This window comes from Pseudomonas sp. GW821-FHT10B02 (genome assembly GCF_059415665.1).
The window spans coordinates 1-54,165 of record NZ_JBWKNR010000007.1; the positions used below are offsets into that span (position 1 = coordinate 1).

Below are 54,165 nucleotides of genomic sequence, written 5' to 3' on the forward strand. Positions count from 1 at the left end.
GAGCGGGAAACGAGACTCGAACTCGCGACCCCGACCTTGGCAAGGTCGTGCTCTACCAACTGAGCTATTCCCGCATTGGCGTCCCCTAGGGGACTCGAACCCCTGTTACCGCCGTGAAAGGGCGGTGTCCTAGGCCACTAGACGAAGGGGACACACTACAACATTCACTCCCTGCCGCGTTTCGCTGTGTGCTTTACGCTGCAAGTGGCGCGCATTCTAGGGATGCTTTGGAAAGCCGTCAACCCCTCTGTATAAATTTATTTAAATCAATGACTTCCCGGTGCTTTGCGAGAGCGCGCAGAATTTTGCGCGCCTGCGCCTTGACGTTTATTTTCTGACACCTTGCCCAGGCTGAAACCCCCATGGCTGCGGCAATCGAAGAGCAAAATGCCATCAGGGAGCCCCTGAGAACCGCCAAACAGCTCTATCCGGCCAAAAGCTTAGCCACTACACTCAATTGGTAAATCATCCTGTATGAGGCGTTAACGGTGACACCACTTATGATCACCCTGCTTATTGTGGCGGGGATCGCGTTATTGATCGTGATCGGCTACCTCAACAATGTGGTCGAGAACAACAAGCTCGAGCGCGCCCGGCTGAAGATTGAGCTGGCTGAACGCTTGCGCCGTTGTGGCGAGATCACCGAAACCTTCCCAGGCCAATTGATGACCCCGGCCTTGAAGCTGCTGTTGACCCGCCTCGAGCTCAACCTCAACCAGCGCCAGCTGGCTCTGGACAAGCACAGCCGCACAATCCGCGCGCGCATTGCCGAACTTGAAGGCCTGATCGCCAAGGGTGAAACGCTGCCGGTGAATAACCCGCCCGCGCCGATCCAGACCGAAGCCCGGGCCAAAGATGTACGTTTTCTGCTTGAAGGCATGCACAACCAGATCACCCGCGCGGCGCAAGAAGGCTTCCTGCCGACCAACGAGGCCAAGTACTGGGTCAAGGAAATCCGCCACATCCTGGTCTTGCTGCACATCGAGTTTTTCAACAACCTCGGCCAGCAGGCGCTGCAACAGAATCAGCCAGGGCATGCACGCCTGGCCTTCGAGCGCGGCGTCCAGTACCTGCGCAAGCAGCCGGACCCTGCGGTGTACCGCGAGCAGCTTGAGTACATGGAAAAGCTGCTGGCCCGGGCCAATGCCCAGGTGCTGAGCCAGCTCGAGCCCGCCGAGGACGAAGTGAACGAGCTGACGGAAGGCCTGAAGACCGATACAACGGAAGACTGGAAGAAGAAAGTCATCTACGACTGATCTTCCCCAAACCTGTGGGAGCCAGCCTTGCTGGCGATGCCCGGCGCAGCCGGGCCAGGGCCGCTACGCGCCCCATCGCCGGCAAGGCCGGCTCCCACAAATGAGCAGGTGACAGACTGTTGTTCCCACAATATTTAAGCAGTGACCGTCACCTCAGCAGTCAGTCAAACGCAGAAAAATCCCCGCCAGACGCTCCAACCCCTCCTGATCCGCCGCACTGAAGCGCGCCAGCTTCGGACTGTCCAGATCCAGCACACCTATCAGCCGCCCTTCCTTGACCAGCGGAATCACCAGCTCGCTGTTCGATGCGCTATCGCAAGCGATATGCCCCGGGAACGCATGCACATCTTCAACCCGCTGGGTTTCGCGGCTGGCTGCTGCCGCACCACACACACCACGACCGAACGGAATCCGCACACAGGCGACCTGGCCCTGGAACGGGCCCAGCACCAGTTCTTCATTACGGTTCAGGTAAAAACCCGCCCAGTTCAGGTCTTCAACCTGGCTGTAAAGAAACGCCGAGAACTGCGCGGCATTGGCAATGAAGTCGCGCTCATCGGCAAACAGGGCTTCCAGCTGAGCAGCCAGCAAGCCGTAGCCCTCAAGGCCGGCACCGGAGGCGTTCAGGTCAATCATGTTTTTGCTCCAACAGTTGCAGTCCGACCCAGTACCGGGCGAACTGATAGGCACAACGGCCATTACGGTTGCCGCGGCCAGTGGCCCAGCGCACGGCGAGTATGTCCAGCGCCTCATCGCGCTGCCAGGTCAGCCCGGCGGCGCTGGCCAGCTGGCCGATCCAGTGCTCGACCACATTGAGGAAATGATCCTGGGTGAAGGGGTAAAACGATAGCCACAGGCCGAAGCGATCGGACAAGGCGATCTTGTCCTCGACCGCCTCGTTGGGGTGCAGTTCGCCGTCGACCATTTTCCAGTTTTCGTTGTCGCTCTGCTTTTCCGGCACCAGGTGCCGGCGGTTCGAGGTGGCGTACAACAGCACGTTGTCCGGCGCCTGCTCAAGCGAGCCGTCGAGCACACTCTTGAGCACCCGGTAGTCACCCTCCCCCGCTTCGAACGAGAGGTCGTCGCAAAACAGCACGAAGCGCTGGGGCAACTTGCTCAGTTGCTCCACCACCCGTGGCAGGTCGGCAAGGTGATCGCGCTCGATTTCAATCAGGCGCAGCCCGGCCTTGGCATACTCGGCCAGCAGCGCACGCACCAGTGAAGACTTGCCTGTGCCGCGCGAGCCCCACAGCAGCGCGTGGTTGGCGGGCATGCCATCGAGGAACTGACGCGTGTTGCGCCCCAGTTGCTCGCGCTGCAGGTCAACCCCGATCAGGTCCGACAGGCGCATATCGAGGCTGACCTCCAGCGGCAGCAGATAGCCGCTGCGGCCATCACGCTGCCAGCGTGCGGCCAGGCAATGGTTCCAGTCGATCTGCGAGCGTGGTGCAGGCAATAATGGTTCAAGACGGGCGAGCACGCTTTCGGCACGCTCCAGAAAAGTATTTAAACGAGAGTCCACAATGGTTCCTCAAGATAGATTCAAGGACAACGGCACTGCTGAATGTGTGACAGGGCGTGCCAGCAGCCGGGGCTGATCGGCTATGCTTGCGCAGCGCACGGAATGTGAAACTGGCCCGGGACTCATGGATATCAAGTTCACCAATCGCCTGTCCTACAAGCAAGCCCGGCTGACGGTCCTGGTCGGCTTCATCCTGGGTACATTGCTCAGTCTCATCCAGATCGGTATCGATTATGCCAGTGAAGACGCCTCCATCAACCGCGAGATGCAGGCACTGCTGCAAATCAGTCACAACCCCGCCGCCCGCATCGCTTACAACATCGACTCGGAACTGGCGCAGGAGCTCACCGGCGGCTTGCTGCAATCACCGGCAATCACCCGGGCATGGTTGATCGACAACAACGACATGGTGCTGGCGGACGTGCAGCGGCCCCGGGAGGAAAGCAGTTATCGCTTGATCAGCGACTTCCTGTTCGGTGAAAGCCGCCAATTCCAGGACCCGCTGTTTCTCGGCCACATGCCCGACGAATACCTCGGCACCCTGTACCTGGAGGTCGACACCTTCGCCTTTGGCGGGCGCTTTCTCAAGCGTGCCGAAGTCACCCTGCTCAACGGCTTCATCCGCAGCCTGATCCTTACCGGCATCCTTCTGGCGCTGTTCTATTTCATGCTGACCAAGCCGCTGGTGCGGGTGATCAGTGCCCTGGCCAATCGCGACTCGCGCCAACCGGAGCAGTCGAAGCTGTCGTTCCCGCCCGGCCATGAGCACGATGAAATCGGCGTGCTGGTGAAAGTCGCCAATCAGCAGTTCGTCAGCATGGCCACCGAAATCCAGCAACGGCGCAACGCCGAAAACCGCCTGACCGAATACCTCAACGAACTGGAAGACATCGTCTCGGCACGCACCCTTGAGCTCAAGGCCAGCAACACGCGCCTGAGCCAATCCAACCAGGAGCTGGAGGATGCACGCCGGCGTGCTCTGGACATGGCCCAGGCACGCGCAGCCTTTCTGGCCAACATGAGCCATGAAATCCGTACCCCGCTCAATGGCTTGCTGGGGATGATCGCCCTGTCTCTGGACAGCCCGCTCAATGCCGAGCAGCGCCAGCAGCTGTCGATTGCCCACGACTCAGGCAAGGTGCTGGTGGAGTTGCTCAACGATATCCTCGACCTGTCCAAGTTCGACGCCGGTCAACTGGAGCTGGAACGTATCCCGTTCGACCTTGGCGCCCTGGTCGAAGACACCGCCAACCTGCTGTCACAGAACGCCGCGCCGAGCGTCGAGCTGACCTGTCTGATCGACCCGCAGTTTCCCGCCATGGTCCTCGGCGACCCGACCCGCGTACGCCAGATTGTCAGCAACCTGCTGTCCAACGCCCTCAAGTTCACCCGCTTCGGCCGCGTCGATGTGCGCCTGCGCACCTACAGCGGTGGCGTGCGCCTGGATGTCTGCGACACCGGCATCGGCATCCCCCACGAGGCCCAGGTACGGATCTTCCAGCCGTTCATCCAGGCCGGCGCCGGCATTACCCGCCAATACGGCGGGACCGGCCTGGGCCTGGCGCTGACCAACAATCTCTGCGAGGCCATGCACGGACGCCTGAGCATCAGTTCGCAAGCCGGCTTCGGCAGCCAGTTCAGCGCCGAGCTGCCCCTGCCCTGTCACTCCCCGGCCGTCCCTGCAGAGCGTCTGCGCGGCAGCGTCGCCGCCCTGAGCAATGCCGGCAGCGGCCTGGCTGAGCTCTTGCACACTCTGCTACCTGGCTGGGGCCTGGATTACCGGCGCTACGACCACCCTGACGAGCTGCGTGACGCCCACCCTGACCTGCTGATTACCGACGACCTGGACAACCTGTTTGCGCTTCGCCCGCAGATACAGGTGCCGATTCTGCTGGTGACCGCCTACGGCAACTTTCTTCCGGGTGAACAGGCCGTGCATCTGGCGCCCTTGCAGCAGCAGGCCCGGCCACTGGCGCGCAACGCCCTGTACCAGACCCTGCGGCGCACGCTGCACGGATCCGACAGCATCAATTCCAACGCACACCAGGGTGCTCTGCACAGCCAACGCCGTGCCCATATCCTGCTGGTCGAGGACAACCCGGTGAACCAGTTGGTGGCCAAGGGCATGCTGGCCAAGCTCGGTTGCGACGTCAGCATCGCCGCGCATGGCGCAGAAGCGCTGGATCAGCTCGAACGCACGCCCTTCGATCTGGTACTGATGGATTGCAACATGCCGGTCATGGACGGCTATGAGGCCAGCCGCAGAATCCGCCAGAGCGGACACTGGCCGAACCTGCCCATCGTCGCCCTGACCGCCAACGCCATGCCCGAAGAGCGTGAGCGCTGCCGGGCGGCGGGCATGAACGACTACCTGGCCAAGCCCTTCCGTCGCGAGGAACTATTGGGCCTGATCGATCACTGGGTGCCGCTGACGACTAGCTGAGCAGCTTCTCGATCGAAGCGGCCAGCGCTTCGGGCTTGGTGCTCGGCGCATAGCGGGTGACCTTGCCGCTGGCCGGGTCGACGAGGAATTTGGTGAAATTCCATTTGATCTTTTGCGAACCGAGCAGGCCGGGGGCGCGCTTTTTCAGTTCGACAAACAAGGGATGGGCGCCGTCGCCATTGACTTCGATCTTGCGAAACAGCGGAAAGCTGACACCGAAGTTGGTTTCACAGAACTGGGCGATTTCCCGGGCATCACCCGGCTCCTGCTTGCCGAACTGGTTGCACGGAAAGCCCACCACCACCAGGCCGCGCTCGCGGTAACGCTGCCAAAGCTGCTCAAGCCCCTTGTATTGCGGGGTAAAACCGCACTGACTGGCGGTATTGACCACCAACAGTACCTTGCCCTGGAAGTCGCCCAGGACCTTCTGCTCACCGCCCAGGGTGACGCAGGGAATGTTCAGCAGCGCGTCGGCCATGACCTTTTCTCCTCTGTTAGCGTGGAACCAGGTCCAGGCAGACCGAGTTGATGCAATAGCGTAGCCCAGTCGGCGGCGGACCGTCAGGGAACACATGCCCCAGATGGGCATCGCAGTGGGCGCAGGTGACTTCGGTGCGGATCATGCCGTGGGAGGTGTCGCGAATCTCGACCATCGCGCTGTCTTCGATCGGCTCGTAGAAGCTCGGCCAGCCGCAACCGGAGTCGAATTTGGCCTTCGAATCGAATAACGGCGCATTGCAGCAGATACAGTGATAGACACCGTCAGTCCTGGTGCTGTTGTACTTGCCGCTGAACGGCCGCTCGGTACCCTTCAGGCGGCAGACGTTGTACTGTTCGGGGTCGAGCATGGCGCGCCATTCTTCCAGGGTTTTCTCTATCTTTTCCATGTGCAGGCCTCGGCAGACTAAAAACCCCGCGCTGCGTCTTTTCCACAACGCGGTCGGCACGTATATTATTGCGCCTCATCAGGCATCAGTCTGGCACCCGCGTTACACGCTTTTCAAACGATTTCACAGCGCAGTGCGCGGCGATCTTTTCTAATCGGGATCACATCATGCAGGTCAGCAAATCGAACAAGCTCGCCAATGTCTGCTATGACATTCGCGGCCCGGTGCTCAAGCACGCCAAACGCCTGGAAGAGGAAGGCCATCGCATCCTCAAGCTGAACATCGGCAACCCGGCGCCATTTGGTTTCGAGGCGCCGGACGAAATCCTCCAGGACGTGATCCGCAATCTGCCGACCGCCCAGGGCTACAGTGACTCCAAAGGCCTGTTCAGCGCGCGTAAAGCGGTCATGCAGTACTGCCAGCAGAAGCAGATCGAAGGTGTCGGCATCGAAGACATCTATCTGGGCAACGGCGTCTCCGAGCTGATCGTGATGTCGATGCAGGCACTGCTCAACAACGGCGACGAAGTGCTGATTCCGGCCCCGGACTACCCGCTGTGGACCGCCGCAGTGAGTCTGGCCGGCGGCAACCCGGTGCACTACCTGTGCGACGAGCAGGCCGACTGGTTCCCCGACCTTGACGACATCAAGGCCAAGATCACCTCCAACACCAAAGCGCTGGTGATCATCAACCCGAACAACCCGACCGGTGCGGTGTACTCGCGCGAATTGCTGCTGGGCATGCTGGAACTGGCGCGCCAGCACAACCTGGTGGTGTTCTCCGACGAGATCTACGACAAGATCCTCTACGACGAAGCCGTGCACATCAGCACCGCATCGCTGGCCCCGGACCTGCTCTGCCTGACCTTCAACGGCTTGTCCAAGTCCTACCGGGTGGCGGGTTTCCGCTCCGGCTGGCTGATCATCTCCGGGCCCAAGCACCATGCCCAGAGCTACATCGAAGGCATCGACATGCTGGCCAACATGCGTCTGTGCGCCAACGTGCCAAGCCAGCATGCCATCCAGACCGCCCTGGGCGGCTACCAGAGCATCAATGACCTGGTCCTGCCACCTGGACGCCTGCTTGAGCAGCGCAACCGCACCTGGGAGCTGCTCAACGACATTCCCGGTGTCAGCTGCGTCAAACCCATGGGCGCGCTCTACGCCTTCCCGCGGATCGACCCGAAGGTCTGCCCGATCCATAACGATGAAAAGTTCGTGCTTGACCTGCTACTCTCGGAAAAGCTGCTGATCGTTCAGGGCACCGCCTTCAACTGGCCGTGGCCGGATCACTTCCGCGTGGTGACCCTGCCACGGGTCGACGACCTGGAACAGGCCATCGGCCGTATCGGAAACTTCCTGAAGACCTATCAGCAGTAACCTACAGGCGTTTGCCAAGGCCTGCGCCACTCCCGGCGCAGGCCCTACAGAATTATTTCCCTCTCTGTAAGCCTTGGCGCTCTGGCGTGCGGGATGATGGAATTCGGCTGTAATACAGAGAAGTACACAGTTTGAAATAGTCGCCCGGTTGAATCGCTGGAGCCTGCACCTTATATACCCCGCATACGTGACATTTTTATCCGTCAGGAGAACGTAACAACCATGATGCGCATCTTACTGTTTGTAGCCACCAACCTTGCGGTTGTGCTGATTGCCAGCATTACCCTGAGCCTGTTCGGCTTCAATGGGTTCATGGCGGCAAACGGGGTTGACCTCAAGCTCGACCAGCTGCTGGTTTTCTGCGCCGTGTTCGGCTTTGCCGGTTCGCTGATTTCGCTGTTCATCTCCAAGTGGATGGCGAAAATGAGCACCGGCACGCAGATCATCAGCCAGCCGCGCACCCGCCACGAGCAGTGGCTGCTGCAGACCGTTGAAGAGCTGTCCCGCGAAGCCGGCATCAAGATGCCGGAAGTGGGCATCTTCCCGGCCTACGAGGCCAACGCCTTCGCCACCGGCTGGAACCGCAACGACGCACTGGTTGCGGTAAGCCAGGGCCTGCTGGAGCGTTTCTCGCCTGATGAAGTACGTGCGGTACTGGCCCACGAGATCGGCCACGTCGCCAACGGCGACATGGTTACCCTGGCGCTGGTCCAGGGCGTGGTCAACACCTTCGTGATGTTCTTCGCCCGCATCATCGGCAACTTTGTCGACAAGGTGATTTTCAAGAACGAAGAAGGCCAGGGCATCGCTTACTACATCGCGACCATCGTTGCCGAACTGGTGCTGGGCATCCTGGCCAGCATGATCGTCATGTGGTTCTCGCGCAAACGCGAGTACCGCGCCGACGAAGCCGGTGCACGCCTGGCCGGTACCAGTGCGATGATCGGCGCCCTGCAGCGCCTGCGTTCGGAACAAGGCGTGCCAGTGCACATGCCTGACACCCTGAACGCCTTCGGCATCAACGGCGGCCTCAAGCAGGGCCTGGCTGGCCTGCTGATGAGCCACCCACCGCTGGAAGACCGCATCGAAGCCCTGCGCCGTCGCGGCTAAGGGACAATGCAAGAAAAAAGGGCGACCTCAGGGTCGCCCTTTTTCATTTCAGCGCGACAGTCGATAGACCCGCTCCAGCAGATGACTGGCGCCGGCCTGCTGAAACTTCGGACTGTCTTCCAGCACATCGTGCGCTGCCAGCTCAAGCGGGTGCCAGGCAGCGAACAGCGCCTGCACTTCCGCATCGGTAACGGCAAACGGCGGTCCGTCGATTTGCGTCTGATCGTAATCCAGAGTGATCAACAAGCCTTTCGCCGAGACCGGCAATATCGTCTGCAGATGCGCGACATAGCGCTTGCGCATCTGCTCAGGCAAAGCGATGACTGCGGCGCGGTCATACAATGCGCTGCAACCGCTGACATCCTCCGCCGTCAGGGCGAAGAAGTCACCGCAGCGAATCTCGACATCCTCGCAGCGGAAAACCTTGAATACACCGTCCTGCGTCACTTGCGGCTGCAGTTGATGCTCAGTGAAGAAGTCCTCCACAGCCCGCTCCGACAACTCGACGCCCAGCACCTGCAGCCCCTGCCCTGCCAACCAGAGCATGTCCAGGCTCTTGCCGCACAACGGCACAAGCACCCGCGCGCCCGCCGGCACACCCAGCGCCGGCCAGTGCTGCTGGAGGTAGGCGTTGACCCGGGACTGATGAAAGCCGATCTGATTGCTATTCCAGCGTGAATGCCAAAACTCTGCCTGCATGGCTCACCTCGATAATTTCGATCAAATACTGCGAAAACTTATATTAGATTTAGATCAATGTTCTGCCTGAAGATGGTCTCATCTTAAACGTCAGGAACGCCCTTATGCTGCCCAGCCTGTTTATTTCTCACGGCTCTCCCATGCTCGCCCTGGAGCCGGGCGCCAGTGGCCCGGCATTGAAACGCCTGGCCGCAGAGCTGGAGCGACCGAAAGCCATTGTGGTGGTATCAGCGCACTGGGAAAGCCGTGAGCTGCTGGTATCCAGCAGCCCTCAGCCAGACACCTGGCATGACTTCGGCGGCTTCCCCGCTGCGCTGTATGCCGTGCAGTACCCGGCTCCAGGCGATCCCGCCCTGGCTCAGCACGTGAGTGAATTGCTCTGCGCCGCCGGTATGCCGGCCCGCCTCGATCCACAGCGACCCTTTGACCACGGCACCTGGGTGCCACTATCGCTGATGTACCCCAAAGCGGATATTCCGGTGGTGCAGGTTTCCCTGCCGACCCAGCTCGGCCCGAAACTACAGGAATTGGTAGGCGCTGCACTTGCCAGCTTGCGTGAACAAAACATTCTGTTGATCGGCTCGGGAAGCATCACCCACAACCTCGGCGAACTGGACTGGCGCGCCGGCCCGGAAAGCATCGAACCCTGGGCTTTGGCGTTTCGTAACTGGATGATCGAGAAACTGCAGGCAGATGATACGCCGGCCCTGCATGATTACCGGCACCAGGCGCCGTTTGCCGTGCGCAGCCATCCGAGTGATGAGCATCTGTTGCCGTTGTATTTTGCCCGCGGTGCCGGTGAGCAGTTCGGGATAGTCCATCAGGGCTTCACCCTGGGGGCCTTGGGCATGGACATCTACCGGTTCGATTGAGGTTGCTGCAGACAAAAAAAATCCCCGACTCAGTCGGGGATTTTTTTATTGCTCGCGGATCAGTCTTCGCGGTAGCGGCGCAGCTTCAGCTGCTTACCGGCAACACGGGTGTCCTTGAGCTTGGCCAGCAGACGCTCCAGACCCTCTTCCGGCAGCTCGACCAGGCTGAAGCTGTCGCGCACCTGGATGCGGCCGATTGCTTCGCGGGCCAGGCCGCCTTCGTTGAGGATGGCACCGAGCAGGTTCTTGGCAGCGATACCGTCACGAGCACCCAGCGCGGTACGGCAGCGGGCACGACCCTCGCCCAGCGGCATTGGCGCACGACGCTCACGCTCGCCACGCTCTGGACGCTCGCCAGTGCGCTCACGCGGGGTGTAGGTCGGAACCAGCGGCTGCTCTTTCTCGACAGCTTCCAGGGTCAGCGCCTGAGCGTTGGTAGCCTTGCGCAGCAGGGCTGCGGCCAGGGCACGCGGGCTGCAACCGATGTCGGCGGTCAGACGATCGAGCAGATCGCCGTGGGTCGATTCGGCATCAGCAACCAGCGGCGCCAGGCTGTTGGTCAGCTTCTTGATGCGCGCATCGAGAACGGCCTGGGCGTTTGGCAGACGAACTTCAGCAACCTTCTGGCCGGTAACACGCTCGATCACCTGCAGCATGCGACGCTCACGCGGGGTAACCAGCAGCAGCGCGCGACCTTCGCGACCGGCACGACCGGTACGGCCGATACGGTGAACGTAGGACTCCGGGTCGTACGGCATGTCAACGTTGAACACGTGAGTGATGCGCGGTACGTCCAGACCACGGGCAGCGACGTCGGTAGCGACGACGATGTCCAGACGGCCATCCTTGAGCGAGTCGATGACGCGCTCACGCTGGTTCTGGGCAATGTCACCGTTCAGCGCAGCGGCTTTGTAGCCTTTGGCTTCCAGGGCGCTGGCCAGGTCCAGAGTAGCTTGCTTGGTACGCACGAAGGCGATCAGCGCGTCGAACTCTTCCACTTCCAGCAAACGCAGGACAGCGGAAACTTTCTGGTCGGCGTGGACCATCAGGTGGGCTTGTTCGATCGCGGTTACGGTCTGGGTCTTGCTCTGGATCTTGACGTGCTTCGGGTCACGCAGGTGACGTTCGGCAATGGCGCGGATCGAAGCTGGCAGGGTCGCCGAGAACAGCACGGTCTGACGGCTTTCCGGCATGGCCTTGAAGATCACTTCGAGGTCGTCCATGAAGCCCAGCTTGAGCATTTCGTCGGCTTCGTCGAGCACCAGGTGGTTGACGGTTGCCAGGACTTTCTCGTCGCGACGCAGGTGGTCGCACAGACGGCCAGGGGTAGCGACGACGATTTGCGCGCCGTTGCGGATTGCTTTCAATTGTGGGCCCATCGGGGCACCACCATAAACGGCCACCACGGTAACGCCCGGCATCTGCTTGGCGTAGGTTTCAAAAGCGGTAGCTACTTGCAGCGCCAACTCACGGGTTGGCGCCAGGATCAGGGCTTGCGGCTCGCGCTTGCTCGGGTCGATGCGGTTCAGGATAGGCAGTGCGAAGGCAGCGGTTTTACCGGTACCTGTCTGCGCCTGACCGATCATGTCGTGACCGGCGAGAATAATCGGGATCGATTGCTGCTGAATGGCGGATGGCTCTTCGTAGCCGGTAGCCAATACTGCAGCAACAATGCTCGGATGAAGATCGAGAGCGGCGAAGCCGCCGGTTTCCTGGGTCATGGGTCTGCCTCTAAGTGCATCCGCAAAGACCCATGCTCCAAAGCTGCGCATGCCTTGTAAGACCCGAAGGTCACCCTGGCAGCTTTGTCGGCGGGGATTTGCGAAAACGATTGAAGAAAAATAGGAACGTCAAGGAGAGTCCGCGGGGCGGACGCGCAGCCGAAGCTGGCTTCGGGGAATTGCACTACCTAAACGAGGTCCGGTAAAAGACCGGCGCGTACTATACCTGATTTAGCCAATCACGGGAGATTTTTTTATTCCAACACGCCTGCGCCAGGCCACGTGACGACGGGTCTGGTACAGGCAAGTTGCAGGCGGCTGAATCGTTTTTCTTGCGCCCGCTCTAGCGCGCGGCTCAGGTGGCCGGGCGAATGGCTCCGATCAACGGCTGCAAAGAGTAACCCAGACGCGGCGCCAGCGCCTCTGCCCGGGCATTGAGGCCGTCCATATCCAGTTCCTGGTCAAGGTCGGCCGGCACCATGATGATCACATTGCCCTCCTTGACCGGCAGCTCCCAGTAGTGGCGATGGTACAGACCGCGCAACAACGCCGCGCCCAACGGCTTGCCGTCATCGCCGGCCCACTGGTTGATCACCAGCCAGCCACCGGGGTTGAGGCGTTTCTGGCAGTCTTCGAGAAAACGCCAGGCCAGATGGGCGACACCCGGACCGTGATCGGTGTACAGGTCGACGAAGATCAGGTCGGCAGGTTCGGCACTGTCGAGCAACTCCATCGCATCGCCGATGCGGATATACAGACGCGGATCGTCATCCAGCCCCAGGTACTCGATGGCCAGACGCGGCACATCCGGGCGCAGCTCGATGGCTTCGACGTCTTCCAGCGGCAGGAACTTCAGGCAGGCCTGGGTCAGGGTTCCGGCCCCCAGACCGAGGAACAAGGCACTCTCGGGTTCGGCGTGGCACAGCGCCGCAACCAGCATGGCGCGGGTATAGTCATACTCTAGCCAGCTCGGATCGGCAGTGAACACGCAGCTCTGCTCGATGGCCTCGCCGAACTCGAGAAAGCGATAGTCTTCGACTTCCAGCACGCTGATGGTGCCGTATTGGTCCTGCACCTGGGCCAGCACCCGCTCTACCCGTTCCACTGTCATGCTGTCTCCCGGCTTACGCCGCTGCCCCAAGCAAAAACCGCCATTGTCCGTCAATGGCGCCAGTGCAACAAGGCGTGCGGCAACTGTTAACATGGCAGACAGCCCATTTCCGACCTGACCGAGCCCGTGATGAACCAACCCTGGAGTCCCGACAGCTGGCGCGCCTTGCCGATCCAGCAACAACCGACCTACCCCGATGCGGCGCACCTGCTCAAGGTCGAACAGACCCTGGCCAGCTACCCGCCGCTGGTCTTCGCCGGCGAAGCCCGCGAGCTGCGCCGGCAGTTCGCCGAAGTCACCCAGGGCCGGGCATTTCTCCTGCAAGGCGGCGACTGCGCGGAAAGCTTCGCCGAGTTTTCTGCAGCGAAGATTCGCGACACCTTCAAGGTACTGCTGCAGATGGCGATCGTCATGACCTTTGCCGCCGGCTGTCCGGTGGTCAAGGTCGGGCGCATGGCCGGGCAGTTTGCCAAGCCGCGCTCGGCGGGTGACGAAACCATCGGCGCAGTAACCCTGCCGGCTTACCGCGGCGACATCGTCAACGGTATCGGCTTCGACGAAAAGAGCCGGGTACCCGACCCCGAGCGCCTGCTCCAGGCCTATCACCAGTCCACCGCCAGCCTCAACCTGCTGCGCGCATTTGCCCAGGGTGGTTTTGCCGACCTGCACCAGGTGCACAAGTGGAACCTGGACTTCATCGCCAACTCGGCGCTGGCGGAAAAATACAGCCAGCTGGCCGACCGCATCGACGAAACCCTGGCCTTCATGCGTGCCTGTGGCATGGACAGCTCGCCGCAATTGCGGGAAACCAGCTTCTTCACCGCCCACGAAGCGTTGCTGCTGAACTACGAAGAAGCCTTCGTGCGCCGCGACAGCCTGACCAACGACTACTACGACTGTTCGGCCCATATGCTCTGGATCGGCGACCGCACCCGTCAGCTCGACGGTGCGCATGTGGAGTTCCTGCGCGGAGTGAACAACCCGATCGGGGTCAAGGTCGGCCCGAGCATGAACACCGAAGAACTGATCCGCCTGATCGACGTGCTCAACCCGGATAACGATCCCGGCCGCCTCAACCTGATCGTGCGCATGGGCGCCAACAAGGTCGGCGAGCACCTGCCTGCGCTGATCCGTAGCGTCGAACGCGAAGGCCGCAAGGTGCTGTGGAGTTCCGACCCGATGCACGGCAACACCATCAAGGCCAGCAGCGGCTACAAGACCCGCGACTTCGCGCAGATCCTCAGCGAGGTCAAACAGTTCTTCCAGGTGCACCAGGCCGAAGGCAGCCATGCCGGCGGTATTCACATCGAAATGACCGGACAGAATGTCACCGAATGCATCGGCGGCGCCCGGCCGATCACTGAAGACGCCCTGTCCGACCGCTACCACACCCACTGTGACCCGCGGATGAACGCCGATCAGTCGCTGGAGCTGGCCTTCCTGATCGCCGAAACCCTCAAGCAAGTCCGCCGCTGACAACGCTGCGGGCCAGCGCCGGGCGCAATCGCGCGGCGCTGGCCCGTGGACAGTTGAGCTGTACCTGGCTCAAGCCGAGCCAGGCAGCCATGCGCCACAGACTGTCAGCCAAGGCCTGCATCCCGGCCTCATCCAGGCCCTGGGCCTGTTCGTGCACGGCATGCACCGCCAGACGATCACTGGCCCGCTCGGCACGCAAATCGACCCGCGCGGCAATCCGCTCGTTGTGCAGGAACGGCAGCACGTAATAGCCGTAGACGCGCTTGTGCGCCGGGGTGTAAATCTCCAGACGGTAGCGAAAATCAAACAAGCGCTCCGTACGCTCACGCTCCCAGACCAGCGAATCAAAGGGCGACAGCAACGCACTGGCGGCGACCTTGCGCGGCAGCCGCACACTGTCCAGGCAATAGGCCGGTTGCGACCAGCCCTGCACCGTACAGGCTTGCAACTGCCCCTCTTCGAGCAACTCGGCCAGCCGCGCACGGCTGTCGGCCGGACTCAACCGCCAGTAATCGCGCAGGTCCTTCTCGGTAGCCACGCCCAAGGCAGAAGCTGCCTGCAACACAAGCCCGCGCTGAGCCCGGGCTTCGTCGAGCAGCGGCTGTTGCAACACTGCAGCCGGCAAAACCCGTTCAGGCAAATCGTACAAGCGCTCGAAGCCACGCCGCCCGGCTACTGTTACCAGGCCTGCAGCAAACAACCATTCCAGCGCATGTTTTTCCGCGCTCCAGTCCCACCAGGGGCCGGCGCGCACTTCGCGAGTCGACAGGCTGCCCGCCCCCAGAGCACCCTGGGCGGTGACGGCAGCAAGTACGCGGGCAATGGTCGGCTGCTGTTCGCGGCCAAACCGCGCCAGTTGTTGATAGATCCCCTGCCCCTGCCGCGCACGGTCCATGCGCCAACGCAACAAGGGATAGAGCTCCAGCGGCAGCAACGAGGCCTCATGCCCCCAGTATTCGAAAAGTTTGCGCTGACGGCTGCGGCCCCAGGCGATCTGGTCGAGCAGCGCTTGTGGATAACTGCCCAGGCGGGAAAACAGCGGCAGGTAGTGCGAGCGCACCAGGGCATTGACCGAATCGATCTGCACCACGCCAAGGCGCTCGAACACCCGTTGCAGATGGCCGGCAGTCACTGGCGAGCGAGGCGCCCGCGCGGCGAACCCCTGGGCTGACAGTACCAGGCGGCGCGCTTGCAGCATGGAAAAGGATTGAGTAGTGGGCATGCCCGGCTCCTGCAGAACAAGCCCACTTAAGGTAGTAGCGACACCGTCATGGCGCGACTCATTTTTTCAGTGGGTCATCCCAGAATGGCCGCTCCACTTCCTGCAGGACATCGACACGGCTCATGCCGATATCGTGCAGCGCCGCATCACTCAAGCGCGCCAGTTCCATGCGCTGATGGTGCAGTTGCCGCCAGCGCGCCAATTGCCCGATAGCGTTGCGGAGCAGATGGGAGAACCCGCCGTGGTGCGACTGGGGATACATCAGGTCCAGCGATTTCTGACCTTTCATCGTCTTGCCCTCCGTGTGGGATGACGACAGTGTCAGCGCGGGCCTAAGATCAATCCAACGAATGTTTCTTATGTCATACATCTAGGGGATTGATGCCATGTCCCAGTACCAGAGTATCGACTCAGACGTCCTGCGCACCTTCGTCGCCATCGCCGAGTACGGTGGTTTCACCCGTGCCGGTGAAGTGGTCAACCGTACCCAGTCGGCGGTGAGCATGCAGATGAAACGCCTGGAAGAGGACATCATCCAGCGCCAGCTGTTCGAGCGTGACGGCCGTCAGGTGCGCCTGACCGCCGAAGGCCAGGTTTTGCTCGGCTACGCCAAGCGCATTCTCAAATTGCATGGCGAGGTGTTCAACACCCTGCGCATGCCGCACATGGTCGGCATGGTGCGGATCGGCACCCCGGATGACTATGCCATGCGCTTTCTGCCCGGCATTCTCTCCAGCTTTGCCCAGGCCTACCCGCTGATCCAGGTCGAGGTGCATTGCGAAAGCTCGCGTCAGCTGATGCAACGCCAGGATCTGGACATGACCATCATCACCTGCGAGCCCGGCCATGAAGTCGGCCAGTTGCTGCGCCGCGAGCGCGCCGTCTGGGTGCAGGCCCAGGGGTTCTGCCCACACGAACACAATCCACTGCCGCTGGCCGTGTTCAACACCGATTGCTGCTGCCGGACCTGGGCCTGCAATGCCCTGGATGCGATCGACAAGGAATACCGGATCGCCTACACCAGTGCCAGCACCCCGGCGATCATGGCGGTGGTCAGTGCCGGCCTGGCGGTCACCGCCCAGTTGCAGAGCCTGATCACCAGCGACCTGCGGGTAATCGGTGCGGCCGAAGGCCTGCCCGAATTACCGACCGCCAGCATCATGTTGCTGCGCAATAACAGCAGCCAGTCACAAATGACTGACTGCATGGCCGACTACATCAGCGAAGGCTTCAGATCTTGAAGGCGAGCATTACCGCACAGACCACGAGAAAGCCACAAAACAGCGAACGCAGGACTTTTTCCGGCAAGGCGTGAGCCAGTTTCACGCCCCAACTGATACTCAGCAGGCCACCCGCTGCCAGCGGGATGCCCATGCTCCACTGCACATGCTGGTGAATGCCGTAGGTCAGCAATGTCACTGCGGTACTGGGCGCGGCCAGGGCCAGCGACAGCCCTTGGGCAACCACCTGGGTGGTGCCGAAGACGCTGGTCAGCACTGGCGTGGCCACTACCGCACCGCCAACCCCAAACAACCCGCCAAGCACGCCAGCACCGCCGCCCAGCACCCCGAGCCATGGCCAGGGATGACGCAGTTCACTGCTCGGCTCGGCCTTGCGCATGAACATGCGCGCCAGGTTCCAGGCCGCCAACGCCACCAGAAACACGACAAAGCCAAAACGCATGGACTGCGCATCGATACCCACGGCCCAGATCGAGCCAAGCCAGGCAAAGACAAAACTGGCGGCCGCCAGCGGCACAGCATGCTGCAGCTCGATGCGGTTGCGCTGGTGATAGCGCCACAGTGCCAGCAATACGTTGGGTACCACCATCACCAGGGCGGTGCCCTGCGCCAGTTGCTGGTCAAGACCGAACAGCACACCGAGCGCCGGAATCGCGATCAGCCCGCCGCCAATGCCGAACAGCCCACCGACCGTCCCCAGTGCAGCGCCCAGCGCTATGTACATTGCCCACTCGATCATTGCCGTCTCTCAAGAATTCCAATCGGTGCATGCTACCGAGCCGATGCTAGCGGGGAAACGCACAGCAACGCACAATGGCTTTGCCGATTACGCAAAAGCAGGCCCTGCAAAATGAACCCCGACGCCCTCACCGAACAACTCAGTCTGTTTCTGGATGTACTGGAAACCGGTAGCTTTTCCGCCACCGCCCGCCGCCATCCACTGACCCCATCCGCCGTGGCACGGCGCATCGATACCCTGGAAAATGCTGTCGGTAGCCGCTTGTTCGTACGCAGCACCCACGCCGTGCGTCCGACACCGGCAGGCAACGCCTTTGCCGAACGGGCCCGGCGCATCGTCGAAGAACTGCGCCTGGCGCGCGCCGAGGCAGTGTCGTTGAGCAATGCCCCGGAGGGCCTGATCCGCATCGACGCGCCGGCCGCGTTCGGCCGCCGCCATCTGGCTCCGGCCATCGCCGACTTTCTGGTGGCCTACCCCGGGCTCGATGTGCAACTGCGCCTGATCGACAGCTTTGTCGACCTGCACGGCTCGCATCTGGGCGAAGTCGATCTGGTGCTGCGCGCAGGTCCCTTGGCCGATACCCGTCTGGTGGCCACGCCCTTGGCCTACATGGTGCGTATTGCCTGCGCCAGCCCGGCCTACCTGGCGGCCCGCGGGGTTCCCGCCAGCCCTGCGCAACTGCCCGAACATGACGGCCTGGACTGGGACGGCCTGGCCCCGCCGTTCGCCTGGCGCTTTGCCGTCGACGGCCAATTGCGCCTGTATCGTCCTACCCGCATGCGCATGAGCGCCAACAATGCCGAGACCCTGTTGTTCGGCGCACTGGCGGGCCTGGGCATCGCCCACTTGCCAACCTGGCTGATCAGCGAATACCTGCTGCGCGGTGAACTGTTGCCGCTGTTCTGCGAAAACGGTCTGCCGGCTGCCGAATCCAGCGGCATTTATGCCTTGCGCCTGGAACATGAAACGAACTCTCGCAGCCGTTTGCTGCTCGAATTCCTCAAGAGCCGCTTCAGCCCCGTGCCGCCCTGGGATCTGGCCCTGCAAAGCGAGCTACGCTGGTAATCAGCGCGCTAATCAACAGCGTGCTAAATTCATACGACTTAACCATTAAAGGATGAGCATGAACGCCAACTCGAAAGCGCCTGCTCCTTGCGACGAACTGCTCCTGGATAACCAGGTGTGCTTCGCCCTGTATTCAACTTCGCTGCTGATGACCAAAGTCTACAAGCCGCTGCTGCAGCAGCTCGGGCTGACTTATCCACAGTACCTGGCGATGTTGGTGCTGTGGGAACAGGATGGCCTGACCGTCGGTGAAATCAGCCAGCATCTGCTGACCGATCCGGGTTCTCTCACCCCGTTGCTCAAGCGCCTGGAAGCTGAAGGTCTGCTCAAGCGCACCCGCAGCCGAGAAGACGAACGGGTGGTCCTGGTGCACTTGAGCGAACAGGGTCGCGCCCTGCAACTGCGGGCCAAAGATATCCCCCAGTGCATCCTGGCCGCCAGCGGCGAAAACCTTGAGCGCCTGCAACAGCTGCAGGCCGACCTCCTGGAACTGCGCGCCAACCTGCAAAAAAACCTCTGACGGCTATGCTGTGAATGACCGTTTGTAGACAGGTCGAAATTTATCTTGCGCGCAAAATAATTGCACGCTAAGTTAATTCCCGTACCCACTCAGCGCCGCGGCGCAATTCACAAGCGAGGCTCAAGATGCAAAAGGTCACTCCTCTGTACATTGCCGAAGCCAAATCCACCGGCGGTCGCGACGGCAGCTCGCGTTCCAGCGATGGCAAACTCGAAGTCAAGCTGAGCACCCCCAAGGAACTGGGTGGCGCGGGTGGTGACGGCACCAACCCTGAGCAAATGTTCGCCGCTGGCTACTCGGCCTGCTTCATCGGCGCCCTGAAGTTCGTTGCCGGCCAGCAGAAAAAAGCGCTGCCTGCCGACAGCTCGATCACCGCCAAAGTCGGCATCGGCCAGATCCCTGGTGGTTTTGGTCTGGATATCGACCTGAACATCGACCTGCCGGGCCTGCAACAAGCCGAGGCGCAAGCGCTGGTAGACGCAGCCCACCAGGTCTGCCCTTACTCCAACGCTACCCGCGGCAACGTTGATGTGCGCCTGCACGTCAGCGTCTGAGGGTAAATTCCAGGCATAAAAAAACCCGGCCAAGGCCGGGTTTTTCATGCGAAACGCCAGTATTACTTGGCGCGGCCCTTGTAGGAGCCACCTTCGCGGGTATCGATCTCGATCATGTCGCCGATTTCGATGAAGTCAGCAACGCTCAGCTCGGTGCCGTTTTTCAGTTTGGCAGGCTTCATGACCTTGCCCGAAGTGTCGCCGCGCGCGGAACCTTCGGTGTAGTCAACCTGACGAACGATGGTGGTCGGCAGTTCAACCGAAACCAGACGGCCTTCGAAGAACACCGCTTCGCAGACGTCGGTCATGCCTTCTTCGATGAACGGCAGAACGGCCTCGATGTCTTCGGCGTTCAGCTCGTACATGGTGTAGTCGGTGGTGTCCATGAAGGTGTAGGTGTCACCGCTGATGAACGACAGGGTCGCTTCTTTGCGATCCAGGATCACGTCGTCCAGCTTGTCGTCAGCCGAGTAAACGGTTTCGGTCTTGTAGCCGGTCAGCAGGTTCTTCAGCTTGGTCTTCATGATCGCGCTGTTACGGCCCGACTTGGTGAATTCAGCTTTCTGAACCAGCCACGGGTCGTTGTCGATCCGCAGTACGGTACCGGGTTTCAGTTCTTTACCAGTTTTCATTGCGAGATATCCGAATTTGGATGGATTTACAAAAATCGAGGCCGCATATCATAGCCAATTTCGGTAAAACTTCACCAGCGCCGTGGCAAGGTCCGGCTGAGCGGCCTGCACGGCGCTCCAGCGGCGGGCGTGCTGATCGAGCTCGCTCCAGTGTTCGAGCACCTGTTGCCAGGCCTGCGCCATGTCGCGATCCATGTTCCAGGCACGCCACAAATCGACCAGCGCCGCCTTGGCCGACGGCGACAGTCCCTCGACGTAGTGATCGAGGAACGCTTCAAGTTTTTCCCAGTGGGCGTACTCCTCCTGGACATAGATATGCCAGAGCAACGGGCGCCCTGCCCATTGCGCGCGAACGAACGAGTCTTCTCCGCGCACGGCATTGAAGTCGCAGCTCCACAGCAGCTGATCGTAGTCATCCTGGCTGACGAAAGGCAGGATCTGCACGGTCAGCGCGCCACGCCTGGCCAGCTTGCCGGCCTGCAAGTCGCCGTCGCCCAGCCAGGCCTGCACATTGCCCAGAATACGCCCCTCGGGCACCAGCAGATGGTTGTCACGAGTGTCGGCGGCCAGCGCATCGAGCCAGCTGGCCAGGCTCGCGTTCTCGTAGGCGAACAGTGAGATCAGGCGGGCGCCGCTGGCCGGAGTCACGCCCAGGCGTTGAAGAAATGCCTGGCGGGCGGCCGGGTCTTGTTCGAACGCCTCACGCCGCGCCAGCAGTGTGCCTTCTCGCAGCAGACCACCGGTTTTAGCGGTAAAGCCCGGAAAGAAAAACACTTTGCGCAGGCCATTGGGCTGCGGTGAAGGCAAACCATGGCAACCTTCGACCCAGCCTTCAGCGCTGAGGTATTCCAGGTTCAGCCACAGGGGCGGACGCGGGCAATCGAGCATTGCCTGCACATACGCCGCTGGCAGCTGACAGGCAAAAGCGCCGATGACCACATCGGCGACTGGCGTTGGCTGCCAGTCTGCCAGCCAATGACAGACTTCCACGCCCTGCTGCCATTGGCGCGGAGCCTGGGCGTCAGCCTCGGGACAGATGCGGGCGAAGGCGCTGAGGTCATCCACCCACAGGCGCACCGCCAGCCCCTGCTCGGCGACCAGTTGCCGGGCCAGACGCCAGGTCACGCCGATATCGCCGTAGTTATCGACGACACAACAGAAGATGTCCCAGTCCGCTTTCATCGCTGGCCCCTTGGAAAAAGCGCCGATTGTCCGGGTAAATCATCGCAGACAAAAGCGTGTCGCGAAAAAAACCCGTTGCACCGTGCGACAATGAACGTCCCTGACCTGGCCAGGAGGCCATCATGCCCCGCCCTGACGAACCGAGCATTACCTTCAAGCCTGTGCAATTGACCCTGTGCATCGCCCTGGGTTTGTGGCTGGGTGCAGTGGCCATTGCCGCAAGTCTGTGGCTGGCCTGGCGCCTGATACCTGAAACAGTCGAACCCTTGAGCCAGGTGGTGAGGCCGCCCGCCGCTACGGCCAGCGCCGCGCCGGAACATCAGAGTCAGATGTTCGAGCAGTACAAACAGATCCTGCACAATCAGGAACTGCAGCAGGCCGAGGAGCAGGCCGAAGGCAGCGTGCGAAATCTGTCCAACCCCAAGTGCCAGTTCTGGTTGCAACAGAACCGCACCGCGCCGACCGAGAAGAGCCGCGCCCTCGTCCTGGAATTCTGTAACTGACGCCATGAACAAAGCCGACCTGCTGCAACGCATCATCGATACCTTGAGCTTCGACCTCGACGTGGCCCAGCGCGCAGCGCAGACCGCTTATGAAGCGGCTACCGCCGAAGAGAACATCGCCGAAAACAAGTACGACACACTGGGACTGGAGGCCTCCTATCTGGCAACCGGGCAAGCCCGGCGCATGGAGGAGATTCGCCAGGCACGGGCGGCGTTCCAGCAACTGGTACTGCGCGATTACGACCCGGCCCGCGGCATTCAAATCAGCAACCTGGTGACCCTGGAAGCCGAGAACGGCAGCTGCCAGCGCCTGTTTCTCGGGCCTGAAGGCGCGGGGTTGAAGATCGGCCAAGGGGAACAGCTGGTGACGGTGATTACCCCGCGCTCGCCGCTGGGCCAGCGTTTGCTGGGTAAAGGGGAAGATGATGAAGTCAGCCTGGACCTGGGTGCCAAGCACCAGAGCTTTGTGGTGATTGAAGTCAGTTGAGTGGCACCGCACTGAAGCGCTGCGCCAAGCCCTGAGCGGCAAACTGCTCGATGATGAAATCGACAAACGCCCGCGTCTTGCCCGGCAGCAGCTTGTGCTCGGCGTAGTACAAAGAAATGTTGCCATCATCCACATACCAGTCCGGCAACACCCGCAGCAGACTTCCCGCCTGCAGGTAAGGCACGGCAAACGGCATGCTCACCAGCGCCACCCCCAGCCCCTGCTGCGCCACCGCACAGGCGGCTTCCGAATCGCTCATGGTCATGCGCAGACGAATGTTCAGCGGTGTCTGTTCTTGCTGGCGATTGGTCAACGGCCAGTTGCGCACCCGTCCGGTTTGCGGTGAACGAATCAGAATGCCGTCCAGCGCCTGCAGATCGGCCGGCTGCTGGATCAGCGGGTGACGTTCAAGAAACGCCGGGGCTGCCACCAGAATCCGGTGCGCCGGAGTCAGTTTGCGGGCGACAACGCCCTGGGGCAGATCAAAACCACCGCCGATCGCCGCGTCGAACCCCTGACCAATCAGGTCGACCTGACGATTATCAAAATGCCAGTCCGGACTGATGGCCGGATAACGTTGCAGGAACTCGGCCAGCAACGGCACGATGTACAAGCGCCCGAAAACGGTGCCCATGCTCACCTTCAAGGTGCCGGCCGGCTGCCCTTCGGCGCTGGCGAGGTTGGCCACGGCATGCTGGATGGTCTGGAAGCTGCTGGCCACTTCGCCGAGAAAACGCTGACCCGCTTCGGTCAGGGTCAATCGCCGGGTGCTGCGCTGAAACAAGCGCACCCCCAGACGCGCCTCCAGCCGGGCAACGTTCTTGCCCACCGCCGCGGGCGTCAGGCTCAGGCGCCGGGCCGCCTCGGCGAAACTGCCGACTTCGGCGCTACGCACAAAGCACTCGATGCTGCTGAAAGTTTCCACAGGCGCGATTCCATACTTCTGGTTTACACAGACTATAGCGATTACCGGCTACTCAGTGGGTAATCCAGCGCCGATACTGAGCCCCATCCAAGGCATCCGGCCTTGTTCTTTCGGGAGCACAGCATGTCGACTCAAACTCGCCTCAACGGCAAAGTGGCTCTGGTCCAGGGCGGATCGCGCGGTATCGGCGCAGCCATCGTCAAACGCCTGGCCGCCGAAGGCGCCAGTGTCGCCTTCACCTACGTCAGCGCCACGGCCCAGGCCCAAGCCCTGCAGGAAAGCATCATCGCCAGCGGCGGCAAGGCCCTGGCCATCCAGGCTGACAGCGCCGATGCCAGTGCCGTGCAGTCCGCGGTGGAAAACACCGTGGCGACGTTCGGCCGGCTGGACATCCTGGTCAACAACGCCGGAGTGCTGGCCGTCGCGCCGCTGCTGGAGTTCGACCTCGACGACTTCGACCGCACCCTGGCCGTTAACGTGCGCAGCGTCTTCGTTGCCACTCAGGCCGCCGCCCGGCATATGGGTCAAGGCGGGCGCATCATCAATATCGGCAGCACCAATGCCGAACGCATGCCGTTTGCCGGTGGTGGCCCCTATGCCATGAGCAAGTCGGCCCTGGTCGGCCTGACCCGTGGCCTGGCCCGGGACCTCGGCCCCCTTGGTATCACCATCAACAACGTCCAGCCAGGCCCGGTGGACACTGATATGAACCCGGCCCATGGCGAGTTCGCCGAAAGCCTGATGGGTTACATGGCTGTCGGTCGTTACGGCGAAGTCGAGGAAATCGCCGGTTTCGTTGCCTACCTGGCCAGCCCCGAGGCGGCCTACATCACCGGTGCCAGCCTGACCATCGATGGTGGCTTCGCTGCCTGATGCCTTCAGGCCCTGCCCCGGTCCGCCAGGCTGCGTTCGATCCTGTCGAGCACAGCCCAGGCAGCCGGGGGAGGCTGTTTCAGGTGTATGCAACGATCTGTTTTCATGATGGCCAGGATGAAAACGATACATTGGCGTCATACCCGCGCATTACCGATACTGTCACACCTTTACTGCCACTGATCGAGACGGTCCATGACCACCTCTGCTACCCCACTGAGCCGCGGCCTGATCCTGCTGATGGCCACCGCCACTGGCCTTGCCGTCGCCAGCAACTACTACGCGCAACCGCTGCTGCACAGCATCGCCGAGCATTTCGGCCTGACCACCGCCAGCGCCGGGGCCATCGTCATTGCCGCGCAGCTGAGCTATGGCGCTGGGCTGTTGCTGCTGGCACCGCTGGGTGACCTGTTCGAACAGCGCCGGCTGATCGTCAGCATGATCGGCATCAGCACCCTGGGGCTGTTGATAAGTGCGTTTTCGCCAAGCCTGGTCTGGCTGTTGCTGGGTACCACACTGACCGGACTGTTCTCGGTAGTGGCCCAGATACTGGTGCCGATGGCCGCGGGCCTGAGTGATCCAGGCCAGCGCGGGCGGGTGGTCGGGACACTGATGAGCGGGCTGCTGCTGGGTATCCTGCTGGCCCGCACAGCCGCCGGTTTCATGGCCGAGCTGGGTGGCTGGCGCAGCATCTACCTGCTCGCTGCGGGGCTGATGGCGGTCTGCGCCATTGCCCTGGCGCGCGCCCTGCCGGAACGCCACCAGCACGCCGGGCTCAGCTATCCGGCCTTGATCGGTTCGGTGTTTCGCCTGTTTGTCGATGAACCGGTATTGCGCCTGCGCTCATTGCTCGGCTTGCTGGCCTTCAGCCTGTTTGCGCTGTTCTGGACGCCGCTGGCGTTTCTCCTGGCGGCCGAGCCCTACCACTATTCAGACGCCGTGATCGGCCTGTTCGGCCTGGCTGGCGCCGCTGGCGCGCTGTCGGCCAACTGGGCCGGCCGCCTGGCCGACCGCGGCAAGGGTCCGCTGGGTACCACGGTCGGCTTGCTGGCCCTGCTGCTGTCCTGGATACCCTTGGGGTTTGCACAAACCTCGCTGGTGGCGCTGTTGGTCGGCGTGCTGCTGCTGGATCTGGCCGTGCAGTTGGTACATGTGAGCAACCAGAATGCGGTGATTGCCTTGCGCCCGGAAGCGCGCAACCGCCTCAACGCTGGCTACATCACCTGCTACTTCATCGGTGGCGCGCTAGGCTCGCTGCTCGGCACCCAGCTGTTCCAGACCTACGGCTGGCACGGCATCGTTCTCGCCGGCCTGACGATCGGCAGCCTGGCCTTGCTGGTCTGGGCCCTGGCCGAACGTCAGCGCAGCCTGCGGGCGCGCACGGCCTAGCGTCGCACGAACGCTTCATCGACCCTGGCCAGGTGCTCTTCGCGCAAGGTGCCGGCGTAGTAATGCAGTTTGATCCAGGCCAGCAGATAGTCGTAGCGGGCCTGGGCCAGATCACGGCGGGTGGTCGCAAGCTGTTGCTCGGCATTGAGCACATCCAGATTGACCCGTTCGCCACCCAGCACGCTCTGACGGGTCGATACCACCAGGGCCCGGGCTGACGTCAGCGCCCGTTCATAGGCACGCAGACGGCTGACACCTGACTGGCAGGCGTTGTACTGCCGCCGCAGCTCGATCAAGGTGCTGCGGGTATTGCCATCGAGCTCATACTCGGCCTGCTCCAGGTTGCGACTGGCCTGGCGGGTCGACGCCGACACGCCACCACCGGCGAACAATGGCAGGCTGACTTCCAGGCCGATGGTGTTGGTGGTATAGCGCTGGTTATAGGTGTTGCCACTGTCCGACTCCATGCGCCGCGAGGTGGCGTAGGCCGTTACTTTGGGGAAATGCCCTGCACGATTGCGTTCGACCTCGTACTGAGCCACTTCCAGGGCCTGACGCTGGGAAGCCAGCTGCGGATTGTTGGCCAGGGCCAGTTCATGCCAGGCCTGGTAGCTTCCCGGCTGCAAAGTCAGCAACGCGAAACCGTCATTGAGCGGTGCCAGCTCATCGATCCGTGCCGACGGCTCACCGATCAGCGCGCCCAGTTCGCGCAGGGCCGCATCCTGATCGTTGCGCGCCTGGATTTCCTCGGCATCGGCAAGCTCATAGCGGGCCTGGGCTTCGAGGATATCGGTGCGAGTCCCCTCCCCTTGCTGGAACAGTTGCTGGTTCTGCCGGAACTGTTGCTGGTAGGCCTGCTTGCTGGCGACACTGATGCCGATCTGGTCTTCGGCGAACAGCGCCTGTGTATAACTGGTCATCACCCGCACCAGCAGCTCCTGGCTCTTGTCGCGGAATGCCTCGTCGGCAAACAGTGCCTGGGCCACGCCCTTGCGGTAACTGGCGTAGGCTTCGTAGTCGAGCAGTGGCTGCTGCAGGATGAAGCTGGAGCCATAGCTGTCGTAATGACGGTCCTCAGTTTCACGCCGCGAGTCGCCCAGATAGCTGGCCTTCGAATCGTTGCGGCCTTTGTTGTAGTTGTACGACAGGTTGGGCAACAGCCCGGCGCGACCGATGGCACGGTATTCCTGCCCCGCGTCGCGAGCTTTAAGCGCACCGAGGAACACTGGATCCTTGCGCAGGGCCAGCTCATAGACCTGAAACGGTCCCATCGCCAGTGCAGCAGTGGCCTGTACAGCGCCCGCAGTTGTCAGGGCGAACGCCGCCAACAGCCCGGTCATCAAGCTTTTCATTCGCGGGCTTCCTATTGTTCGGTCAAGGCGGTGCCTGCCCGGTCGAGCAGGGGTTTGAACAGGTAGTTGAGCAGCGAGCGCTCACCCGTGCGCACGAACAGTTCCGCCGGCATGCCCGGCCGGATCACCAGGCCGTTGAGGCGTGCCAGGGCCTGCTCGCTGACCGTACTGCGCAACACGTAGTAGGGCTGGCCGGTCTTGTCGTCGAGCAGCTGGTCGGCGGAAATCAACGCGACTTCACCGGCCACCCGCGGCGTACTGCTCTGGTTGAAGGCGGTGAAGAGGATATCCACAGGCAACTGCACCGCGACTTTATCCACAAGGTTGACCGGCAGCCGGCCCTCCACTTCCAGCGCTGTGCCTTGGGGCACCACTTCCAGCAGCGTATCGCCGGCACGCACCACCGCGCCTTCGGTGTGCACCCCGAGGTTGACGGCAATACCGTCGGCCGGGGCGAGGATTTCACTGTGCTGCAGGTCAAAGCCGGCGGAGGTCAGTTGCTGCTCCAGGGTGACGCTCTTGAGCTGGGCTTCGGCCAGCTGGCTGCGCACTTCTTTCTGGTATTCCTCACGGCGCTGCTGCAGGTTCAGGCGCGATTCGACAATGTCCTGCTCCAGCCGCGCGCTATCGCCACTGTTCTGCGCCAGGTCGCGCTGCACCTGCGACAACTGGCGCTGGTAGTCCAGCAGGCGGTTGCGCGGGATGTAGCCCTCGCTGGCCAAGGGTTTGAGGTTGGCCAGTTGCTCACGCAGGGAATCGGCCTGGGCCTGCAGGTCGCCCCTGGCCCTGCGCATGCCGGCAAGTTGAGCCACGGCCCCGTCGATGCTGGCGGTCAGCCCGGCCTGCTCTCGCGCCTGAGCCTCGCGGCGGCTGCTGAACAGTTGCCGCTGGCTTTCCAGCACCAGGCTCAATTGCGGATCGGGATCGGCACTCAACTGCGCGGGAAACTCGATGTCCTTGCGGTTATCGCGCTCACTCTGCCAGCGCGCCAGGCTGGCCCAGGCCAGCCGGTACTGAGCCTGCAGCGACTGCACATCGGCCTGGACCCGGGTCTGGTCGAGGCGGAATAACGGCTGTCCCTGTCTGACGCTCTGCCCTTCTCTGACCAGGATACGGCTGACCACTCCACCGGTCAGCGATTGCACCGCCTTGCGCTTGCCCGAAACCACCACCGTGCCTTGTACGGCAATGCCCTGGTCCAGCGGCGCCAGTGTGGCCCAGGCAACAAAGCTGCCGAAGCCGACCAGCGTCAGCAGCCAGCCCAGGCGAACGTAGAAGCGTGCGTCACGACTTGTGCCGAGCGTCTCGCCGCTGATCTGACTCATACACCACCTCCTGCGCCGATTGCCACATTGGCCGCGGGGGCCTGGCGCTGGGCCTGCTCCTGCGCGCGGTTCAGCGCCTGCATCACTTCCTGGGCCGGGCCGAAGGCCTGCAGCCGCCCCTCACTGAGCACCAGCAACTTGTCGGCCTGGGCCAGGGCGGCGCTGCGATGGGTCACCAGTACCACGGTGCGGCCCTGGGCTTTCATCTGCGCAATGGCCGCGGCCAGGGCGGCTTCCCCGCTGCTGTCGAGGTTGGAGTTCGGCTCATCGAGGACAATCAGGCTCGGACCACCGTAAAGCGCGCGCGCCAGGGCGATACGTTGCTTCTGGCCGCCCGACAGGTCGCCGCCCTCCTCACCGAGCCGGGTGTCGTAGCCTTGCGGTAAACGCAGGATCAGTTCGTGCACACCAGCCTGGCGCGCGGCCTCGACCACCTTGTGGCCTTCCAGCTCGGTGAAGCGGGCAATGTTCTCGGCAATGCTGCCGCGCAGCAATTCGATGTCCTGTGGCAGGTAGCCAATGTGCGGGCCAAGCGCCTCGCGATCCCAACGGTGCAGGTCGGCGCCATCCAGGCGCACAGTACCGGCCAGCGTTGGCCAGATGCCGACCAGCACCTTGGCCAGGGTCGACTTGCCGGAACCGGAAGTGCCCAGCACCCCCAGCACCTCACCGGCCGCCAGGTTGAAACTGATCTGCTGCAAGGTCGCGACCCGCTTGCCCGGCGGACCGGCGCTGACCTGCTCGAAACTCAGGCGCCCGGTCGGCACCGGCAGCGCCATCGGCGCCGGCGGCTCGGGAAACTCCCGCAGCAGACCATCAAGGCGCTGATAAGCCATTTGCGCCCCGCTCCACTGCTTCCACACCGCAATCAACTGGTCGATGGGGCTCAGCACCCGGCCCATGAGGATGGAGCCGGCGATCATCATCCCCGGAGTCATCTGCCCCTCGATCACCAGCAAGGCCCCCAGGCCGAGCACCAGCGATTGCAGGCACAGGCGCAACGACTTGCTGATCGCGGTGATCACCGCCGAGGTGTCACTGGCCTGGTTTTGCAGCGCGAGGAAACGCCGGTGCAAGGCGAACCAGCGATTGCGCAAGGTACTCAGCATGCCCATGGCCTGGATGCTCTGGGCGTTATGCAGGTGACTGTCGGCCAGGTGAGTGGATTGCTGTTGAAAGCCACTGGCCTGAACCAGCGGTTTGTGGGTCAGGCGCTCGTTGAGCACGGCCAGGAGGATCAGCAACAGCGCTCCCGCACAGGCCATGACTCCGAGCCAGACGTTGAAGAGAAAAATCACCACCAGATAGATGGGAAACCAGGGCGCATCGAAAAAGGCGAACAGTGCCGGGCCGGTGACAAATTGCCTCACCTGGGTCAGGTCATTGAGGGATTGCGCGGCCTGACCATCTGCTTGCCGCAAGTTGCGTGCAAAGGCCGCGCGATACACTTTCAGGTTGAACCCTTGCTCCAACTGATTGCCAACGCGGATAACAATGAAACTTCGGATGGCTTCCAGCACACCGATAAATATGAAGAAGCCGACGACCATCAGCGTCAGCATCCACAAGGTCGTTTCGTTTTGCGATGACAGCACCCGATCATAGACTTGCAACATATAAATCGAGGGTACCAGCATGAGGATATTGATCAGTGCGGTAAAACAACCAACACTGATCAATATTGACTTGTAGCGAGCCAGCGCCCTCCATAACGGGGCACTGGCCTTAGTATTCGACCTGTTCATTGTCCGCCTTTCTATCCCTGAAAAATCGGCACTTACTTACACCTTCTTATTCTTTACTCTTACGCTCCAGCAACAGCGTTTTCCCTGCAGGCGTTGTCCATTTGTACAGGCCAGGCTTGTAACGGTTGAAGTGCACCAGCGCGCTGCCATCAGCGCCCATCAGCGCAAGGGTATCCGGGGTCACCAACCAGCCGCTGGCGGGCTGACCGATCAGCTGCTGCAGGCATTGAAGATCGCCCTCCAGGAGTGTTTCCGGCGCGCGCAGCTGCAACTGGCAAGCCGCAGCCTTTTCATGTTCAGCATAAAGCTCCCAGTCACCGGCCAATTGCGCGGGATTGGGCAGTAACAGGCTGCTTGCCATACCGACCTCCGTAATCAACATCATTGATACCGCGCCGAGCGCGACCATGGGTTTGCGTAGCATCGTCCACCTGCCTTGCTCAGGGCCAAAGAGCAGCGCCGAAGCGCTGCTCCCCAAGGGTTGGCAATCAGACCACGATATCCGTGGCGACAGCCTGACCGACGGTGGTCACCAGGAAATCAGACAGACTGTTACCGGTGAAGTCGATGGACAGGCTGCCCAGATTGCTGGCCTGATCGAAGCTCAGCACCGCTTCGCCAGCATGCCCGGTGAAGGCATCGACGAACTGCAACGGCAGCTTGTTGACCGCGAAGGCGGAGATCGCCGACAGGTCGATCTTGTCCTGACCACTGACAAAATCCATGATCCGGTCAGGCGCGCCCGGGGCCGAATCGCTGCTGGCAGCGAAGACGAAGGTGTCGGAACCGGCACCACCCCAGAGCTGGTCGCCACCACCGGCGCCGTAGATGATGTCGTTGCCGGCACCGCCCTTGAGCGCGTTGGCCAGCGCATTGCCGATCAGCAGGTCGTTGCCCGAACCGCCGATGGCATTCTCCACGGCGACACCCTTGGCAATGGAAATATTGCCGATCATGCCGCCGACGTCGGAGAACGATGCTTCATTGAGGTTGATCTTCTGGTTCTGGGTAAAACCGGAGAAGTCCAGGGTATCGTTGCCGCCACCGTCCCACACGGCAAAAACGACTTTCGACGAAGCCGAAGTGGCCGAGTAAAAATCGCGATCGGCGGTGGCGTTGAAGCCATACACGGTATCAGTGGAGCGGGTGGCAGTGTTGGCGCCGTAGAGCTTCTGGATGGCGGCGATATCGTCCATCAGCGGTGCCGAAGCGTAAACCTGCACACCGCCCTTGGTGAAGTTCTGGCTGGTGTTGCTCTCGCTCCAGTAGCTCATGACGCTGTAGCCACGGGTATCCTGGCCGTAGGAGGCATCGGCGTAGGTCGGGTAGCCTTCCCCGGCGTTGTAGTCGCCCGGGTGAGACAGGCCCAGCACGTGGCCGATTTCATGGGTCAGGGTCTGACGCCCGTAGTTGCCGTTTTCCGGATTGATGTTGGCCTGGTACTGGTTGTTGATCAGGTACCAGGATTCGCCCTTGTGCGAGCCGGGACTGTGAAACGGCAGGTAGGCAAACGCCGCGCCACCGGTACTGCCATCGCTGTAGTTGCCGAAGGTCAGGTGACCGTCGCCACCTGAGGCCGATTCCTTGAAGGTCACTTTCGCCACATCTGCCCAGGACTGCATGGACAGCTTGGCCTGTGCCTTCTGCTGCGCCGAGAAGGCGCTGAACGCGCCCAGGCCCTGACCGTAGAAATCGGACGGGGCCTTGGTCAGAAAGGTATAGGTCAGGTTGATGGTGCCGTCCTTGTTCAGGTCATTCCAGGCGGCGCCATCGCGCAGCAACTGGGTAGCGGCCTGATCGACCGAGAACGAAGGTTTGCCATTGACTGTCGCACTGCCGCCGCGATCATACTGATGGCCGAAGCTATTGATCAGCCCGAACGCCGTACTTACACCATGGGGTTGCAATACGGAGCCGGCAGAAACAATAGCGCTTTCTTTGACTTTCGACATACAGACACTTCCTTGTTTACAAAAAAGCAGTTGTTGTCCGACAGGACGCTCCCGCGGCGAGATCGTCCTATCACTCGCCTTTTATGAGGCGGAGAAAAACTGACACACTCGCAAATGAACTGTCCAGCTTTTTTGACGTCATTTTTTCTATATCGTTATTTAACTAACGACCATCTCGCGAAGAAGCCCGATTTAATGGGGCCGCATCAATTTGCGCAAATTGCGATATATCGCCCACGACAAAATCCGGGGCATAAAACGAAAACCGGCCAGGCAGTTTTAGTTGCAAAGTCGAACTTTTATTATAAGAACGCGACAACCCGTTATATTGATTTCGATCTGATCCGCAAAAAAATTACATAGCTGTGAGCCTGACCCAGGCGACCCTCCGTCGCCTGCCAATTGACTTGTTGCGGTCCCGGGTCTTGAGTAGGGATTGCTCAACAGCCCCTTCTATTTGGATGCCACGATGACAAGACTCACGGTTCAGTCCGGCGATTTCTTGCAAGGTGAAGGCGAGTACCGCAATGGATCGCTCACACTCAAGACCTGCCGCAGCCCTTCCCCGGGGGAAAAAATCGCCCTTACCCGCATCAGTGAACTGATCGTCGCCAATCAGGAGTCCAACCGCAGCCTGGGCAGCACCTTGGGCTGGGGCATGGCCGGGGCCCTGGTAGCCGGGCCGGTCGGCCTGATTGCCGGCCTGTGGCTGGGTGGCAAGGAGGAAGAAATCACTTTCCTGGCCACCTTCAAGGATGGCCGCAAGCTGATGGCGATCACCGACAAAAAGACCTGGTCGAAGCTCAACGGCCACTGGCGTCGCCATACCCAACCGGCCGCCAATCGCTGAATCGACGCTCGGCTGGTTCGTTCTATCGTTTGCCACCCTGCATGAAACAGGGGCACCGGGATCCGGTCGCCCCTGCTAAGATGCGCGCCCGTCTGCCCGGCGCAATGCCGGCAGGCCTTCTGCAATTCATTGGACTTACGCCCCTCCGGACCGCGACCGAACCCTGACGACGCGTCTGCTGCATGCCCCAAGGAGCTTTTTGCATGACCCTGCCCCGCCCTCGCCTGCCGTTGAGCCTGCTCGGCTTGAGCCTGGCCCTGCCCGCTTGCCACAGCCTGGCCGAGGACAGCATCACCCTGGCACCGGTAAAGGTGTCCGAAACCTATAGCGAGGGCTATCAGGTACAGGAGGCGTCGGTAGCCGGTTTTGCCCCGGCACCACTGCTCGATACGCCAGCGTCGGTGGCGGTGTTCAGCGAGCAACTGCTGGCCGATCGACAGGTGCGCAAGCTCAGCGAAGTATTGCAAAGCGATGCCTCGGTGGGCGAAAGCTATGCGCCGATCGGCTACTACGAAAACTTCAACGTGCGCGGTTTCGAGCTCAATGCCGCCAGCAGCTACAAGATCAACGGCCAGACCATTGCCGGCGAGCAGAATGTGGCGCTGGAGAACAAACAGCAGGTCGAATTGCTCAAGGGTCTGTCCGGGTTGCAGAGCGGCGTTGCCGAACCCGGTGGGCTGATCAACTACGTCACCAAACGCCCGGAGGATGTGCGCTCGGTGACGGTATCGAGCAACGAGCAGGGTGAACGCTACATCGCCACCGACCTTGGCGGCTGGTTCGGCAGCGAGCGCCAGTTCGGTTTGCGCGCCAACCTCGCCCATGAAGATATCCGTTCCTACGTTGACCACGCCGACGGCAAGCGCGATTTCGCCGCCCTGGCATTCGACTGGCAGATCAACCCCGATGCACTGTTGCAACTGGATGCTGAATACCAGCAGCGCGAACAGCGTTCGGTGCCGGGTTATCAACTGCTGGGCGGCACCCGCCTGCCCCACGACATCGACCCGCACGACCGCCTGGCCTATCAGCAATGGGCCAATCCGGTCACCATCGACTCCCTGAACCTGGGCGGGCGCTTCGAATACCGCTTCAGCGATAACTGGACCGGCAGTGTCAGTGCTTCGCGCAGCAAGGTGGTGATCGACGATTACAGCTCGTTTGCCTGGGGCTCGAGCGAAGGGTCCTATTTCAGCAGTGCAGGCGACTATGACATCTATGACTATCGCAGCCCTGACGATACCCGTCGCACCGACGAAGCCCAGGCCGCACTCAACGGCCGCTTCGATGCCCTGGGTGTGGGTCACGAGCTGACGCTCGGCACCAGTGCCCAGCGCCGCACGCTGGACCAGCGCCCCTATTTCAACGAATGGATCGGCAGCGGCAACATTTACCAGCAAACACCGGCATTGCCACCCTCCGACAAGACCGTCGGCTCCAGCACCCGTCGCCTGGACAGTCGTCAGTACGGCCTGTTTGCCAGTGACCGGATCAGTTTCAACGAGCAGTGGCAGACGGTGCTGGGCGCACGCCTGGTGCGCCTGGACGAAAAGACCTTCGACGAGAATGGCAACCCCGGACGTCATACCCGCGACTATCAACTGCTGCCCAACGCCGCCCTGATCTACAAGCCGCGTGCGGACATCTCCCTGTACACCAGCTACAGCAAGGGCATCTCCTCCGGTGGCACCGCACCGTGGTTCGCCAGCAACAGCGCCGAAATCCTCGCCCCGACGCTGTCGCACCAACTGGAAGTCGGCATCAAGCGCGACTGGCAGCGCCTGAGCCTGAGTGCAGCGTTGTTCCAGCTGCGCCAGGCCTACCAGTATTCCCGGCCGGACGGCGCCGGTAACTTCACCTACGTGCAGCAAGGCCAGCAGAAGAACATCGGCCTGGAGCTGGGCGCCAGCGGTTGGTTGACCGAACGTCTGCAGATCAATGCCAGCGCTGCGGCCATCCGTGCCCGGGTGAAGAACAGCGGCACCGCCGATTATGAAGATCATCAGGCACTCAACGTGCCGAACTTCCGGGCTGCGCTGCAGGCCGATTACAGCCTGCCGATCCCCGGCCTGGCGCTGCTTGGCGGGGCACGCTACAGCGCCAGCAAGTACGCCAATCAGGCGGGGACGGTGGAGGTCGGCAGCTATGCGGTGTTCGATGTGGGCAGCCGTTACAGCACCAGGATTGCCGGCTACGACACGACGCTGCGGCTGATGGTCGATAACGTCTTCGACAAGCGCTACTGGCGGGATGCCGGGGAGTACCTGGGCGATGGCTATCTGTTCCAGGGCGCGCCGAGGACTGCGCGGGTGTCGGCTTCTGTGAGTTTCTGAACACCACTCTGTGGGAGCCGGCCTTGCCGGCGATGAGATCGCCGCAGTGTCAGGTGTTGCGCGGCGCCTGCATCGCTGGCAAGGCCAGCTCTCACAATGAGCTCCAACGCCCGGCCTGGAAATGCAAAAAGCCCCCGACTTTTTCAAGTCGGGGGCTTTTCTAAATGTGGCGGTGAAGAAGGGATTCGAACCCTTGATACAGTTTCCTGTATACACACTTTCCAGGCGTGCTCCTTCAGCCACTCGGACACTTCACCGTTTCTCTTCAAGCTGTTCAGCCTGTCGAGGCGCGCTAATGTAGTCGAAACAGGTTCTGATGGCAAAGGTTTTTTTCAGAATTTTCATGCGCTTAAGCCAGTCCGTGAAAAAACCGCAGCACACAGGGCAAAGTCGCCAATCTCTGGAGTGCTTCGGCAGCCCCTGACCCGCCACCCCCAACCTGCACGGAAAAGCCGCCCGAGGCTGACCGCCCAGTCAGTCACAGCGCTTTACCTCACTGCCCAGCCTGAGTAACGTCTGCTCCACTCTCCCTTTAGGAACTGTGTCATGAGTGAGCTGATTACCTACCACCTCGAAGACGGCATCGCGACCCTGACCCTGAACAACGGCAAGGTCAACGCCATCTCGCCAGACGTCATTGCCGCGTTCAATGCTGCCCTGGATCAGGCGGTGACGGATCGTGCCGTAGTCATAGTCACCGGCCAGCCGGGCATTCTCTCCGGCGGCTACGACCTCAAGGTAATGACCGCCGGCCCGAAGGAAGCGGTCAGCCTGGTCACCGCCGGCTCCACCCTGGCCCGGCGCATGCTGGCGCACCCGTTCCCGATCATTGTCGCCTGCCCGGGTCATGCCGTGGCCAAGGGTGCCTTCCTGCTGCTGTCGGCCGACTATCGCATCGGCGTCGAAGGCCCTTTCAGCATCGGCCTGAACGAAGTGCAGATCGGCATGACCATGCACCACGCCGGTATCGAACTGGCCCGTGACCGCCTGCGCCGCTCGGCCTTCCACCGCTCGGTGATCAACGCCGAAATGTTCGACCCGGTCAGCGCCGTGGATGCCGGTTTCCTCGACAAGGTTGTACCGGTCGAACAACTGCAGGAAACAGCATTGGCCGCTGCGCGTCAGTTGAAGAAGATCAACATGAACGCGCACAAACACACCAAGCTCAAGGTGCGCAAGGCGCTGCTCGACGCCCTCGACGACGCGATCATCCGCGATCAGGAACACCTGGCCTGACCCCTACCAAGGCCTGATTGCGTTTGCTTACACAATCAGGCCGCTACGACCGCATTGAGCGTTTGCCCGCGCAAGTGCACACCCGTACACTGCGCCGCGTTTGCCTATGTGAGTCGTATGATGCTTTTTCTTACACGCATGTTCCTGTTGGGACTGCATTTTGTTCTGATCGGTATTGTTGGTGTATTGATCGGCCTGTGTCGGCCCTTCAACCCGGATAACAGCCGCATTTATGCCCGCCTGTACGGACTTCCCGCCACCTGGCTGATGCGCCTGGAGGTCAAGGCCGAGGTCGGTCCGCTGTTCGATCAGCCGCCTGGCTGCGTGATCATTGCCAACCACCAGTCCAACCATGACCTGTTTGTCCTGGGGCACGTGGTCCCACCACGCACTGTATGCATCGGCAAAAAAAGCCTGAAATGGATACCGCTGTTCGGCCAGCTGTTCTGGCTGGGCGGCAATGTGCTGATTGACCGTGGCAACTCCTACCATGCTCGCCGTGCCATGCAGACCACCACGCGCACCTTGCGTGAAGACGACACATCGATCTGGGTGTTCCCCGAAGGCACACGCAACGCCGCAGAGCAGTTGGCGCCCTTCAAGAAAGGCGCCTTCCACATGGCGATCGAAGCCGGTGTACCGATCGTGCCAGTGTGTGTCAGCCGTTATACCCAGCGCCTGCGCCTGAACAGCTGGCGCCGCAGCAAGGTGATCATCCGCTCCCTGCCGCCGATTGCAACCAGCGGCCTGACTCAGCAGGACGTTCCGGCCCTGGCCGAACAATGCCGGATACAGATGCAGCGCTGCATCGACCTGATGGAAACCGAACTGCAACAGGCCTGAACGGTTGCTCAATTCTGTGTGGCAGACCAAGCTACTGGCACGGTCATCAGAAGAAGCGAATCACCATGGGACGAGTCGTTGCGGCGGCGGTGTACAGCGCCGGCAGAAAAGTCACCAACATCAGTATCGATGAAGGCAGCCAGTGGGCCAGTAAACCCGGACACTTCGTCTGGATCGGCCTGGAAGAGCCCAATGCCCAGGAGCTGGCCAACCTGCAAAGCCAGTTCAATCTGCATGAACTGGCCATTGAAGATGCCCTGGAAAAACACAGCCGGCCGAAGCTGGAAACCTTTGGCGACGCGCTGTTCATCGTGACTTATTCGCCGGTGCGCCATGAGGGCAAACTGGAGTTCATCGAAACCCACATCTTCGCCGGCAACGGCTACCTCATCACCTGCCGCAACGGCCACTCCAAGTCCTACGCCCTGGTCCGCCAACGCTGCGAAGCACGGCCCTTGCTGCTGGAACATGGTGAGGACTTCGTGCTCTACGCCCTGCTCGACTTCGTCACCGAAAACTATCAACCCATCGGCGAAGCCATCCACGGCGAGATCGAAGAACTGGAACAAAGCGTACTGAGCAACTCGCTCCAGGAAGACGACATCCGCCGCCTGCACAGCCTGCGCCGCGACATTCTGCGCCTGCGCCGCTACGTTGCGCCGATGGTCGAGGTCAGCGAAGAACTGCAGCGTCTGACCTTCCCCTTTATCGACAAGAACATGCGTCCGTACTTTCGCGATGTGCAGATTCACGTGACCCGGCAGATGGAAGACCTCGCCGGGATCCGTGACATCGCCAGCCAGACCATCGAAATCGGCATGTTGCTGGAGTCATCGCGCCAGAGCATCGTGCAACGCAAGTTCGCCGCCTGGGCGGCGATCCTGGCGTTTCCCACCGCAGTGGCGGGCATCTACGGGATGAACTTTCAGAACATGCCGGAGTTGAGCTGGCATTACGGCTACTTCGCCGTGCTCGGCGGCATCGCCGTGGGCTGCACGGCGCTGTATGCCAGCTTCAAACGCTCGGGCTGGCTATAAGCCGCAACCTCAGGTCGGGGTGCCCTGGGGTTTGTGTGCGACGAAACGCATCATCCATTCGGCAACCGTGCTGCCCTGGTGCTCATGCGCCAGGCTGTCGATGCCTTTGCGGTAGACCTCTTGACCCAGCTTGTCCTGGCGCAGCTCAAGCAGCGCTCGCGAATAGTCGTGGATAAACTCCGGGTGCCCCTGGAAGCACAGCACCTGATCACCAATGTGGTAAGCGGCGTTCGGACAGAAATCGCTTGAAGCAATCACCGTGGCGTTTTCCGGCAGGCGGGTGACCTGGTCCTGGTGGCTGATCAACAGGGTCAGCTCCTCGACCTGCGGGCTCATCCACGGTGCCTTGGCATTCATTACATAGCGATGGGTACCCACCCCCCAGCCCTGGCTGGCACGCTCGCTCTTGCCACCGAGCAGCAGCGCCAGCAGTTGATGACCGAAACACACACCCAGCAACTTGTCGCCACGCTGGTAGCGTGCCAGCAGAAACGCTTTGAGGGTTTCGATCCACGGATCATCGCCGAACGAGTCGGCCTTGCTGCCAGTCACCAGGTAGGCATCGAATGCCTGGTCATCAGCGGGGTATTCGCCGTTCATCACGTTGTATACGTCAAACTCGGCGGCGATCGGTTGCCGGGTGAACAACTGCTCGAACATCCGTCCGTAGCCCTGATACTGCCCGATCAGCTCGGGTCGCAGGACGTCGGTTTCCAGGATGCAGATGCGTAACGACATAAAAATAGTCCTGAACGACAAAAGGCGGGATTGCCCCCTAGAGCCTGCCCCGAATAAGGCTTGCAGGCAAGTATGATGCACTGACGAACGGTCACCCCAAGTGGATCCAGGTACAGAACCATTGCAAGCGTCTAGCAAGGGGAATAGTTGCCAGATGGCATAAGGCCTCATAACCAAAAAGAAGATTAAAAAACACACAAATACGAAAGCGTTCTAAAACACAGCTGACGTTGACCCTAAGGTTAGTTGTATACCCATTAGCAAAGGTTCGCGTCTGGACGTCAAACCGCGTTACCCATGTTTGCCGGATCGACGACAAGGAAGCCATTGGGCACTCAGGAATAACAACAAAAAGGCGGTCAGCCATGTTCAAACAATCCAAAGTACGTCAAGCCGGTCTCATCCTCTTCGCCACGACATTGCTGTTGATCCTGCCGAACCTGTCACGCCTGTTCGGCTGAACCTCACTATGGCCCTCTACGGCCCTGCGCAGGTACTCTGCCAGCCTTGATTCGCTGGAGATTGTCTATGCGCCGTTACTTCGTCCTGTTGTCGACCCTGCTCTGCCTGCCCCTGCAGGCGGCGCAGCTGACCCTGGAACTGGGTAGCGCCAGCCGCCACTGGCAAAGCGCCGAACTGCTGGCTCACCCCCTGGCCCAGGATATTCGCATCGACAACGACGTCTCGTACAAGAAAACCATGCACTACCGCGCCGTGCCATTGGCGGTGTTGCTTGAAGGTGTTGGACCAGAAGATCACCTGCAAGCCGTGGCCGACGATGGCTTTGCCGCCGAGATGCCGGCGGCCCCGCTGCTCAAGGACGGCCCGGCACGCGCCTGGCTGGCCGTCGAAGATCCAGCCAGGCCCTGGCCTGCACTGGGCGCTGGCAAACACAGCGCCGGGCCGTTTTACCTGGTCTGGACACAACCCCAGGCCGGAGGGATCAGCCCTGAGCAGTGGCCTTTCCAGGTCGCCAGCATCCGGCGCCTGGCACCGGTCGCCACGCGTTTTCCAGCGCTGCTCCCGGATGCGCAGTTGGCCAGTGACGACCCGGTCAACCTCGGCTTCGCGCTGTTCCAGAAAAACTGCCTGGCGTGTCATCGTCTCAATGGCGCGGGTGACGCCCAGTTCGGCCCGGACCTGAACCTGCCGCACAACCCCACCGAGTATTTCCAGCCGGCGTTCCTGCGCAGCTACATTCGCGACCCGCAAAGCCTGCGCCAGTGGCCGCAGGCGAAGATGCCCGGTTTCACCAGCGCCGTGCTCAGCGACCCGGAACTCGACGCCCTGCTCGCTTACCTCGCGCACATGGCGACCCGCAAGCAGCCTTGATCTGCATTGTTTTATTTCAATAAGTGGTCATTTCAAAGACGCGCGGTTGCACCCAATGTGTACAACCGCTGCGGCTACTTTGCGCTCAACGCTTCATTGCGAAGCGTGGCTCAGGCCAGCTGGCGCTCCTGTTTCACGCCCCAGCCTTCGATTTCACCGCCCAACGGGGCTATTACGGCTTCGAAATCCTGCTCGAACTCATCGATGCCGCCGTAGGTGGCATACATCACCTTGCTCAATTCCAGGTTCCAGGCGCCATCATCACGCTCATGTACCTGGGCGCTTAACGATTCTCCGCGAAACTGTCCCGCTGCCCGTCTTGCCCGCGCCTCATCAGGGAAAACCGCATAGAACTCGATGGGATGAATCTGGGCAAAATTGAAGCCGCCCTCTTTCATCTGGCGTAATACCGTGCTGCTGATGTCCTCGTATTGGCTGCTCATGAATCGTCCTCCTAACTACCGATGGATAGACTTTCAGTGCAAAACGCACCTGCCCGCCACACAAGCTGTGCGGGGGCAATTCGAGCTGATGCATGACGTGGATCGGCAAGCCCGGGCGATCGCAAAAATCGGCCCGACCTTGATTGCAGCGTAGTGCCAAGTTGCCAAGTGCGCCAACCAGGCGGTTCAGGGCGCCTCGGTAATGGCAGTGATCTCCACGCCATTCTGCTCCTTCAGCCATTTGGCTGTGGGCATGCTGGCGCGGTCCTGGAAATCATTGAGGTCCAGTTCATCCATGACCGGGAACAGGTGGGTACGAATCAGCCGTGCGGCCTCCTCGATGCTGGGCTCTTGCTCCGACGTGAACGGCAGCGAGGTACGCTCGCCTTTCTGATCAACAAAGGTAATGACCCACGCTTTCATTGGATTCTCCTCTGTACGGATGCTCAGGGTGAATCGCCCTACAATCCGTTGACCCATGCAACCGACGAACGTTCAGCCGCACCATTTCAAAAATAAAAAAAGAGGCCCGAAGGCCTCTTTCTGTTCAACGCTATGCGTTAATCCGGCACACCGTGGACAACACCCGCGGTGTTATCCAGCAAGCTTTTGGTCGCGGTCTGGATGAACGACTCAAGCTTGTGGGTCAGGTCCTTCTGGTCCGGGCTTTCGATCAGCTCGGCCTTGAAGTTGCCACCCAGCTCGTAGCGATACATACGCGGCGACATGTCCTTGGACTCGATCAGGATGCGATCACCCTTGATCAGACCAACGATCTGCTCGCTGCCCGACGGCTTGATCATGCCAAAACCAGAATCGCCAGCCGGCAGGTTGAGCAGGTCGCGTCCCCAGCACTGGTGGCGGGTTTCGCCGCCCAGGCGGCCCATGATGGTCGGAACGATGTCGATCTGGGTACCGACAGTGTGATTGACCGCTCCGAACTTCTCCTGGATGCCCGGGGCAATCAGCAGCAGCGGTACGTTGAAACGGCCCAGGTCCAGCTCGGTCACTTGCTGGTGATTGCCGAAGCCATGGTCACCGACAATGACGAACAGGGTTTCCTTGAAGTACGGCTCTTTGCGCGCCTTCTCGAAGAACTGGCCCAGCGCCCAGTCGGAGTAACGCATCGCAGTCAGATGCTGATCGAGACGCCCCTGGCCGGTTACCGGCTCCACTGGCAGCTCGGCAGGCAAAGCGTACGGCGTGTGGTTGGACAGGGTCTGCAGCAGTGCATAGAACGGCTTCTTGCCATAGTTCTTGGCCAGTTCTTCGGCGCCACGGTCGAACATGTCCTGATCGGACACACCCCAGGTCGGGTCGGAGAACACCGGATTGACGAAGTCATTGCGGCCAATGAAGGTGGTCATGCCCTGGTTGCCAAAGAAGCCCGACTGGTTGTCCCAGGCAAAGTCGCCGTTGTAGACATAGACGTCGTCGTAGTCACGGGCGCTGAGCAGCGCTGGCAGACCGGACAGCTTGTGGCCACCTTCCGGCGTCTGCATCAGGTATTCGAAACCTGGCAGGTTCGGGTAGCAGGCCATGGTGGCGAACATACCCTGGTGGGTATGGGTGCCATTGGAGAAGAAGCGATCGAACAGCAGACCTTCTTTGGCCAGTTTGTCGAAGTACGGGGTGATGTTGTTCGGGCTGCCCAGGGCGCCTACCGAGTGACCGGCGAAGCTCTCCATGAGGATCACCACGACGTTCTTGATCGGCAGGGTATTGTCGGCCGGCGGCGTGAAGTCACGGCGTACTGCAGCGCTGTCGGCATCGACCAGCTTGTCGTTGCCGGTCAGCAGCATGTCACGCACGGTCTGGGTGGCCAGGGTCTGCTCGATGGTCGACTTCCAGACATTGGCGCGATCTTCACCGAAACGGCTCTTGGCCGCGTCGATCAAGGTCAGGGTGCCATTGAGGCCCAGTTGGTTGACGAAATTCGAGTCGGTGGTAAAGGCATCACCCCAGCGCATCGGTGGCCCCTGACGCAGGGTACCGCGGGCGGCGATGACAGCCACCAGCAAGATCATGAAGAACACCACGCCGCGCACATACCACGGGGCCACCGCACGGCTGCCGGCCGTCTGGTTCTGGTAAGCGCCACGGGGACGGGTCAGGCGGTCGATGCCCTTGAACAACAGGCTCAGCAACCAGGTGCCAAAGAGCCACGCCAACAGGTAGCGCACCACCGGGAAGCCGTACCAGAGCATGCTCAGGACGGTCTTGGGATCTTCCTTGACGTACTGGAATACCAGACCGTTGAGGCGCTGGTGGAACTCACGGTAGAAGTCCAGTTCCATCAGGCCAAGGAACATGACGATGCTCGATGCGATGGTCAGCCACACCCGGAACAGGCCGCGGGCAGCCATGGCACGGGCGCTGAGGGTGGCCAGCAGCAGCGGTATGCTCAGGTAGACAACCACACGCAAGTCAAAGCGCAGGCCATTGAGGAAACCCTCGGCCACCGTCGACATCGGTGTGTCACCGATCATGTCGCTGTTGTAGATCAGCAGGCCCAAACGTACCAGGCTGAGCATCAGCATGATCACCAGGCCACACAGCAGGGTGTAGGCCAGGTGCGATTTTAGCGTCGGTTGCAGCGGGCGCGACGCAGCCCGCTGATCACTCAAGGCGTCCGTGTTAGCCATGGATAGGAAGATCCCTAGGATTCAGATTCAAGAAAGGCGAAAAAACGAATCGGCAAATGTGCACTAAACCCGAGGGCAATGCACGGCCATTCGGCGAACGGATAATTGCGCGCGCGGATTTTCCATAATCGAATGTGAAAATTTCGTTGATGGACACGCCCGGCAACGACTTGCAATATTGTGCTCATTCCTTCATCAATCAGGCGCAGCACCATGTATTTCCGCTATCAGCCCAGCCCGCTTGGCCCACTGTTGCTGGCCGGCGACGATCAGGGCCTGCACCTGCTGCACATGGATGCCGCGCAGCCCTGGGAACTGCCGGGCGAATGGCTGCCTGCGCAGCATCGACTGGATGAAGTGGCGCGCCAACTGGACGAATACTTCGCTGGCAAACGCGAGATATTCGACGTCAGGCTGGCGCCGCTGGGTACGCCTTTTCAACGGGAAGTCTGGCAAGCCTTGCAGCGTATTCCCTACGGCACCACCTGCAGCTACAGCGACCTGGCCGGGCAAATCGGCCGCCCTCGCGCCGTTCGTGCGGTCGGTACTGCCAACGGCGCCAACCCGATCGCGATCATCGTCCCCTGCCATCGGGTGATCGGCAGCAACGGCACCTTGACCGGCTATGCCGGGGGCGTGGAGCGCAAGCAGATGCTGCTGGAGCTTGAAGGGGCATGGCTGATCTGACTCAACGGTGGGAGCGGGCTTGTCCCGCGATCAGCACAGCCAAGCCTATCGCGGGGCAAACCCGCTGCCACCGCCGCGCGGCCCGGCAATCGCCCAGATAATCAGCCCGAGCACCGGCAGCAGCAGGATCAACAGGATCCAGAGGATTTTCGGCCCCAACCCCACGCCGCTTTTAAGCACATTGATGATCGCCCAGATATCCAGCACAAGGATGATCAGGCCTACCAGGCCATTAAATGTGGAACCCATGCTGCCGCTCCCTTGAACACGTGTGCCCACAGGATAGCTCGCTATGAGCCCCATAGACGTTAATGCTTGGCGGCAGCTCAACAGCACTGGTTACACTCGGCTCATCGATATGGTTCAGTGAGGTTCCTATGCCCCCCGCCCAAAGCTCCAGCAGCCCTGCTCCGGCGACACTCTGGAGCGCCTGGTTGCAGCAGGCACAAACCACGCCCTGGCTGAGCGCCGGACTGGGCCTGAGCCTGCTGGCAGTCATTGGCCTGTTGACCGCCAGCGCCTGGAACGCCGTACATGGCGATCATCAGGAAAACCTGCACATGGCAATGCTCGGTGGCCTGGCCGGGTTTGCCGCGACGGCGCTCGGCGCCGTCATGGCCGTGGTCCTGCGTGAAGTCAGCGCGCGCAGCCAGGATGTGATGCTCGGCTTTGCCGCCGGGATGATGCTCGCCGCCAGTTCGTTCTCACTGATTCTGCCGGGCCTGGATGCTGCCCGTGAAATCACCGGCAACGGCCCCTATGCAGCCATGACCGTGGTCATCGGCATGGGGCTTGGGGTGTTGCTGATGCTTGGCCTCGATCGTTTCACCCCGCACGAACATGAAAGTACCGGCCCCTGCGGACCGCAGGCCGAGCGGATCAACCGGGTATGGCTGTTCGTGCTGGCCATCACCCTGCATAACCTGCCCGAAGGCATGGCCATCGGTGTCAGCTTTGCCAATGGCGACCTGAATGTTGGCCTGCCGTTGACCAGCGCCATCGCCATCCAGGACATTCCCGAAGGCCTGGCCGTGGCCCTGGCGTTGCGCGCCACCGGGCTTTCAACCTTGAAGGCGGCGCTGGTGGCGATCGGCTCCGGCATGATGGAGCCGATCGGCGCGGTCATCGGCCTGGGGATTTCCACCGGCTTTGCCATCGCCTACCCGGTGAGCATGGGCCTGGCGGCCGGCGCGATGATCTTCGTGGTGTCTCACGAGGTGATTCCGGAAACCCACCGCAATGGTCACCAGACCTCGGCAACCCTCGGCCTGATGGGCGGTTTTGCGGTGATGATGTTCCTCGACACCGCCCTCGGTTAAACGTGCACCGCTACCCGCAGCGCTTCCAGAGCAGGCGCTGCGGCAACCCCCACCTCGGCACACAGCTCCAGCACCCGCGCCAGGTCGTTACCGCCAACCATGACCATCTGCAGCTCATCATCGAGCAGCTGGCTGAAGTTCATCAGCACATAGCCACCGGCCTCTTTGTTCATCGCGCCCATCTGCACCTGGATGCGGTTGAGTGCGGTCAACGGCTCGACCTTGGCCAATTGCTTGGGCTTGAGGTTGAAGGCGATGCTCTTGTCGAAGGAATCGACGATCTGCGCGAACAGGTCCTGGTAGGTATCGGCCTGGAACAGCACCGTGTCAGGCAAGCTGCCGACCACGATCCACTCACCCAAGGGGATCGGGAAGCTGTCGTCGTAGTTGATGTCAGGATTGGCGGCCAGGAAGGCTTGCGGGTCGGCATAGGCCTGGGCGGCCTCGTCGGCGATGCGCTCGATGTCTTCTTCGCGCATGCAGCCGGCGCTGATTTTGCCGATGAGTTCGACCAGTTGGGATTTCATGAAGGGGCCCTGCGACGCTGAAAAAAGTCGCCAAGGATAGCCGCAAAAGGCCCCCGGGGGTTAGCCGCGCAGCGCTTGCAACTGCGCAGCGGTATCGGCGGCGCCCATGGCCTGGGCGGCGCCCAGCGCGCTGATGCCCTTGGCGTCCTGACGCTGTGCATCAGCGCCTTTGCCGAGCAGGTACTCGACAATCGCGGTACGGTTGAACATGGCCGCCATCATCAACGCAGTACGCCCGTCGGCCGCAGCCGAATCGACCGCCACACCCTGCTCCACCAGCAACCGGACCATCGCCAGATCACCCTTGAACGCCGCGCCGGCCATTGGCAACTGGCCATTGTCGTTGGCAATCAGTGGATCGGCGCCATGCTGCAGCAGGGTTTTTACCGCGTCGAGATGACCGTGGTAACTGGCGAGCATCAGTAACGTATCGCCTTTGTGGTTACGCAGGTTGGCCGGCAGGCCCTTCTCCAGCAAGCGCGCAAGCATGACTGCATCGCCCTGGCGAGCCCGCTCGAAGACTTCTTCGGCGAACGCGGCGGCTTCGTCGTCATTCATGGGCGTGGAGCTGCGTTGGTCGGACATGGGGAACCTCCTGGCGGGTTTGAAGACCCAAGTATTTGCCAGGCAAGCCTTCAGGTCCATTGTGGATAACCGATGGTGCCAACAGAACATTTCTATTGGCCAGCGCACCTTGCAAAATGCACGGTGGAATGTACGCGGCCTTGCAGAATGCACGCCGATGTAATTAGGAAATCAAGCTAACATATTGATATTTAATAGTTTTTTAATAAATCAGAACTGGCACAGTCACTGCACCTATCACTCCATGTCTGCCACCCACAGCCAGGAGTTGATATGGACCTCATCCAGGAAAAGTTCGCCTCGGTATTCTCCGCCTATGCCGTCACCACCCAGGCGCGGCCCGATGGTGGAATTCTGCTGACCTTGCGCGCAGCAGATGGCAAACAGGTCAAACGCTCGATTTCCTACGGGCAATTGCACAGCGCCGAACAGCTGACCTGGGCGATCAGTGCGATTCGCCGCGACCTGGCTGAGCAAGCCAGTGAACTGCCAGTGATTTCCCGGCTGCAGAGCCAGCAGCGTTTTGCTTTGCCGACTTATCGCTAAGCAGCCAGGGCCACTTCGTGCCCCATCGCTGGCAAGGCCAGCTCCCACAGGGGCTGGCCTTGTTCGTTACATCTCACAGTCTTCAAGACCTGGGAATTGCTCGGCAATCTTTGCGCCGGTGAATTGGGCAACCGCTGCCGGTGTTTTGTTGAACAGCCGAATCGCCACAAACCGCGGCTCCGCGCCCATATCGATCCAATGCCGAACCCCTGCCGGCACACCGATCAGGTCGCCTTTCTCGCACAACACCGCGTAGATGTAATCCGCGATATGCAGGCTGAACAGCCCGCGTCCGGCGGCGAAAAAGCACAGTTGATCTTCTTCGCAGGTATGTTCGGCAAGCAAGCTGGCATCCGCTTCGCGGGTTACTTCAACACCGGCATAACCCTTCTCGACCTTCAGGGCATCGATACTGCGTTGATAAGCGCCGATCAGATCCTGGTCACTGGCGCCCGCCTGAATCGGCGCACTGGCCTGCCAGCGCTCGAAACGCACGCCATGCTCAGCCAGGGTCGAAGCGATGTCCTCAAGGTGGGTCAGAACCTTGTTAGGGGTGTCCGGAGTGGACAGGTGGTAAACGGACAGGCTGCTCATCAGAGGAAATTCCTAGTTCTCGGCTTCTTTCATTCGGGTCGCAATGATAACGGCTGCAGCCAGCGCTGCGACGCTGGCAATACTAAAGGTGGTAGCTGCGCCGAGCAGATTCCAGCTGTAGCCGGAATACAGGGCGCCCAAGGCGCCGCCGGTTCCCGCCAGGGCAGCATACAGGGCCTGCCCCTGGCCTTGCTGACGGGCGCCAAAACTACGTTGCACAAAAGCAATGGCGGCGGCGTGGAAGCTGCCGAACGTAGCGGCGTGCAAGACCTGGGCGAACAGCAACACCGCCAGGTGTTCGGCAAAATTACCCAGCAGCAGCCAACGCAGGGCTGCCAGGACGAAACTGGCCATCAGCACGCGGCGCAACGAGACCCGCGCCAGAATCCAGCTCATGCCGAGGAACATCAACACCTCGGCGACCACACCCAGGGCCCAGAGCATACCGATGACACCGCGGCTGTAGCCCAGATGTTCCAGGTGCAGGGTCAGAAAGGTGTAGTAAGGCCCGTGACTGAGCTGCATCAGCGCCACACAGACATAGAACGCAGCCACGCCGGGGCTGCTCAATTGCTTGAGAAAGCCACCCTGGCTGCGCTCGTTCTGCCCAGGCGGCTGGGCGTTGGGCACCCAGAGACTGGCAAGGACGATGCCGGCCATGATGATCACCAGCGCCAGCGGATACACATCCAGGCTCAGCCCATCGAACAGCCGCCCCAGGCCAACCACAGTGAGGATGAAGCCGATCGAGCCCCACAGGCGAATCTGGCTGTAGCGTGCGGTCTGGCCCTGCAAATGCGCCAGGGTAATGACTTCGAACTGCGGCAACACCGCATGCCAGAAGAACGCGTGCAAGGCCATGACCAGCGCCAGCCAGGCATAGCTCTTGGCGAAGAAAATCAGCGAGAAGCTCAGCAGGGTCGCCAGCGCCCCCAGGCGTACGATCAGCAGGCGCCGACCACTGCGGTCACCGAGCCAGCCCCACAGATTGGGCGCGACACAACGCATGAGCATGGGGATGGCCACCAGCTCGCCGATCCGTGCACTGGAAAACCCCAGGTGATGGAAATACAGCGCCAGGAAAGGCGCTGTAGAACCGAGCAAGGCGAAGTAGAACAGGTAGAAGCTGGACAGCCGCCAGTAGGGGATCGGCGCCACGGCTCAGCAGGCCGCGGCGCGTTTGCCTGGTGATGGCATTACAGCTGGCCCAGCACCGGTGTGCTCACGCGTACATCGGCGTTCTGGCCACGATGACGCAGCAGGTGGTCCATCAGCACGATTGCCATCATCGCTTCGGCGATCGGCGTGGCGCGGATGCCCACGCACGGATCGTGACGGCCCTTGGTGATCACTTCAACCGGGTTGCCGTGCACATCGATCGAACGACCCGGGGTGGTGATGCTCGAAGTCGGCTTCAGGGCCAGGTGGGCAACAATCGGCTGACCGGAAGAAATCCCGCCGAGAATGCCGCCGGCGTTGTTGCTGAGGAAACCTTCGGGAGTCATTTCGTCGCGGTGCTCGGTGCCGCGTTGCGCCACGCTGGCGAAACCTGCGCCAATCTCCACGCCCTTGACCGCGTTGATGCTCATCAAGGCATGCGCGAGCTCGGCATCCAGGCGGTCGAAAATCGGCTCACCCAGGCCCGGCATGACGCCTTCGGCGACCACGGTGATCTTCGCCCCGACCGAATCCTGGTCACGACGCAGCTGGTCCATGTAAGCCTCCAGCTCCGGCACCTTGTCCGGGTCGGGGCTGAAAAACGCATTCTGCTCCACCGACTCCCAGGTCTTGAACGGAATCTCGATCGGACCCAACTGGCTCATGTAGCCACGAATGCGAATCCCCTGGCTGGCCAGGTACTTCTTGGCAATCGCGCCCGCAGCCACACGCATGGCGGTTTCCCGCGCCGAGCTGCGGCCACCGCCACGGTAGTCACGCTCACCGTACTTGTGGTGGTAGGTGTAGTCGGCGTGGGCCGGACGGAACAGGTCTTTGATCGCCGAGTAGTCTTTGGACTTCTGGTCGGTGTTGCGAATCAGCAGGCCGATGGCGCAACCGGTGGTACGGCCCTCGAAAACCCCGGAAAGGATTTCGACTTCATCGGCTTCCTGACGCTGGGTGGTGTGCCGGCTGGTGCCGGGCTTGCGCCGGTCGAGGTCGTGCTGCAGGTCGGCCAGGGAAATTTCCAGGCCCGGCGGACAGCCGTCGACAATGGCGACCAACGCCGGACCATGGCTTTCGCCAGCGGTGGTGACAGTGAACAGCTTGCCGTAGGTATTGCCGGACATGCAGGACGCTCCGCGAATCAGCCTGATTTGAACAAGGCCGCCAGTATACGCAGGCTAACCATTCAGTTCATCCCTGACAGCGAACCTTCTGCCCAGGCACCGGTCAAAAAGCCAACTCCTCGATAGTGGCCTGATGATGTTGCGCGTTTTCGTGGTAATCGCCCTGCTGTTCAGCGGTCTGGTGCACGCTGGCGCCCCTACTGTATTGCAACGCCCGATCAGTCTCGATACCGGTAGCGGCACGCTGTACGGCAGCCTGCTGTTGCCGCGCACCGAACAACCGCCACCGGTGGTGCTGATCATCCCCGGCTCCGGGCCCACTGACCGCAACGGCAACAGCCCGGACGGCGCCCACACCGACAACCTCCGGCAACTGGCGCTGGTGCTGGCCAAGAACCGGATTGCCAGTGTGCGTTATGACAAGCGCGGCGTTGCCGCCAGCCAGGCAGCGACACCGGATGAACGCGACCTGACGGTTGAACGCTATGTCGCCGATGCCGTGGCCTGGAGCCATAAACTCAAGGCCGATCCACGTTTCGGTCAGTTGATCCTGCTGGGGCACAGTGAAGGCGCGCTGATTGCCAGTCTGGCCGCTGAACCGAGTGGCGCCAGCGCCGTAATCAGTGTGGCCGGCAGCGGCCGGCCGATCGATGAGGTCTTTCGTGCACAGCTCGCTGGCCGCGTACCGGCCCGCTACAGCGAGCAAGTGACGCAGATTCTGGATACCCTCAAGGCCGGGCGCACCGCGTCGAACATCCCTCGCCCACTGCAGGATGTGCTGCGCCCGTCGGTCCAGCCGTACCTGATTTCGTTGTTTCGCCAGGACCCGGCAGCGGCGTTCGCCCGGGTGAAAGTACCGGCCCTGATCATCCAGGGTACCCACGATATCCAGGTCGATGTCAGCAATGCCGAACGGCTCAAGGCTGCCAAGCCCGACGCCGAACTGGCGTTGATCCAGGGCATGAACCACATGCTGAGGATTGCCCCGCAGGCGGCAAGCCAGCAGCGCGACAGTTACCTGAATCCGAAATTGCCGCAAGCTGCCGAACTGGGCGAGCGCGTCGTCGAGTTTATCCACAGGCTGCCCGCAGCCTGAGCGAATTTCAGCGAAATTCCGCCTCCAGTCCCGGACGATTCTGCCGATAAGCCGATGCTGGCATCGTGATTGTGTCCAGCTTGCTGTGCACAAGAGGATTGCCGTGATGACTGAAGCCGCCCCCCAGGATGCCCCCGAAACCCCAGAAGCCGTGCCGGAACCCGCGCCGCTGCCGTGGGCCGAGGTGACTGCGGAACATTTCCAGATGCTGCGCCTGGCGCCGCTGCAGACTGATCGCAACAGTGGTGCACGACCACTGCGTTTCGTTCAGTACGGCTATGCCGAGCGCCACAACAAAGACATCAGCCTGTTGCGCATGAGCATCCAGTTGCCCGGGCAAAAGGTGCGCAAGGAACAGAACCATCTGGACATCTGGGTCGATCATCAGCAAAAGCACGTGCGTATCGGCCCTGATAGCGGCCTGCAGATCGAGCCTTTGAACCGTGGGCTGGGGCGCTTCCTGCTGGCCCAGGCCGTAAGCTGGGCGCAGCGCAAATGGTCACACTACCGGCTCGAAGGTGCCGCTCTGGCCAACAAGGATGCCCTCAACGAGGACACCCGCCTGCGCCGAGACCATCTGTTGCACAGCCATGGCCTGGAAGTCGAATACGCCGATGCCCAGCACCTCAAGGGTCGCTATGTCGATGCACAGGTCGGCGAGCTCAAGGGCGGCTGGAATGCTGACAAGGTGCAGCGCGTGGAAATCCTCGATGCTGCGCAGATGCTCCAGCAGGCCGAACAGAATCTGCAGGAAAAGGAAGCGCAACTGCGCGAGCGTGACGAGCGGGTCAGCAAGTACCGTCGCGAAGACAGTGGCCTGCGCTTCACCATCACTTGCCTGGTGGCCTTTGCGGTATTCCAGGCCGGACTGCTGATCTGGATTGCGACCCACTAAAAGCATCGCGGGGCAAGCCCGCTCCCACAGGGTTTAATTCATCCCTGTGGGAGCGGGCTTGCCCCGCGATTGATTCAGCCTTTACACCCTTGAAGCAAACAGGCCCTGATGCTGCCGGCACTGCTCTGCCGTCAACATGAATACACCGTGCCCGCCGCGCTCGAATTCCAGCCAGGCAAAGTCCACTTCCGGGTACAGCGCTTCGACGTGCACCTGGCTATTGCCGACTTCGACGATCAACAAGCCCTTCTCGGTCAGGTGATCCGCCGCTTCGGCCAGCATGCGCCGCACCAGGTCCAGGCCGTCGTTGCCACAGGCCAGGCCCAGTTCCGGCTCATGGTGGTACTCATCCGGCATGTCGGCGAAATCCTCGGCATCGACATACGGCGGATTGGACAGGATCAGGTCGAAGCGCTGCCCGGGCAAACCGTCGAAGCCATCGCCCTGAACGGTATAGACGCGCTCTTCCAGACCATGACGTTCGATGTTCTGGTTGGCCACTTCCAGCGCTTCGAACGACAGGTCGGCCAGCACCACTTCGGCCTCAGGGAACACCTCGGCACTGACGATACCGATGCAACCTGAACCGGTACACAGGTCGAGAATGCGCGCAGGTTCGCTGGCCAGCCAAGGCTCGAAGCGTTTTTCGATCAGCTCGCCGATGGGCGAACGCGGAATCAGCACGCGCTCGTCGACGATAAAGGCCAGGCCGCAGAACCACGCCTCGCCCAACAGGTAGGCAGTCGGCACGCGGTCTTCGATGCGGCGCTTGAGCAGGCGCTGCAGGTGCACCAGTTCGTCGTCTTCCAGCTGGCAGTCCAGATAGCTGTCGGCAACCTCCCAGGGCAAATGCACCGAGCCGAGCACCAGCAGCCGTGCTTCGTCCCAGGCGTTGTCGGCACCATGTCCAAAAAACAGGCCATGCTCATGGAAACGGCTGACAGCCCAACGGATATGATCGCGCAGGGTGCGCAGGCGAGAAGTGATCACAACAGACTCCTTGAAAGACGACCTGCAATTCTAACAGCCCGATCACAGAAAAGGTTCGTCAAAACCGCCTGTAAGTGTTTCGCCGACATGGCTGCAGGCCACTAACCACGCTGCTTGTACGCGAAGCGATTCACATAAGTGCTCAGGCAGGGGACAATAGGTTGAAAAGCCCTATCCAAAGGAGCCCTTGATGTCTGTTCCAACGACGATGTTCCACCTTAGCGGCCGTGGCTATCCACCCGCCAAGCTCAGCAATGCCAGCCTGGTCATTATCGACGCGCAAAAAGAGTACCTGAGCGGTCCTCTGGCGCTGTCGGGCATGGACGAGGCTGTGGCGAACATCGCTAAAATGCTCGAAGCGGCGCGCAAGGCCGGCCGCCCGATCATCCACGTGCGCCACCTTGGCACCGTCGGTGGCCTGTTCGACCCTCAGGGGCCACGCGGCGAGTTCATTCCAGGCCTTGAACCGCAAGGCGATGAAGTGATCATCGAAAAGCGCATGCCCAATGCCTTCAAGAACACCACCCTGCATGAAACCCTGCAGAAGTACGGGCACCTGGACCTGATCGTCTGCGGTTTCATGAGCCATTCCAGCGTCAGCACCACCGTGCGCCGGGCCAAGGACTATGGTTATCGTTGCACCCTGATCGAGGATGCCTGCGCTACCCGCGACCTGCCGTTCAAGGGAGGGATCATTGCCGCTGCACAGATCCAGCAAAGCGAAATGGCGATCATGGCCGACAACTTCGCTTGTGTGGCCCCGACCAGCAGCCTGATCTGATCGGTCATCCGACGGGCTGGCGGAACCACCTTGCGCTATTTCGGTCAACATCCGGATATCCACAGAGGAAATCGGCATGAAGTTGTCCGACGGTTTCGATGCCAAGCGCTTGCGCCAGCGTGAGCCACGCAATTGGGGCGCACGCCTGGCAGCCGCCTTTTCGGCGCTGCTGGCGACCCTTGGCGTGCTGCTGGCCATGGCCGGCGCCGCCAGCCTGC

At 61.3% G+C, this 54,165-nt stretch carries 57 protein-coding genes and 3 tRNA genes (1 of these 60 only partly in view); 27 read left to right on the top strand and 33 right to left on the bottom strand.

The window, feature by feature from the left end; all coding sequences use genetic code 11:
• Position 1 precedes the first annotated feature (1 nt).
• A tRNA-Gly gene (locus AC07OF_RS12140) sits at positions 2-74 on the bottom strand.
• Positions 75-76: 2 nt separating this feature from the next.
• A tRNA-Glu gene (locus AC07OF_RS12145) sits at positions 77-152 on the bottom strand.
• A 336-nt stretch (positions 153-488) separates the two neighbouring features.
• Between AC07OF_RS12145 and AC07OF_RS12150 the strand changes: the two genes are divergently transcribed.
• Positions 489-1,256, top strand: coding sequence for a hypothetical protein (locus AC07OF_RS12150; protein ID WP_495072924.1), 768 nt, complete (start codon positions 489-491; stop codon positions 1,254-1,256).
• Between the two features lie 153 nt (positions 1,257-1,409).
• Here AC07OF_RS12150 and AC07OF_RS12155 read toward each other — a convergent pair whose 3' ends face one another.
• Positions 1,410-1,892, bottom strand: a complete 483-nt coding sequence (locus AC07OF_RS12155; RefSeq protein ID WP_476445649.1) for a GAF domain-containing protein — start codon at positions 1,890-1,892, stop codon at positions 1,410-1,412.
• Entirely contained in the window at positions 1,885-2,778 is an 894-nt protein-coding gene (locus AC07OF_RS12160) for an ATP-binding protein (RefSeq protein WP_157191714.1), read from the bottom strand. The genes AC07OF_RS12155 and AC07OF_RS12160 overlap by 8 nt, the downstream gene beginning before the upstream one ends.
• Positions 2,779-2,860: 82 nt before the next feature.
• On the opposite strand from AC07OF_RS12160, the gene AC07OF_RS12165 reads away from it, so the two are divergent.
• The gene (locus tag AC07OF_RS12165) at positions 2,861-5,221 is read left to right on the top strand and encodes a response regulator (RefSeq protein ID WP_495072925.1); all 2,361 of its coding nucleotides are present in this window, start codon (positions 2,861-2,863) and stop codon (positions 5,219-5,221) included.
• On the opposite strand, the gene AC07OF_RS12170 is transcribed toward AC07OF_RS12165, so the two are convergent.
• Positions 5,214-5,699, bottom strand: a complete 486-nt coding sequence (locus tag AC07OF_RS12170) for a glutathione peroxidase (protein ID WP_157191712.1) — start codon at positions 5,697-5,699, stop codon at positions 5,214-5,216. The genes AC07OF_RS12165 and AC07OF_RS12170 overlap by 8 nt on opposite strands.
• A 16-nt stretch (positions 5,700-5,715) precedes the next feature.
• Positions 5,716-6,108, bottom strand: coding sequence for a peptide-methionine (R)-S-oxide reductase MsrB (gene msrB / locus AC07OF_RS12175; RefSeq protein WP_038608517.1), 393 nt, complete (start codon positions 6,106-6,108; stop codon positions 5,716-5,718).
• 167 nt (positions 6,109-6,275) lie between these two features.
• Between msrB and AC07OF_RS12180 the strand changes: the two genes are divergently transcribed.
• Together AC07OF_RS12180 and htpX are read left to right on the top strand one after the other, a co-directional pair.
• Entirely contained in the window at positions 6,276-7,487 is a 1,212-nt protein-coding gene (locus tag AC07OF_RS12180; RefSeq protein ID WP_038608515.1) for a pyridoxal phosphate-dependent aminotransferase, read from the top strand.
• A 222-nt stretch (positions 7,488-7,709) separates the two neighbouring features.
• Positions 7,710-8,597: a protease HtpX gene (gene htpX, locus AC07OF_RS12185; protein WP_038608512.1), complete on the top strand. Its 888-nt coding sequence runs from the start codon at positions 7,710-7,712 to the stop codon at positions 8,595-8,597.
• Positions 8,598-8,645: 48 nt separating this feature from the next.
• On the opposite strand, the gene AC07OF_RS12190 is transcribed toward htpX, so the two are convergent.
• The gene (locus AC07OF_RS12190) at positions 8,646-9,296 is read right to left on the bottom strand and encodes a thiopurine S-methyltransferase (RefSeq protein WP_157191711.1); all 651 of its coding nucleotides are present in this window, start codon (positions 9,294-9,296) and stop codon (positions 8,646-8,648) included.
• 104 nt (positions 9,297-9,400) lie between these two features.
• On the opposite strand from AC07OF_RS12190, the gene AC07OF_RS12195 reads away from it, so the two are divergent.
• Positions 9,401-10,168: a DODA-type extradiol aromatic ring-opening family dioxygenase gene (locus tag AC07OF_RS12195; RefSeq protein WP_157191710.1), complete on the top strand. Its 768-nt coding sequence runs from the start codon at positions 9,401-9,403 to the stop codon at positions 10,166-10,168.
• Between the two features lie 59 nt (positions 10,169-10,227).
• On the opposite strand, the gene AC07OF_RS12200 is transcribed toward AC07OF_RS12195, so the two are convergent.
• Positions 10,228-11,889 carry a DEAD/DEAH box helicase gene (locus AC07OF_RS12200; RefSeq protein WP_038608503.1) on the bottom strand — a complete coding sequence of 554 codons (1,662 nt, stop codon included), beginning with the start codon at positions 11,887-11,889 and terminating at the stop codon, positions 10,228-10,230.
• Positions 11,890-12,244: 355 nt separating this feature from the next.
• Positions 12,245-13,000: a spermidine synthase gene (locus AC07OF_RS12205; protein ID WP_038608500.1), complete on the bottom strand. Its 756-nt coding sequence runs from the start codon at positions 12,998-13,000 to the stop codon at positions 12,245-12,247.
• Positions 13,001-13,129: 129 nt separating this feature from the next.
• On the opposite strand from AC07OF_RS12205, the gene AC07OF_RS12210 reads away from it, so the two are divergent.
• Positions 13,130-14,476 (top strand): class II 3-deoxy-7-phosphoheptulonate synthase, encoded by a 1,347-nt coding sequence (locus tag AC07OF_RS12210; protein ID WP_157191709.1) that lies wholly within the window; start codon positions 13,130-13,132, stop codon positions 14,474-14,476.
• Here the strand turns inward: AC07OF_RS12210 and AC07OF_RS12215 are convergent.
• Together AC07OF_RS12215 and AC07OF_RS12220 are read right to left on the bottom strand one after the other, a co-directional pair.
• Entirely contained in the window at positions 14,457-15,698 is a 1,242-nt protein-coding gene (locus AC07OF_RS12215; RefSeq protein WP_157191708.1) for a winged helix-turn-helix domain-containing protein, read from the bottom strand. The two genes, AC07OF_RS12210 and AC07OF_RS12215, sit on opposite strands and share 20 nt — an antisense overlap.
• Positions 15,699-15,756: 58 nt before the next feature.
• Positions 15,757-15,987: a DUF1127 domain-containing protein gene (locus AC07OF_RS12220; protein WP_332836048.1), complete on the bottom strand. Its 231-nt coding sequence runs from the start codon at positions 15,985-15,987 to the stop codon at positions 15,757-15,759.
• 97 nt (positions 15,988-16,084) lie between these two features.
• Between AC07OF_RS12220 and AC07OF_RS12225 the strand changes: the two genes are divergently transcribed.
• Positions 16,085-16,939, top strand: coding sequence for a LysR family transcriptional regulator (locus AC07OF_RS12225; protein ID WP_038608488.1), 855 nt, complete (start codon positions 16,085-16,087; stop codon positions 16,937-16,939).
• Here the strand turns inward: AC07OF_RS12225 and AC07OF_RS12230 are convergent.
• On the bottom strand, positions 16,929-17,678 hold the full coding sequence (locus AC07OF_RS12230; RefSeq protein ID WP_157191706.1) for a sulfite exporter TauE/SafE family protein: 750 nt from the start codon (positions 17,676-17,678) through the stop codon (positions 16,929-16,931). The two genes, AC07OF_RS12225 and AC07OF_RS12230, sit on opposite strands and share 11 nt — an antisense overlap.
• 111 nt (positions 17,679-17,789) lie before the next feature.
• On the opposite strand from AC07OF_RS12230, the gene AC07OF_RS12235 reads away from it, so the two are divergent.
• From AC07OF_RS12235 to AC07OF_RS12245, 3 genes are all read left to right on the top strand, one after another.
• Complete coding sequence (locus AC07OF_RS12235; RefSeq protein WP_495072926.1) at positions 17,790-18,743, top strand: LysR family transcriptional regulator; 954 nt, start codon at positions 17,790-17,792, stop codon at positions 18,741-18,743.
• Positions 18,744-18,801: 58 nt separating this feature from the next.
• Positions 18,802-19,263, top strand: coding sequence for a MarR family winged helix-turn-helix transcriptional regulator (locus tag AC07OF_RS12240; protein ID WP_461530896.1), 462 nt, complete (start codon positions 18,802-18,804; stop codon positions 19,261-19,263).
• A gap of 125 nt (positions 19,264-19,388) precedes the next feature.
• Positions 19,389-19,817, top strand: coding sequence for an organic hydroperoxide resistance protein (locus AC07OF_RS12245; RefSeq protein ID WP_038608475.1), 429 nt, complete (start codon positions 19,389-19,391; stop codon positions 19,815-19,817).
• Between the two features lie 62 nt (positions 19,818-19,879).
• Here AC07OF_RS12245 and AC07OF_RS12250 read toward each other — a convergent pair whose 3' ends face one another.
• Both AC07OF_RS12250 and earP read right to left on the bottom strand, forming a co-directional pair.
• Positions 19,880-20,449: an elongation factor P gene (locus AC07OF_RS12250; RefSeq protein WP_107026588.1), complete on the bottom strand. Its 570-nt coding sequence runs from the start codon at positions 20,447-20,449 to the stop codon at positions 19,880-19,882.
• Positions 20,450-20,497: 48 nt separating this feature from the next.
• Complete coding sequence (gene earP / locus AC07OF_RS12255) at positions 20,498-21,631, bottom strand: elongation factor P maturation arginine rhamnosyltransferase EarP (protein WP_157191703.1); 1,134 nt, start codon at positions 21,629-21,631, stop codon at positions 20,498-20,500.
• A 122-nt stretch (positions 21,632-21,753) separates the two neighbouring features.
• On the opposite strand from earP, the gene AC07OF_RS12260 reads away from it, so the two are divergent.
• Together AC07OF_RS12260 and AC07OF_RS12265 are read left to right on the top strand one after the other, a co-directional pair.
• Positions 21,754-22,134 carry a hypothetical protein gene (locus tag AC07OF_RS12260; RefSeq protein ID WP_157191702.1) on the top strand — a complete coding sequence of 127 codons (381 nt, stop codon included), beginning with the start codon at positions 21,754-21,756 and terminating at the stop codon, positions 22,132-22,134.
• A 4-nt stretch (positions 22,135-22,138) separates the two neighbouring features.
• The gene (locus AC07OF_RS12265; RefSeq protein WP_038608463.1) at positions 22,139-22,621 is read left to right on the top strand and encodes a GreA/GreB family elongation factor; all 483 of its coding nucleotides are present in this window, start codon (positions 22,139-22,141) and stop codon (positions 22,619-22,621) included.
• On the opposite strand, the gene AC07OF_RS12270 is transcribed toward AC07OF_RS12265, so the two are convergent.
• A complete protein-coding gene (locus AC07OF_RS12270) occupies positions 22,614-23,546 on the bottom strand; it encodes a LysR family transcriptional regulator (RefSeq protein ID WP_157191701.1) in 933 nt (310 codons plus the stop codon). The genes AC07OF_RS12265 and AC07OF_RS12270 overlap by 8 nt on opposite strands.
• Before the next feature lie 123 nt (positions 23,547-23,669).
• Between AC07OF_RS12270 and AC07OF_RS12275 the strand changes: the two genes are divergently transcribed.
• Positions 23,670-24,419, top strand: a complete 750-nt coding sequence (locus tag AC07OF_RS12275) for a 3-oxoacyl-ACP reductase family protein (protein WP_038608456.1) — start codon at positions 23,670-23,672, stop codon at positions 24,417-24,419.
• Between the two features lie 195 nt (positions 24,420-24,614).
• A complete protein-coding gene (locus tag AC07OF_RS12280; protein WP_157191700.1) occupies positions 24,615-25,808 on the top strand; it encodes an MFS transporter in 1,194 nt (397 codons plus the stop codon).
• Here the strand turns inward: AC07OF_RS12280 and AC07OF_RS12285 are convergent.
• The 5 genes from AC07OF_RS12285 to AC07OF_RS12305 form a co-directional block, all read right to left on the bottom strand.
• A complete protein-coding gene (locus AC07OF_RS12285; protein ID WP_495072927.1) occupies positions 25,805-27,160 on the bottom strand; it encodes a TolC family outer membrane protein in 1,356 nt (451 codons plus the stop codon). The genes AC07OF_RS12280 and AC07OF_RS12285 overlap by 4 nt on opposite strands.
• A gap of 11 nt (positions 27,161-27,171) precedes the next feature.
• Positions 27,172-28,485, bottom strand: a complete 1,314-nt coding sequence (locus tag AC07OF_RS12290; RefSeq protein WP_495072928.1) for an HlyD family type I secretion periplasmic adaptor subunit — start codon at positions 28,483-28,485, stop codon at positions 27,172-27,174.
• Positions 28,482-30,230, bottom strand: a complete 1,749-nt coding sequence (locus tag AC07OF_RS12295; RefSeq protein WP_495072929.1) for a type I secretion system permease/ATPase — start codon at positions 30,228-30,230, stop codon at positions 28,482-28,484. The genes AC07OF_RS12290 and AC07OF_RS12295 overlap by 4 nt, the downstream gene beginning before the upstream one ends.
• Positions 30,231-30,276: 46 nt before the next feature.
• On the bottom strand, positions 30,277-30,639 hold the full coding sequence (locus tag AC07OF_RS12300) for an AprI/Inh family metalloprotease inhibitor (RefSeq protein WP_232478240.1): 363 nt from the start codon (positions 30,637-30,639) through the stop codon (positions 30,277-30,279).
• A 79-nt stretch (positions 30,640-30,718) separates the two neighbouring features.
• Complete coding sequence (locus AC07OF_RS12305) at positions 30,719-32,182, bottom strand: serralysin family metalloprotease (RefSeq protein WP_495072930.1); 1,464 nt, start codon at positions 32,180-32,182, stop codon at positions 30,719-30,721.
• Positions 32,183-32,651: 469 nt separating this feature from the next.
• On the opposite strand from AC07OF_RS12305, the gene AC07OF_RS12310 reads away from it, so the two are divergent.
• On the top strand, positions 32,652-33,032 hold the full coding sequence (locus AC07OF_RS12310; protein ID WP_157191696.1) for a hypothetical protein: 381 nt from the start codon (positions 32,652-32,654) through the stop codon (positions 33,030-33,032).
• A gap of 203 nt (positions 33,033-33,235) precedes the next feature.
• Positions 33,236-35,365, top strand: coding sequence for a TonB-dependent siderophore receptor (locus AC07OF_RS12315; RefSeq protein WP_495072931.1), 2,130 nt, complete (start codon positions 33,236-33,238; stop codon positions 35,363-35,365).
• Positions 35,366-35,532: 167 nt separating this feature from the next.
• On the opposite strand, the gene AC07OF_RS12320 is transcribed toward AC07OF_RS12315, so the two are convergent.
• A tRNA-Ser gene (locus AC07OF_RS12320) sits at positions 35,533-35,622 on the bottom strand.
• A gap of 289 nt (positions 35,623-35,911) precedes the next feature.
• On the opposite strand from AC07OF_RS12320, the gene AC07OF_RS12325 reads away from it, so the two are divergent.
• The 3 genes from AC07OF_RS12325 to AC07OF_RS12335 all read left to right on the top strand — a co-directional run bounded on the left by AC07OF_RS12325 (position 35,912) and on the right by AC07OF_RS12335 (position 38,481).
• Positions 35,912-36,601 (top strand): crotonase/enoyl-CoA hydratase family protein, encoded by a 690-nt coding sequence (locus AC07OF_RS12325; RefSeq protein WP_157191694.1) that lies wholly within the window; start codon positions 35,912-35,914, stop codon positions 36,599-36,601.
• A 120-nt stretch (positions 36,602-36,721) separates the two neighbouring features.
• Entirely contained in the window at positions 36,722-37,444 is a 723-nt protein-coding gene (locus tag AC07OF_RS12330; protein WP_038616303.1) for a lysophospholipid acyltransferase family protein, read from the top strand.
• Positions 37,445-37,509: 65 nt separating this feature from the next.
• Entirely contained in the window at positions 37,510-38,481 is a 972-nt protein-coding gene (locus tag AC07OF_RS12335) for a magnesium and cobalt transport protein CorA (protein ID WP_157191693.1), read from the top strand.
• Between the two features lie 9 nt (positions 38,482-38,490).
• Here the strand turns inward: AC07OF_RS12335 and AC07OF_RS12340 are convergent, their stop codons facing one another.
• Complete coding sequence (locus AC07OF_RS12340) at positions 38,491-39,219, bottom strand: amidotransferase (protein ID WP_476445662.1); 729 nt, start codon at positions 39,217-39,219, stop codon at positions 38,491-38,493.
• Between the two features lie 528 nt (positions 39,220-39,747).
• On the opposite strand from AC07OF_RS12340, the gene AC07OF_RS12345 reads away from it, so the two are divergent.
• A complete protein-coding gene (locus AC07OF_RS12345) occupies positions 39,748-40,551 on the top strand; it encodes a c-type cytochrome (RefSeq protein ID WP_495072932.1) in 804 nt (267 codons plus the stop codon).
• Between the two features lie 110 nt (positions 40,552-40,661).
• Here the strand turns inward: AC07OF_RS12345 and AC07OF_RS12350 are convergent, their stop codons facing one another.
• The 4 genes from AC07OF_RS12350 to AC07OF_RS12365 all read right to left on the bottom strand — a co-directional run bounded on the left by AC07OF_RS12350 (position 40,662) and on the right by AC07OF_RS12365 (position 43,854).
• Positions 40,662-40,994, bottom strand: coding sequence for a ribonuclease E inhibitor RraB (locus AC07OF_RS12350; protein ID WP_038608436.1), 333 nt, complete (start codon positions 40,992-40,994; stop codon positions 40,662-40,664).
• Between the two features lie 186 nt (positions 40,995-41,180).
• Positions 41,181-41,417 carry a hypothetical protein gene (locus AC07OF_RS12355; RefSeq protein WP_191833486.1) on the bottom strand — a complete coding sequence of 79 codons (237 nt, stop codon included), beginning with the start codon at positions 41,415-41,417 and terminating at the stop codon, positions 41,181-41,183.
• Positions 41,418-41,554: 137 nt separating this feature from the next.
• A complete protein-coding gene (locus AC07OF_RS12360) occupies positions 41,555-43,639 on the bottom strand; it encodes an LTA synthase family protein (RefSeq protein WP_157191690.1) in 2,085 nt (694 codons plus the stop codon).
• A gap of 14 nt (positions 43,640-43,653) precedes the next feature.
• The gene (locus tag AC07OF_RS12365; protein ID WP_191833484.1) at positions 43,654-43,854 is read right to left on the bottom strand and encodes a hypothetical protein; all 201 of its coding nucleotides are present in this window, start codon (positions 43,852-43,854) and stop codon (positions 43,654-43,656) included.
• On the opposite strand from AC07OF_RS12365, the gene AC07OF_RS12370 reads away from it, so the two are divergent.
• Complete coding sequence (locus AC07OF_RS12370; RefSeq protein ID WP_038608427.1) at positions 43,853-44,326, top strand: methylated-DNA--[protein]-cysteine S-methyltransferase; 474 nt, start codon at positions 43,853-43,855, stop codon at positions 44,324-44,326. The genes AC07OF_RS12365 and AC07OF_RS12370 overlap by 2 nt on opposite strands.
• Positions 44,327-44,371: 45 nt before the next feature.
• Here the strand turns inward: AC07OF_RS12370 and AC07OF_RS12375 are convergent, their stop codons facing one another.
• A complete protein-coding gene (locus AC07OF_RS12375) occupies positions 44,372-44,575 on the bottom strand; it encodes a PLDc N-terminal domain-containing protein (RefSeq protein WP_038608424.1) in 204 nt (67 codons plus the stop codon).
• A 128-nt stretch (positions 44,576-44,703) separates the two neighbouring features.
• Here AC07OF_RS12375 and AC07OF_RS12380 point away from each other — a divergent pair, with 128 nt between their 5' ends.
• Positions 44,704-45,645 carry a ZIP family metal transporter gene (locus AC07OF_RS12380; RefSeq protein WP_157191688.1) on the top strand — a complete coding sequence of 314 codons (942 nt, stop codon included), beginning with the start codon at positions 44,704-44,706 and terminating at the stop codon, positions 45,643-45,645.
• Here AC07OF_RS12380 and AC07OF_RS12385 read toward each other — a convergent pair.
• Positions 45,642-46,172, bottom strand: a complete 531-nt coding sequence (locus AC07OF_RS12385; RefSeq protein ID WP_191833482.1) for a hypothetical protein — start codon at positions 46,170-46,172, stop codon at positions 45,642-45,644. The genes AC07OF_RS12380 and AC07OF_RS12385 overlap by 4 nt on opposite strands.
• 60 nt (positions 46,173-46,232) lie before the next feature.
• Entirely contained in the window at positions 46,233-46,757 is a 525-nt protein-coding gene (locus tag AC07OF_RS12390) for an ankyrin repeat domain-containing protein (RefSeq protein WP_157191686.1), read from the bottom strand.
• Between the two features lie 273 nt (positions 46,758-47,030).
• On the opposite strand from AC07OF_RS12390, the gene AC07OF_RS12395 reads away from it, so the two are divergent.
• Positions 47,031-47,303 carry a DUF3509 domain-containing protein gene (locus tag AC07OF_RS12395; RefSeq protein WP_157191685.1) on the top strand — a complete coding sequence of 91 codons (273 nt, stop codon included), beginning with the start codon at positions 47,031-47,033 and terminating at the stop codon, positions 47,301-47,303.
• Positions 47,304-47,369: 66 nt separating this feature from the next.
• Here AC07OF_RS12395 and AC07OF_RS12400 read toward each other — a convergent pair whose 3' ends face one another.
• The 3 genes from AC07OF_RS12400 to aroC are packed head-to-tail and all read right to left on the bottom strand — an operon-like array spanning position 47,370 to position 50,185.
• A complete protein-coding gene (locus AC07OF_RS12400; RefSeq protein ID WP_495072933.1) occupies positions 47,370-47,897 on the bottom strand; it encodes an acireductone dioxygenase in 528 nt (175 codons plus the stop codon).
• A 12-nt stretch (positions 47,898-47,909) separates the two neighbouring features.
• Positions 47,910-49,055, bottom strand: a complete 1,146-nt coding sequence (locus AC07OF_RS12405) for an MFS transporter (protein WP_157191683.1) — start codon at positions 49,053-49,055, stop codon at positions 47,910-47,912.
• 38 nt (positions 49,056-49,093) lie between these two features.
• A complete protein-coding gene (aroC, locus tag AC07OF_RS12410) occupies positions 49,094-50,185 on the bottom strand; it encodes a chorismate synthase (protein ID WP_038608404.1) in 1,092 nt (363 codons plus the stop codon).
• 133 nt (positions 50,186-50,318) lie between these two features.
• Between aroC and AC07OF_RS12415 the strand changes: the two genes are divergently transcribed.
• Together AC07OF_RS12415 and AC07OF_RS12420 are read left to right on the top strand one after the other, a co-directional pair.
• Positions 50,319-51,281: an alpha/beta hydrolase gene (locus tag AC07OF_RS12415; RefSeq protein WP_157191682.1), complete on the top strand. Its 963-nt coding sequence runs from the start codon at positions 50,319-50,321 to the stop codon at positions 51,279-51,281.
• A 106-nt stretch (positions 51,282-51,387) separates the two neighbouring features.
• Positions 51,388-52,176, top strand: a complete 789-nt coding sequence (locus tag AC07OF_RS12420) for a hypothetical protein (RefSeq protein ID WP_495072934.1) — start codon at positions 51,388-51,390, stop codon at positions 52,174-52,176.
• 81 nt (positions 52,177-52,257) lie between these two features.
• On the opposite strand, the gene prmB is transcribed toward AC07OF_RS12420, so the two are convergent.
• Entirely contained in the window at positions 52,258-53,166 is a 909-nt protein-coding gene (prmB, locus tag AC07OF_RS12425; RefSeq protein WP_038608394.1) for a 50S ribosomal protein L3 N(5)-glutamine methyltransferase, read from the bottom strand.
• Between the two features lie 190 nt (positions 53,167-53,356).
• Here prmB and AC07OF_RS12430 point away from each other — a divergent pair, with 190 nt between their 5' ends.
• Positions 53,357-53,947: a cysteine hydrolase family protein gene (locus AC07OF_RS12430; RefSeq protein WP_038608391.1), complete on the top strand. Its 591-nt coding sequence runs from the start codon at positions 53,357-53,359 to the stop codon at positions 53,945-53,947.
• 76 nt (positions 53,948-54,023) lie between these two features.
• On the top strand, positions 54,024-54,165 hold the beginning of the coding sequence (locus tag AC07OF_RS12435) for a hypothetical protein (protein ID WP_157191680.1). Its footprint extends 179 nt past the window's final position; 142 of the gene's 321 nt are visible here — the first part of the coding sequence; the start codon lies at positions 54,024-54,026; its stop codon lies beyond the right edge, outside the window.

Excerpts from the sequence above, each read along its gene's own strand:
- AC07OF_RS12375 (WP_038608424.1), bottom strand. The coding sequence starts at position 44,575 with ATGGGTTCCACATTTAATGGCCTGGTAGGCCTGATCATCCTTGTGCTG.
- msrB (WP_038608517.1), bottom strand. The coding sequence starts at position 6,108 with ATGGAAAAGATAGAGAAAACCCTGGAAGAATGGCGCGCCATGCTCGAC.
- AC07OF_RS12235 (WP_495072926.1), top strand. The coding sequence starts at position 17,790 with ATGAACCCCGACGCCCTCACCGAACAACTCAGTCTGTTTCTGGATGTA.
- AC07OF_RS12340 (WP_476445662.1), bottom strand. The coding sequence starts at position 39,219 with ATGTCGTTACGCATCTGCATCCTGGAAACCGACGTCCTGCGACCCGAG.
- aroC (WP_038608404.1), bottom strand. The coding sequence starts at position 50,185 with ATGTCCGGCAATACCTACGGCAAGCTGTTCACTGTCACCACCGCTGGC.
- AC07OF_RS12205 (WP_038608500.1), bottom strand. The coding sequence starts at position 13,000 with ATGACAGTGGAACGGGTAGAGCGGGTGCTGGCCCAGGTGCAGGACCAA.
- AC07OF_RS12290 (WP_495072928.1), bottom strand. The coding sequence starts at position 28,485 with ATGAGTCAGATCAGCGGCGAGACGCTCGGCACAAGTCGTGACGCACGC.
- AC07OF_RS12355 (WP_191833486.1), bottom strand. The coding sequence starts at position 41,417 with ATGAAAGCGTGGGTCATTACCTTTGTTGATCAGAAAGGCGAGCGTACC.
- AC07OF_RS12325 (WP_157191694.1), top strand. The coding sequence starts at position 35,912 with ATGAGTGAGCTGATTACCTACCACCTCGAAGACGGCATCGCGACCCTG.
- AC07OF_RS12330 (WP_038616303.1), top strand. The coding sequence starts at position 36,722 with ATGCTTTTTCTTACACGCATGTTCCTGTTGGGACTGCATTTTGTTCTG.
- AC07OF_RS12430 (WP_038608391.1), top strand. The coding sequence starts at position 53,357 with ATGTCTGTTCCAACGACGATGTTCCACCTTAGCGGCCGTGGCTATCCA.
- AC07OF_RS12250 (WP_107026588.1), bottom strand. The coding sequence starts at position 20,449 with ATGAAAACTGGTAAAGAACTGAAACCCGGTACCGTACTGCGGATCGAC.
- AC07OF_RS12180 (WP_038608515.1), top strand. The coding sequence starts at position 6,276 with ATGCAGGTCAGCAAATCGAACAAGCTCGCCAATGTCTGCTATGACATT.
- AC07OF_RS12395 (WP_157191685.1), top strand. The coding sequence starts at position 47,031 with ATGGACCTCATCCAGGAAAAGTTCGCCTCGGTATTCTCCGCCTATGCC.
- AC07OF_RS12215 (WP_157191708.1), bottom strand. The coding sequence starts at position 15,698 with ATGCCCACTACTCAATCCTTTTCCATGCTGCAAGCGCGCCGCCTGGTA.
- AC07OF_RS12400 (WP_495072933.1), bottom strand. The coding sequence starts at position 47,897 with ATGAGCAGCCTGTCCGTTTACCACCTGTCCACTCCGGACACCCCTAAC.
- AC07OF_RS12170 (WP_157191712.1), bottom strand. The coding sequence starts at position 5,699 with ATGGCCGACGCGCTGCTGAACATTCCCTGCGTCACCCTGGGCGGTGAG.
- AC07OF_RS12295 (WP_495072929.1), bottom strand. The coding sequence starts at position 30,230 with ATGAACAGGTCGAATACTAAGGCCAGTGCCCCGTTATGGAGGGCGCTG.
- AC07OF_RS12225 (WP_038608488.1), top strand. The coding sequence starts at position 16,085 with ATGTCCCAGTACCAGAGTATCGACTCAGACGTCCTGCGCACCTTCGTC.
- AC07OF_RS12305 (WP_495072930.1), bottom strand. The coding sequence starts at position 32,182 with ATGTCGAAAGTCAAAGAAAGCGCTATTGTTTCTGCCGGCTCCGTATTG.
- AC07OF_RS12285 (WP_495072927.1), bottom strand. The coding sequence starts at position 27,160 with ATGAAAAGCTTGATGACCGGGCTGTTGGCGGCGTTCGCCCTGACAACT.
- AC07OF_RS12380 (WP_157191688.1), top strand. The coding sequence starts at position 44,704 with ATGCCCCCCGCCCAAAGCTCCAGCAGCCCTGCTCCGGCGACACTCTGG.
- AC07OF_RS12165 (WP_495072925.1), top strand. The coding sequence starts at position 2,861 with ATGCTTGCGCAGCGCACGGAATGTGAAACTGGCCCGGGACTCATGGAT.
- AC07OF_RS12420 (WP_495072934.1), top strand. The coding sequence starts at position 51,388 with ATGACTGAAGCCGCCCCCCAGGATGCCCCCGAAACCCCAGAAGCCGTG.
- AC07OF_RS12360 (WP_157191690.1), bottom strand. The coding sequence starts at position 43,639 with ATGGCTAACACGGACGCCTTGAGTGATCAGCGGGCTGCGTCGCGCCCG.
- AC07OF_RS12365 (WP_191833484.1), bottom strand. The coding sequence starts at position 43,854 with ATGGTGCTGCGCCTGATTGATGAAGGAATGAGCACAATATTGCAAGTC.
- AC07OF_RS12385 (WP_191833482.1), bottom strand. The coding sequence starts at position 46,172 with ATGAAATCCCAACTGGTCGAACTCATCGGCAAAATCAGCGCCGGCTGC.
- AC07OF_RS12190 (WP_157191711.1), bottom strand. The coding sequence starts at position 9,296 with ATGCAGGCAGAGTTTTGGCATTCACGCTGGAATAGCAATCAGATCGGC.
- AC07OF_RS12245 (WP_038608475.1), top strand. The coding sequence starts at position 19,389 with ATGCAAAAGGTCACTCCTCTGTACATTGCCGAAGCCAAATCCACCGGC.
- AC07OF_RS12155 (WP_476445649.1), bottom strand. The coding sequence starts at position 1,892 with ATGATTGACCTGAACGCCTCCGGTGCCGGCCTTGAGGGCTACGGCTTG.
- AC07OF_RS12200 (WP_038608503.1), bottom strand. The coding sequence starts at position 11,889 with ATGACCCAGGAAACCGGCGGCTTCGCCGCTCTCGATCTTCATCCGAGC.
- AC07OF_RS12315 (WP_495072931.1), top strand. The coding sequence starts at position 33,236 with ATGACCCTGCCCCGCCCTCGCCTGCCGTTGAGCCTGCTCGGCTTGAGC.
- AC07OF_RS12275 (WP_038608456.1), top strand. The coding sequence starts at position 23,670 with ATGTCGACTCAAACTCGCCTCAACGGCAAAGTGGCTCTGGTCCAGGGC.
- AC07OF_RS12230 (WP_157191706.1), bottom strand. The coding sequence starts at position 17,678 with ATGATCGAGTGGGCAATGTACATAGCGCTGGGCGCTGCACTGGGGACG.
- AC07OF_RS12210 (WP_157191709.1), top strand. The coding sequence starts at position 13,130 with ATGAACCAACCCTGGAGTCCCGACAGCTGGCGCGCCTTGCCGATCCAG.
- AC07OF_RS12220 (WP_332836048.1), bottom strand. The coding sequence starts at position 15,987 with ATGAAAGGTCAGAAATCGCTGGACCTGATGTATCCCCAGTCGCACCAC.
- AC07OF_RS12390 (WP_157191686.1), bottom strand. The coding sequence starts at position 46,757 with ATGTCCGACCAACGCAGCTCCACGCCCATGAATGACGACGAAGCCGCC.
- AC07OF_RS12310 (WP_157191696.1), top strand. The coding sequence starts at position 32,652 with ATGACAAGACTCACGGTTCAGTCCGGCGATTTCTTGCAAGGTGAAGGC.
- AC07OF_RS12240 (WP_461530896.1), top strand. The coding sequence starts at position 18,802 with ATGAACGCCAACTCGAAAGCGCCTGCTCCTTGCGACGAACTGCTCCTG.
- AC07OF_RS12350 (WP_038608436.1), bottom strand. The coding sequence starts at position 40,994 with ATGAGCAGCCAATACGAGGACATCAGCAGCACGGTATTACGCCAGATG.
- AC07OF_RS12345 (WP_495072932.1), top strand. The coding sequence starts at position 39,748 with ATGCGCCGTTACTTCGTCCTGTTGTCGACCCTGCTCTGCCTGCCCCTG.
- AC07OF_RS12280 (WP_157191700.1), top strand. The coding sequence starts at position 24,615 with ATGACCACCTCTGCTACCCCACTGAGCCGCGGCCTGATCCTGCTGATG.
- AC07OF_RS12370 (WP_038608427.1), top strand. The coding sequence starts at position 43,853 with ATGTATTTCCGCTATCAGCCCAGCCCGCTTGGCCCACTGTTGCTGGCC.
- AC07OF_RS12195 (WP_157191710.1), top strand. The coding sequence starts at position 9,401 with ATGCTGCCCAGCCTGTTTATTTCTCACGGCTCTCCCATGCTCGCCCTG.
- AC07OF_RS12265 (WP_038608463.1), top strand. The coding sequence starts at position 22,139 with ATGAACAAAGCCGACCTGCTGCAACGCATCATCGATACCTTGAGCTTC.
- htpX (WP_038608512.1), top strand. The coding sequence starts at position 7,710 with ATGATGCGCATCTTACTGTTTGTAGCCACCAACCTTGCGGTTGTGCTG.
- earP (WP_157191703.1), bottom strand. The coding sequence starts at position 21,631 with ATGAAAGCGGACTGGGACATCTTCTGTTGTGTCGTCGATAACTACGGC.
- AC07OF_RS12300 (WP_232478240.1), bottom strand. The coding sequence starts at position 30,639 with ATGGTCGCGCTCGGCGCGGTATCAATGATGTTGATTACGGAGGTCGGT.
- AC07OF_RS12415 (WP_157191682.1), top strand. The coding sequence starts at position 50,319 with ATGATGTTGCGCGTTTTCGTGGTAATCGCCCTGCTGTTCAGCGGTCTG.
- AC07OF_RS12335 (WP_157191693.1), top strand. The coding sequence starts at position 37,510 with ATGGGACGAGTCGTTGCGGCGGCGGTGTACAGCGCCGGCAGAAAAGTC.
- AC07OF_RS12260 (WP_157191702.1), top strand. The coding sequence starts at position 21,754 with ATGCCCCGCCCTGACGAACCGAGCATTACCTTCAAGCCTGTGCAATTG.